Origin of the sequence: Streptomyces sp. NPDC018947, assembly GCF_044390505.1 — a bacterium.
GTDB lineage: Bacteria > Actinomycetota > Actinomycetes > Streptomycetales > Streptomycetaceae > Streptomyces.
Map to the genome: position 1 here is coordinate 1 of NZ_JBIRZD010000010.1, position 57671 is coordinate 57671.

At 70.9% G+C, this 57671-nt stretch carries 44 protein-coding genes (1 of these 44 running past the window's edge); 20 read left to right on the top strand and 24 right to left on the bottom strand.

Annotated features, from left to right (window positions below; genetic code table 11):
- Positions 1 to 254: 254 nt before the first annotated feature.
- From ACH499_RS19715 to thyX, 3 genes are all read right to left on the bottom strand, one after another.
- Positions 255 to 1940, bottom strand: a complete 1686-nt coding sequence (locus ACH499_RS19715; RefSeq protein ID WP_399017206.1) for a ribonuclease J — start codon at positions 1938 to 1940, stop codon at positions 255 to 257.
- A gap of 163 nt (positions 1941 to 2103) precedes the next feature.
- Complete coding sequence (gene dapA, locus ACH499_RS19720; protein WP_399017209.1) at positions 2104 to 3003, bottom strand: 4-hydroxy-tetrahydrodipicolinate synthase; 900 nt, start codon at positions 3001 to 3003, stop codon at positions 2104 to 2106.
- 212 nt (positions 3004 to 3215) lie between these two features.
- Positions 3216 to 3956 carry an FAD-dependent thymidylate synthase gene (thyX, locus tag ACH499_RS19725; protein WP_356200939.1) on the bottom strand — a complete coding sequence of 247 codons (741 nt, stop codon included), beginning with the start codon at positions 3954 to 3956 and terminating at the stop codon, positions 3216 to 3218.
- A gap of 178 nt (positions 3957 to 4134) precedes the next feature.
- On the opposite strand from thyX, the gene ACH499_RS19730 reads away from it, so the two are divergent.
- Both ACH499_RS19730 and ACH499_RS19735 read left to right on the top strand, forming a co-directional pair.
- Positions 4135 to 4374 carry a hypothetical protein gene (locus ACH499_RS19730; protein ID WP_356200937.1) on the top strand — a complete coding sequence of 80 codons (240 nt, stop codon included), beginning with the start codon at positions 4135 to 4137 and terminating at the stop codon, positions 4372 to 4374.
- Between the two features lie 113 nt (positions 4375 to 4487).
- Complete coding sequence (locus tag ACH499_RS19735; protein ID WP_399017211.1) at positions 4488 to 5042, top strand: hypothetical protein; 555 nt, start codon at positions 4488 to 4490, stop codon at positions 5040 to 5042.
- Between the two features lie 73 nt (positions 5043 to 5115).
- On the opposite strand, the gene ACH499_RS19740 is transcribed toward ACH499_RS19735, so the two are convergent.
- The 5 genes from ACH499_RS19740 to rpsO all read right to left on the bottom strand — a co-directional run bounded on the left by ACH499_RS19740 (position 5116) and on the right by rpsO (position 10566).
- Complete coding sequence (locus ACH499_RS19740; RefSeq protein ID WP_399017214.1) at positions 5116 to 5571, bottom strand: hypothetical protein; 456 nt, start codon at positions 5569 to 5571, stop codon at positions 5116 to 5118.
- A gap of 5 nt (positions 5572 to 5576) precedes the next feature.
- Complete coding sequence (gene dapB, locus ACH499_RS19745) at positions 5577 to 6329, bottom strand: 4-hydroxy-tetrahydrodipicolinate reductase (RefSeq protein ID WP_399017216.1); 753 nt, start codon at positions 6327 to 6329, stop codon at positions 5577 to 5579.
- Positions 6330 to 6355: 26 nt separating this feature from the next.
- Positions 6356 to 7735 (bottom strand): M16 family metallopeptidase, encoded by a 1380-nt coding sequence (locus tag ACH499_RS19750; RefSeq protein WP_399017218.1) that lies wholly within the window; start codon positions 7733 to 7735, stop codon positions 6356 to 6358.
- Positions 7732 to 9951 carry a polyribonucleotide nucleotidyltransferase gene (locus tag ACH499_RS19755; RefSeq protein ID WP_356200931.1) on the bottom strand — a complete coding sequence of 740 codons (2220 nt, stop codon included), beginning with the start codon at positions 9949 to 9951 and terminating at the stop codon, positions 7732 to 7734. The genes ACH499_RS19750 and ACH499_RS19755 overlap by 4 nt, the downstream gene beginning before the upstream one ends.
- Before the next feature lie 327 nt (positions 9952 to 10278).
- Positions 10279 to 10566 (bottom strand): 30S ribosomal protein S15, encoded by a 288-nt coding sequence (gene rpsO / locus ACH499_RS19760; protein ID WP_006130415.1) that lies wholly within the window; start codon positions 10564 to 10566, stop codon positions 10279 to 10281.
- Positions 10567 to 10890: 324 nt separating this feature from the next.
- Here rpsO and ACH499_RS19765 point away from each other — a divergent pair, with 324 nt between their 5' ends.
- Complete coding sequence (locus ACH499_RS19765) at positions 10891 to 11178, top strand: DUF397 domain-containing protein (RefSeq protein ID WP_356200929.1); 288 nt, start codon at positions 10891 to 10893, stop codon at positions 11176 to 11178.
- Positions 11179 to 11191: 13 nt separating this feature from the next.
- Here the strand turns inward: ACH499_RS19765 and ACH499_RS19770 are convergent, their stop codons facing one another.
- Both ACH499_RS19770 and eccD read right to left on the bottom strand, forming a co-directional pair.
- Positions 11192 to 12706, bottom strand: coding sequence for a PQQ-binding-like beta-propeller repeat protein (locus ACH499_RS19770; protein ID WP_399017222.1), 1515 nt, complete (start codon positions 12704 to 12706; stop codon positions 11192 to 11194).
- 210 nt (positions 12707 to 12916) lie between these two features.
- Entirely contained in the window at positions 12917 to 14425 is a 1509-nt protein-coding gene (eccD, locus tag ACH499_RS19775) for a type VII secretion integral membrane protein EccD (RefSeq protein ID WP_399017224.1), read from the bottom strand.
- Between the two features lie 319 nt (positions 14426 to 14744).
- Here eccD and eccCa point away from each other — a divergent pair, with 319 nt between their 5' ends.
- The 8 genes from eccCa (at position 14745) to ACH499_RS19815 (ending at position 27009) form a co-directional block, all read left to right on the top strand.
- Positions 14745 to 18722, top strand: coding sequence for a type VII secretion protein EccCa (gene eccCa / locus ACH499_RS19780; RefSeq protein ID WP_399017226.1), 3978 nt, complete (start codon positions 14745 to 14747; stop codon positions 18720 to 18722).
- A 106-nt stretch (positions 18723 to 18828) separates the two neighbouring features.
- Positions 18829 to 19269, top strand: a complete 441-nt coding sequence (locus ACH499_RS19785; RefSeq protein ID WP_399017228.1) for a hypothetical protein — start codon at positions 18829 to 18831, stop codon at positions 19267 to 19269.
- A gap of 55 nt (positions 19270 to 19324) precedes the next feature.
- A complete protein-coding gene (locus ACH499_RS19790) occupies positions 19325 to 21598 on the top strand; it encodes a hypothetical protein (protein WP_399017230.1) in 2274 nt (757 codons plus the stop codon).
- 1 nt (position 21599) lies between these two features.
- Positions 21600 to 22622, top strand: a complete 1023-nt coding sequence (locus ACH499_RS19795; RefSeq protein WP_399017232.1) for a hypothetical protein — start codon at positions 21600 to 21602, stop codon at positions 22620 to 22622.
- A gap of 39 nt (positions 22623 to 22661) precedes the next feature.
- Complete coding sequence (locus ACH499_RS19800) at positions 22662 to 23309, top strand: hypothetical protein (RefSeq protein WP_399017234.1); 648 nt, start codon at positions 22662 to 22664, stop codon at positions 23307 to 23309.
- Positions 23310 to 23648: 339 nt separating this feature from the next.
- A complete protein-coding gene (locus ACH499_RS19805) occupies positions 23649 to 24125 on the top strand; it encodes a hypothetical protein (protein ID WP_399017236.1) in 477 nt (158 codons plus the stop codon).
- 17 nt (positions 24126 to 24142) lie between these two features.
- Positions 24143 to 26470, top strand: coding sequence for a hypothetical protein (locus tag ACH499_RS19810; protein ID WP_399017238.1), 2328 nt, complete (start codon positions 24143 to 24145; stop codon positions 26468 to 26470).
- Positions 26467 to 27009 carry a hypothetical protein gene (locus ACH499_RS19815; protein ID WP_399017240.1) on the top strand — a complete coding sequence of 181 codons (543 nt, stop codon included), beginning with the start codon at positions 26467 to 26469 and terminating at the stop codon, positions 27007 to 27009. The genes ACH499_RS19810 and ACH499_RS19815 overlap by 4 nt, the downstream gene beginning before the upstream one ends.
- A 63-nt stretch (positions 27010 to 27072) precedes the next feature.
- Here ACH499_RS19815 and ACH499_RS19820 read toward each other — a convergent pair whose 3' ends face one another.
- The 7 genes from ACH499_RS19820 to eccB form a co-directional block, all read right to left on the bottom strand.
- Positions 27073 to 27375: a WXG100 family type VII secretion target gene (locus ACH499_RS19820; RefSeq protein ID WP_365598397.1), complete on the bottom strand. Its 303-nt coding sequence runs from the start codon at positions 27373 to 27375 to the stop codon at positions 27073 to 27075.
- A 49-nt stretch (positions 27376 to 27424) separates the two neighbouring features.
- The gene (locus ACH499_RS19825; RefSeq protein WP_365598395.1) at positions 27425 to 27766 is read right to left on the bottom strand and encodes a WXG100 family type VII secretion target; all 342 of its coding nucleotides are present in this window, start codon (positions 27764 to 27766) and stop codon (positions 27425 to 27427) included.
- Between the two features lie 51 nt (positions 27767 to 27817).
- Complete coding sequence (locus tag ACH499_RS19830; RefSeq protein WP_399017243.1) at positions 27818 to 29014, bottom strand: S8 family serine peptidase; 1197 nt, start codon at positions 29012 to 29014, stop codon at positions 27818 to 27820.
- A 103-nt stretch (positions 29015 to 29117) separates the two neighbouring features.
- Complete coding sequence (locus ACH499_RS19835; RefSeq protein ID WP_399017245.1) at positions 29118 to 30857, bottom strand: hypothetical protein; 1740 nt, start codon at positions 30855 to 30857, stop codon at positions 29118 to 29120.
- A complete protein-coding gene (locus ACH499_RS19840; protein ID WP_399017247.1) occupies positions 30857 to 31270 on the bottom strand; it encodes a hypothetical protein in 414 nt (137 codons plus the stop codon). The genes ACH499_RS19835 and ACH499_RS19840 overlap by 1 nt, the downstream gene beginning before the upstream one ends.
- Positions 31271 to 31498: 228 nt before the next feature.
- The gene (gene mycP, locus ACH499_RS19845; protein WP_399017249.1) at positions 31499 to 32764 is read right to left on the bottom strand and encodes a type VII secretion-associated serine protease mycosin; all 1266 of its coding nucleotides are present in this window, start codon (positions 32762 to 32764) and stop codon (positions 31499 to 31501) included.
- Between the two features lie 17 nt (positions 32765 to 32781).
- Complete coding sequence (gene eccB, locus ACH499_RS19850) at positions 32782 to 34317, bottom strand: type VII secretion protein EccB (RefSeq protein ID WP_399017251.1); 1536 nt, start codon at positions 34315 to 34317, stop codon at positions 32782 to 32784.
- Between the two features lie 218 nt (positions 34318 to 34535).
- Between eccB and eccE the strand changes: the two genes are divergently transcribed.
- From eccE to ACH499_RS19895, 9 genes are all read left to right on the top strand, one after another.
- Complete coding sequence (eccE, locus tag ACH499_RS19855; RefSeq protein ID WP_399017253.1) at positions 34536 to 35852, top strand: type VII secretion protein EccE; 1317 nt, start codon at positions 34536 to 34538, stop codon at positions 35850 to 35852.
- 5 nt (positions 35853 to 35857) lie between these two features.
- On the top strand, positions 35858 to 36643 hold the full coding sequence (locus ACH499_RS19860; RefSeq protein ID WP_365598381.1) for a hypothetical protein: 786 nt from the start codon (positions 35858 to 35860) through the stop codon (positions 36641 to 36643).
- 299 nt (positions 36644 to 36942) lie between these two features.
- Positions 36943 to 39834, top strand: a complete 2892-nt coding sequence (locus tag ACH499_RS19865) for an SCO5717 family growth-regulating ATPase (RefSeq protein WP_399017255.1) — start codon at positions 36943 to 36945, stop codon at positions 39832 to 39834.
- A 130-nt stretch (positions 39835 to 39964) separates the two neighbouring features.
- On the top strand, positions 39965 to 40411 hold the full coding sequence (locus ACH499_RS19870; protein ID WP_356200902.1) for a TIGR03618 family F420-dependent PPOX class oxidoreductase: 447 nt from the start codon (positions 39965 to 39967) through the stop codon (positions 40409 to 40411).
- A gap of 524 nt (positions 40412 to 40935) precedes the next feature.
- Positions 40936 to 42804 (top strand): ABC transporter substrate-binding protein, encoded by a 1869-nt coding sequence (locus tag ACH499_RS19875; RefSeq protein ID WP_399017257.1) that lies wholly within the window; start codon positions 40936 to 40938, stop codon positions 42802 to 42804.
- A 60-nt stretch (positions 42805 to 42864) separates the two neighbouring features.
- On the top strand, positions 42865 to 43944 hold the full coding sequence (locus tag ACH499_RS19880) for an ABC transporter permease (protein ID WP_399017259.1): 1080 nt from the start codon (positions 42865 to 42867) through the stop codon (positions 43942 to 43944).
- Positions 43941 to 44855: an ABC transporter permease gene (locus ACH499_RS19885; RefSeq protein ID WP_399017261.1), complete on the top strand. Its 915-nt coding sequence runs from the start codon at positions 43941 to 43943 to the stop codon at positions 44853 to 44855. The genes ACH499_RS19880 and ACH499_RS19885 overlap by 4 nt, the downstream gene beginning before the upstream one ends.
- Positions 44852 to 45850 (top strand): ABC transporter ATP-binding protein, encoded by a 999-nt coding sequence (locus ACH499_RS19890; RefSeq protein WP_399017263.1) that lies wholly within the window; start codon positions 44852 to 44854, stop codon positions 45848 to 45850. Before ACH499_RS19885 ends, ACH499_RS19890 begins: the two co-directional genes overlap by 4 nt.
- On the top strand, positions 45847 to 46863 hold the full coding sequence (locus ACH499_RS19895; RefSeq protein WP_399017265.1) for an oligopeptide/dipeptide ABC transporter ATP-binding protein: 1017 nt from the start codon (positions 45847 to 45849) through the stop codon (positions 46861 to 46863). Before ACH499_RS19890 ends, ACH499_RS19895 begins: the two co-directional genes overlap by 4 nt.
- Positions 46864 to 47010: 147 nt before the next feature.
- Here the strand turns inward: ACH499_RS19895 and ACH499_RS19900 are convergent, their stop codons facing one another.
- From ACH499_RS19900 to ACH499_RS19930, 7 genes are all read right to left on the bottom strand, one after another.
- Complete coding sequence (locus ACH499_RS19900; RefSeq protein ID WP_356200892.1) at positions 47011 to 47970, bottom strand: bifunctional riboflavin kinase/FAD synthetase; 960 nt, start codon at positions 47968 to 47970, stop codon at positions 47011 to 47013.
- A 125-nt stretch (positions 47971 to 48095) separates the two neighbouring features.
- Positions 48096 to 52085, bottom strand: a complete 3990-nt coding sequence (locus ACH499_RS19905; protein ID WP_399017268.1) for a trypsin-like peptidase domain-containing protein — start codon at positions 52083 to 52085, stop codon at positions 48096 to 48098.
- A gap of 259 nt (positions 52086 to 52344) precedes the next feature.
- Complete coding sequence (truB, locus tag ACH499_RS19910; RefSeq protein WP_399017270.1) at positions 52345 to 53250, bottom strand: tRNA pseudouridine(55) synthase TruB; 906 nt, start codon at positions 53248 to 53250, stop codon at positions 52345 to 52347.
- Positions 53247 to 53702, bottom strand: coding sequence for a 30S ribosome-binding factor RbfA (rbfA, locus tag ACH499_RS19915; protein WP_356200887.1), 456 nt, complete (start codon positions 53700 to 53702; stop codon positions 53247 to 53249). The genes truB and rbfA overlap by 4 nt, the downstream gene beginning before the upstream one ends.
- A gap of 48 nt (positions 53703 to 53750) precedes the next feature.
- Positions 53751 to 54044, bottom strand: a complete 294-nt coding sequence (locus tag ACH499_RS19920; RefSeq protein ID WP_356200885.1) for a DUF503 domain-containing protein — start codon at positions 54042 to 54044, stop codon at positions 53751 to 53753.
- 198 nt (positions 54045 to 54242) lie between these two features.
- A complete protein-coding gene (gene infB / locus ACH499_RS19925; RefSeq protein WP_356200884.1) occupies positions 54243 to 57278 on the bottom strand; it encodes a translation initiation factor IF-2 in 3036 nt (1011 codons plus the stop codon).
- 175 nt (positions 57279 to 57453) lie between these two features.
- Positions 57454 to 57671: the 3' portion of a YlxR family RNase P modulator gene (locus tag ACH499_RS19930; RefSeq protein WP_356200882.1), read on the bottom strand. The gene runs 64 nt beyond the window's last position; 218 of the gene's 282 nt are visible here — the last part of the coding sequence; the start codon falls outside the window, past its right edge; its stop codon occupies positions 57454 to 57456.

Genomic DNA, 57671 nt, shown 5'->3' on the forward strand with positions numbered 1-57671 from the left:
CCGACTCTATCAGATCTTTCCGGACCCGATTTCCTCGGTGCTTTCCAGGTTCCCGCTTTCGCGTTTCCCTTTCCGGCGGTTCCGACTTTATCAGAGATTCTGAGCCGGAATTTCCACCCTCCGGGGCGGCTCCGATCCACGAAGTGGTTCGGGTGCCCGTCCGAGCGGAGATGTAAACGTACTGGAGCGGGGCGCCCCGATGCAAATCGTGGCGCCCCGCTCCTGGTTCACACGGCCGTCGGGCCGACGGTCCGTCAGACCTCCACGACCACAGGGAGGATCATCGGCCGGCGCCGGTACTTGTCCGAGACCCACTTGCCGAGGGTCCTGCGCACGAGCTGCTGGAGCTGGTGGGGTTCGACGACCCCGTCCTGGGCCGAGCGTTCCAGGGCCTCCGTGATCCGGGGCAGGACGTCGGCGAACGCCGAGTCCTCGATGCCGGAACCGCGGGCCTGGACGTGCGGGCCGCCCGTGATCTTGCCGGTGGACGCGTCGATGACCACGAAGACCGAGATGATGCCTTCGTCGCCGAGGATTTTGCGGTCCTTCAGCGCCGGCTCGCCGACGTCGCCGACGGAGAGGCCGTCGACGTACACGTATCCCGCCTGGACCTTGCCTGAGATCTTCGCCTTGCCCTCGACGAGGTCGACGACGACGCCGTCCTCCGCGATGACGATGCGGTCGTGCGGGACGCCGGTCATGGCGCCGAGTTCCGCGTTGGCCCGCAGATGGCGCCATTCACCGTGGACCGGCATCAGGTTCTTCGGGCGGCAGATGTTGTAGAAGTACAGCAGCTCGCCGGCGGACGCGTGGCCCGAGACGTGCACCTTGGCGTTGCCCTTGTGGACGACGTTGGCGCCCCAGCGGGTCAGGCCGTTGATCACGCGGTACACCGCGTTCTCGTTGCCCGGGATGAGGGACGACGCCAGGATGACCGTGTCGCCCTCGACGATGCGGATCTGGTGGTCCCGGTTGGCCATGCGGGACAGGGCGGCCATCGGTTCGCCCTGCGAGCCCGTGCAGACCAGGACGACCTCGTTGTCCGGCAGGTCGTCGAGGGTCTTGACGTCCACGACCAGCCCCGGCGGGACCTTCAGGTAGCCGAGGTCACGGGCGATGCCCATGTTGCGGACCATGGAACGGCCGACGAAGGCGACCCGGCGCCCGTACTCGTACGCGGCGTCCAGGATCTGCTGGATGCGGTGGACGTGGCTGGCGAAGCTGGCCACGATGATCCGCTTCCGGGCGCCGGCGAAGACCTGGCGCAGGACGTTGGAGATGTCCCGCTCGTGCGGGGTGAAGCCGGGGACCTCGGCGTTCGTGGAGTCGGTGAGGAGAAGGTCGATGCCCTCCTCGCTCAGCCGCGCGAAGGCGTGCAGGTCCGTGAGGCGGTTGTCCAGCGGCAACTGGTCCATCTTGAAGTCGCCGGTGTGGACGACCATGCCCGCGGGGGTGCGGATCGCCACGGCCAGCGCGTCCGGGATGGAGTGGTTGACCGCGATGAACTCGCAGTCGAAGGGACCGACGCGCTCGCGGTTCCCCTCCGCCACCTCGAGGGTGTACGGGCGGATGCGGTGCTCCTGGAGCTTGGCCTCGATCAGGGCGAGGGTCAGCTTGGAGCCGATCAGCGGGATGTCCGGCTTCTCGCGCAGCAGGAAGGGGACGCCGCCGATGTGGTCCTCGTGGCCGTGGGTGAGGACGATGCCCTCGATGTCGTCGAGACGGTCCCGGATGGACGAGAAGTCCGGCAGGATCAGGTCGATTCCGGGCTGCTCCTCCTCGGGGAAGAGCACTCCGCAGTCGACGATCAGCAGGCGGCCGCCGTACTCGAAGACCGTCATGTTGCGACCGATCTCGCCCAGCCCTCCCAGCGGGGTGACCCGGAGGCCGCCTTGGGGGAGCGCCGGGGGACGGCCCAGTTCAGGATGCGGATGACTCAAAAGACTCTCCTCAACCACACGCGCCACGTACCGGTGGGGCACGTGGCGCGCGTGACGTTCGTGCAGAAGCAGTTGTCAGGGTGGGTGCAGGCACCGGTGGGCCTGCTTATTCAGTTGTGAAGCCGTCACGGCACCCGGTGGTGCGATCGTGCGAAGTCTGTTGTCAGAGCTGTACCCCGCCGGCAGCAAGATCGATCTTGAGCTGCTCGGTCTCCTCCGCCGTCAGCTCGACCATGGGCGCGCGCAGCGGTCCCGCGGGCAGTCCCTGGAGGGTGAGCGCGGCCTTGGTGGTCATGACGCCCTGGGTGCGGAACATGCCGGTGAAGACCGGGAGCAGCTTCTGGTGGATCTCCAGTGCCTTCTGCACGTCACCGGCGACGAAGGCGTCCACCATGGCGCGCAGCTCGGGCGTGACGACGTGGCCGACGACCGAGACGAAGCCGACCGCGCCGACGGAGAGCAGCGGCAGGTTCAGCATGTCGTCGCCGGAGTACCAGGCGAGACCCGAGCGCGCGATGGCCCAGCTCGCGCGGCCGAGGTCGCCCTTGGCGTCCTTGTTGGCGACGATCCGCGGGTGCTCCGCGAGGCGGACCAGCGTCTCGGTGTTGATCGGGACGCCGCTGCGGCCGGGGATGTCGTAGAGCATGACCGGCAGCTCACTGGCGTCGGCGACGGCCGTGAAGTGGCGGTACAGGCCCTCCTGCGGGGGCTTGTTGTAGTACGGGGTGACCAGCAGCAGGCCGTGTGCGCCGGTGCGCTCCGCGGCGCGGGCCAGCTCGATGCTGTGCTGGGTGTTGTTGGTGCCGACCCCGGCGACGACGTGGGCGCGGTCTCCGACGGCCTCCAGGACGGCTCGTACGAGGTCGGCTTTCTCCGCGTCGCTGGTGGTGGGGGACTCGCCGGTGGTGCCGTTGATGATCAGGCCGTCGTTGCCTGCGTCCACCAGGTGGGCGGCGAGCCGCTGCGCGCCGTCGAGGTCGAGTGCGCCGTCCGCCGTGAAGGGCGTGACCATGGCGGTGAGGACCCGCCCGAAGGGGGTCTGCGGAGTGGAGGTCGGAGCCATGGGTTACACGCTACTCGTTGCTCAGGGCCGGGTCTGCCCTCGGGGGAGGCGGCAGGTCGGAGGAGAAGGTGGAGCCCGGCACTGCCTGCTCGGGGGTTCAAGCAGTGCCGGGTCCCTTTGATCAGGCTAGATGAACTTCTGGAAACGTCGCAATCGGGACACTTCGGGCGGCTGATGCGTACATCTGTGCCCGGTCCTGCGAGCGCAGCGCGTTACGGCGCCACGCGCCCGTTCGCGTTGAAGGCGGCGTAGGTGAGCGGCATGAGCTCGGCCCACTCCTTCTCCATCTTCTCGCCGACCATCTCGATCTCCCGCTGCGGGAAGGACGGCACCTTCGCCAGCTCGTGCTGGGTACGCAGGCCGAGGAAGTGCATCAGCGAGCGCGCGTTGCAGGTGGCGTACATCGACGAGTAGAGGCCGACGGGGAGCACCGAGCGGGCCACCTCGCGGGCGACGCCGGCGGCGAGCATCTCCTGGTACGTCCGGTAGGCCTGGAGGTAGGAGTCCTCCATCGACCGGCTCACCAGCTCGTGCTGCTCGGGGGTGCCCTCGACGAAGACGTACTTGCCCGGACGGCCCTGCTGGACCAGCTTGCGCTCGGCGCCCGGCACGTAGAAGACCGGCTGGAGCTCCCGGTAGCGGCCCGACTCCTCGTTGTAGGACCAGCCGACGCGGTGCCGCATGAACTCGCGGAACACGAAGATCGGGGCGCTGATGAAGAAGGTCATCGAGTTGTGCTCGAAGGGGCTGCCGTGCCGGTCCCGCATCAGGTAGTTGATCAGGCCCTTCGAGCGCTCCGGGTCCTTCTTCAGCTCGTCCAGGGACTGCTCCCCGACGGTCGAGACGCGGGCGGCGAACAGCACGTCGGAGTCGGTCGCGCTGCTCTTGACCAGCTCGACGGTGATGTCGCTGCGGAGGTCGATCTTGAAATCGTCGGCGGGGGTGTCGGTCACGGGTGGAGGGCCTTCCCATCTCGTCGCTTGGCGAGGCCACTCTACGTGCCGCCAAACGGGGCGTTCGCGGCCGTGCCGCAATGAAGTCGGTGAAACTGGGCACCAGCGGGGGCGTTCGTTCGTCTGTATGAGCGAGAACGATTTTTTCGCTCGATCCCCGAAGGGAGACGCACCTCCGATGATCCGCCGGCGTGAACCCGTGCCGTTCGCCTTCGTCGCCGAAGCCGACAGGTTCCGCAGCAATGTCACTCCCCCGCCCCGTGAGCGGGCGTCCGTCGGCCAGTTGGCCGGGCGCTGGCTGCTGGGGCTCACCGTGGTCGCCGGGATCGTGGGGTCCCTGCTGATCGGGATGCCCGCCCTGTCGGCCCACCAGCCCTCGCCCCAGCAGCAGCAGTCGCAGGCATCCGACGGGCGCTGACGCGGCCCCGGCCGGTCCTGACTCCATCCGGGGGCCCGAGGGTGGTGACCGCGGACACGGATCGGTAGCCTCACCGGGCACAGCACACGCCATGGATCGAGTGAGGACCAGCCGTGCCCCTGCCCTTCCTGACGGCCGACCGCGCCTTCGACGCGGCCGAGGACGTCGCGCTGCCCTACGACGACCGCGACCAGTGGCGTCGGCCGTACCGGCCGGGGCCCTGGCGTGTGGGGACGGCGGCGCTGATGCTGCTGCTCGCCTCGTTCGTACTGTTCGCGGCGGTCATCATCGGGGCGACGGGCTCGCTCTCCTCGGCCGCGACGGTCTTCGGTGTCGCGCTCGTCGTGATCGTGTGCGCCCTGAGGCTGTTGCGCATGGGCGTGTGGGTGAGCGCCCACGGTGTGCGGCAGGTGGGGTTCTTCACCACCCGCACGGTGGCCTGGCAGCAGGTCGCCGACGTGCGGACGGTGCAGCAGCCGGTGCGCTGGCTGGGACTGCCGCGCACGGTGCAGGGGCAGGCGCTGCTCCTGCACCGTCAGGGCCGGTCCGCTGCGGCCGTGCCCGCGCTGATGACCACCCACAACGCCGACTTCCTGGCCCGTCCCGAGGCCTTCGACCGCGCCGCCGACACGGTGGAGGCGTGGGCCGACGAGTACCGGCGGGGCTGAGCGGGAGAGGCGAGACGCCGATGGCCCGGTCCGCTGTCCGCGGGACCGGGCCATCGGCGTTGTCCGGGGTCTCTCAGGCCGTCTCGACCCGCTGGTGGTCGTGCAGGGCGATCGCCCGCTGCATCGCCTTGCGGGCGCGCGGGGTGTCACGGGCGTCCTGGTAGGCGACGGCGAGCCGGAACCAGCTCCGCCAGTCGTCGGGAGCCGCCTCCGCCTCGGCCTTGCGGCGGGCGAAGACCTCGTCGGCCGAGCCACGGTCGATGCGGCCGCTGGGGGTGCGCCTCAGCTCGTCGACGGGCAGGCCGCCCTCGGCGTCGAGTTCGGCGGCGAGCTGGTTGGCGCGGCGGACGAACTGGGTGTTCTTCCACAGGAACCACACCCCGATCACCGGCAGGATCAGCACCGCGACGCCGAGGGCGACGGTGAGGGGTGTGCCGGCCTCGATGAGCATCACGCCGCGGCTGCCGACCAGGGCGAAGTAGAAGACCAGGACGGCGGCCGTGATGACGTAGGAGATCTTCGCGCGCATGTCCTTCAGCCCAGGTCCAGGAAGTGTTCCAGGCCGAAGGTGAGGCCCGGGGCGGACACCACCCGGCGGGCGCCCAGCAGGATGCCCGGCATGAAGCTGCTGTGGTGCAGCGAGTCGTGCCGGACGGTGAGGGTCTCGCCCTCGCCGCCGAGCAGGACCTCCTGGTGGGCGAGCAGGCCGCGCAGGCGGACCGCGTGCACCGGGACACCGTCGACGTTCGCGCCGCGGGCACCGTCCAGGGCGGTGGCAGTGGCGTCGGGCGCCGGGGCGACGCCTGCCTTCTGCCGTGCCTCGGCGATGAGCTGTGCGGTGCGGGTGGCGGTGCCGCTGGGGGCGTCGACCTTGTTCGGGTGGTGCAGCTCGACGACCTCGACGGACTCGAAGTACGGGGCGGCGATCTGCGCGAACTTCATGGTCAGTACGGCGCCGATGGAGAAGTTGGGCGCGATGAGCACGCCCGTCTGCGGGGAAGCGTCGAGCCAGCCCCTCAGCCGGGCCAGGCGCTCGTCGGTCCAGCCCGTCGTGCCGACGACGGCGTGGATGCCGTGGCGCACGCAGAACTCGAGGTTCTCCATGACCGACGCGGGCGTGGTCAGCTCGACCGCGACCTGGGCGCCGGTGGTGGTCAGGGTGTCCAGCGAGTCGCCGCGGCCGAGGGCGGCGACCAGTTCCATGTCCTCGGCGGCCTCGACCGCCCGCACCGCCTCGGAGCCGATACGGCCCTTGGCGCCGAGGACGGCCACGCGCAGCTTGCTCATGTCTGTTGCTTCCTTACCGACAGGGATTAGGCGACGGCGTCGTGCAGCCGGGCCGCCTGCTTGTCCTTCAGCGGGCCGATGACCGAGAGCGACGGCCGGCGTCCCAGGACGTCGCGGGCGACCGCGCGCACGTCGTCCGGCGTGACCGAGGCTATCCGGGCCAGCATGTCGTCGACGGACATCTGCTCGCCCCAGCACAGCTCGCTCTTGCCGATGCGGTTCATCAGCGCGCCGGTGTCCTCCAGGCCGAGGACCGTGGAGCCTCGGAGCTGGCCGACGGCGCGGGCGATCTCCTCGTCGGACAGCCCGTTCTCGGCGACGTGGTCGAGCTCGTCGCGGCAGATCTTCAGCACGTCGTGCACCTGGGAGGGCCTGCACCCCGCGTACACGCCGAAGAGGCCGCAGTCGGCGAACCCCGACGTGTACGAGTACACGCTGTAGGCCAGGCCGCGCTTCTCCCGGACCTCCTGGAAGAGGCGGGAGGACATGCCGCCGCCGAGGGCGGTGTTGAGGACGCCCAGGGCCCAGCGGCGTTCGTCGGTGCGGGCCAGACCCGGCATGCCGAGGATGACGTGCGCCTGCTCGGTCTTGCGGCCGACCAGCTCGACGCGGCCGGCGGCGCGGATGGTGCGCCGCCCGGCGCGCGGGTCGACGGGCGCGGCCACCGGGTCCTTGAAGGCGCCGGCCTTCTCGAAGGCGGCGCGGACCTGGCGTACGACCTTGTTGTGGTCGATGTTGCCCGCGGCCGCGACGACCAGGTGGGTCGGGTCGTAGTGCTTCCTGTAGAAGCGGCGGATGCGGTCGGCGGTGAGCGCGTTGACCGTGTCGACCGTGCCGAGGACCGGACGGCCGAGGGCGCTGTCGCCGAACATCGTGTGCGCGAACAGGTCGTGCACGCAGTCGCCGGGGTCGTCCTCGGTCATGGCGATCTCTTCGAGGATGGCCCCGCGCTCGACGTCGACGTCCTCCTCACGGATCAGGGACCCGGTCAGCATGTCGCAGACGACGTCGATGGCGAGCGGCAGGTCGGTGTCGAGCACGCGCGCGTAATAGCACGTGTACTCCTTGGCCGTGAACGCGTTCATCTCGCCGCCGACCGCGTCGAGGGCGGCGGAGATGTCCAGGGCGGACCTGCGGGAGGTGCCCTTGAAGAGCAGGTGCTCCAGGTAGTGGGTGGCGCCGTTCAGGGCCGGGGTCTCGTCGCGGGAGCCGACGTGCGCCCAGATGCCGAAGGTCGCCGAGCGGACCGAGGGCAGGGTCTCGGTGACGATGCGCAGCCCGCCCGGGAGGGTGGTCTTGCGGACCGTGCCGATGCCGTTCTCGCCCTTGATGAGGGTTTGGGTACGGGCGACGGCCCGCGCCTCCGAGGAGGTGCGGGCCGTCGCCTGGGAGCCACGGGACGTCACTGGTCGGCGTCGTCCTTCTTCTCTTCGCCGGCTTCCTCGCCCTCGATCACCGGGATCAGGGAGAGCTTGCCGCGGGAGTCGATCTCGGCGATCTCGACCTGGACCTTCTGGCCCACGCCGAGCACGTCCTCGACGTTCTCCACGCGCTTGCCGCCGGCCAGCTTGCGGATCTGCGAGATGTGCAGCAGACCGTCCTTGCCGGGCAGCAGGGAGACGAACGCGCCGAAGGTGGTCGTCTTGACGACCGTGCCCAGGTAGCGCTCGCCGACCTCGGGCATGGTCGGGTTGGCGATGCCGTTGATCGTGGTGCGGGCGGCCTCGGCGGCCGGGCCGTCGGCGGCACCGATGTAGATCGTGCCGTCGTCCTCGATCGTGATCTCGGCGCCCGTGTCCTCCTGGATCTGGTTGATCATCTTGCCCTTGGGGCCGATGACCTCACCGATCTTGTCGACCGGGATCTTCACGGTGATGATCCGCGGCGCGTTCGGGGACATCTCGTCCGGCGTGTCGATCGCTTCCATCATCACGTCGAGGATGTGGAGGCGGGCGTCACGGGCCTGCTTGAGGGCGGCGGCCAGGACGGAGGCCGGGATGCCGTCCAGCTTGGTGTCGAGCTGGAGGGCGGTGACGAAGTCCTTGGTGCCGGCGACCTTGAAGTCCATGTCGCCGAAGGCGTCCTCCGCACCGAGGATGTCGGTGAGGGCGACGTAGTGCGTCTCGCCGTTGATCTCCTGGGAGATCAGGCCCATGGCGATACCGGCGACGGGGGCCTTCAGCGGCACACCGGCGTTCAGCAGCGACATGGTGGAGGCGCAGACCGAGCCCATGGACGTCGAGCCGTTGGAGCCGAGGGCCTCGGACACCTGGCGGATCGCGTAGGGGAACTCCTCGCGCGTCGGCAGCACCGGCACGATGGCGCGCTCGGCGAGGGCGCCGTGGCCGATCTCGCGGCGCTTCGGGGAGCCGACGCGGCCGGTCTCGCCGACGGAGTACGGCGGGAAGTTGTAGTTGTGCATGTAGCGCTTGCGGGTCACCGGGGAGAGGGTGTCCAGCTGCTGCTCCATGCGCAGCATGTTGAGGGTGGTGACGCCCAGGATCTGGGTCTCGCCACGCTCGAACAGGGCGGAGCCGTGGACCCGCGGGATGGCCTCGACCTCGGCGGCCAGGGTGCGGATGTCGGTGACACCGCGGCCGTCGATGCGGGTCTTCTCCTTGATGACGCGCTCGCGGACCAGGGACTTGGTCAGCGCGCGGTACGCGGCGGAGATCTCCTTCTCGCGGCCCTCGAACTCCGGCAGGAGCTTCTCGGCGGCGAGCGCCTTGACGCGGTCCAGCTCGGCCTCGCGCTCCTGCTTGCCGGCGATGGTGAGCGCCTGGGCCAGCTCGGGCTTGACCGCGGCGGTCAGCGCCTCCAGGACGTCGTCCTGGTAGTCGAGGAAGATCGGGAACTCGCCGGTCGGCTTGGCGGCCTTGGCGGCGAGGTCGGACTGGGCGCGGCACAGCACCTTGATGAAGGGCTTCGCGGCCTCCAGACCGGCGGCGACAACCTCCTCAGTGGGCGCCTCGGCGCCGCCCTCGACCAGCTTGATGGTCTTCTCGGTGGCCTCGGCCTCCACCATCATGATCGCGACGTCGCCGTCCTCCAGGACGCGGCCCGCGACGACCATGTCGAAGACGGCGTCCTCGAGCTCGGTGTGCGTCGGGAAGGCCACCCACTGGCCGCGGATCAGCGCGACGCGGACGCCGCCGATCGGGCCGGAGAAGGGCAGGCCGGCGAGCTGCGTCGACGCGGAGGCGGCGTTGATCGCCACGACGTCGTACAGGTGGTCGGGGTTCAGCGCCATGACCGTGGCGACGACCTGGATCTCGTTGCGCAGGCCCTTCTTGAAGGACGGGCGCAGCGGGCGGTCGATGAGGCGGCAGGTGAGGACGGCGTCCTCGGACGGCCGGCCCTCGCGGCGGAAGAAGCTGCCGGGGATCTTGCCGGCCGCGTACATCCGCTCCTCGACGTCCACCGTGAGCGGGAAGAAGTCGAGCTGGTCCTTGGGGTTCTTGGAGGCGCTGGTGGCCGACAGCACCATGGTGTCGTCGTCCAGGTACGCCACGGCGGAGCCGGCGGCCTGCTTGGCCAGGCGGCCCGTCTCGAAGCGGATGGTGCGGGTGCCGAACGCGCCGTTGTCGATCACGGCTTCGGCGTAGTGGGTCTCGTTCTCCACTAGTGTTTTCTCCTCGTCCTCGTCCCTCCTCGCCCGTGTGGCGGGGGGACGGTGGCGGAGAAGCGCTCCGTCCTGTGCGGGCCGGTCTTCGATCGAAGCACCCGGGGCTCTTTCCCCGGGGGCCACTACCGAGGACCGGCGGCGGCGAGGCGCGCTCCTCCTCGTTTCGTTCGTTGCGCGTGCTGTGCTCCGCCCGTGCGGGAGGCACCTCACGCTGTGTCGTACGTCCTGTGTTGTGCTACCACACTACAAAGCGGCGGTGACACCTCGCACGTACAGCAAAGGGAGCGGCCCCCGAACGATGGGAACCGCTCCCTCCACGGCGTCTTACTTGGCGCCCGCCGCACCACGGCGGATGCCGAGGCGCTCGACCAGCGCACGGAAGCGCTGGATGTCCTTCTTGGCGAGGTACTGCAGCAGCCGACGGCGCTGACCGACCAGGATCAGCAGGCCACGGCGCGAGTGGTGGTCGTGCTTGTGGGTCTTGAGGTGCTCGGTCAGGTCGGAGATCCGACGGGACAGCAGAGCGACCTGGACCTCGGGGGAGCCGGTGTCGCCCTCCTTGGTACCGAACTCGGAGATGATCTGCTTCTTGACGGCGGCGTCGAGCGACACGCGTACTCCTCTTTGGTCTGTGACTGGCCTTCGAGTGCCCCCGGTCTGCGTCTCGGGGGATCTTCCGTGACTCGGAAGGCGGGGATCCGCTGGGCGCGGCCTCCAGGGCACCTGGCTCCGGGGGCGCGTACACAAACGGCCGTCACACAGCGTACCAGCCTGGAAGGACGCCGTGTTCCGCCGGGCCCGGCGACGACGCGCCGGCCGCCGTGACCACGCCGGTCACTCTCGCCGGTACGGACATCGGCGAACCGCTGACCTGGGGGAAACCCCGGACGTAGGGTGGCCGCGCATCCCGTTGGCACCCAGGAAGGACCGAGCCCGATGGCCGACGCCGAGGACAGGGAACTCAAGGCACGCAAGGAGCGGGAGAGGGACGAGCTGTACTCCCTCGACATCTCCGGCGTCGAATGGCACAGCGCGCCCGGCACCGAGGAGCACGAGGAGCGGGTCGAGATCGCCTACCTCCCCGCCGGCGCGGTCGCCATGCGGTCGTCCCTCGCCCCGGACACCGTACTGCGGTACACGGAGGCGGAGTGGCGCGCGTTCGTGCTGGGGGCGCGGGACGGCGAGTTCGATCTGGAGGCCGCGCCCGGGGAGGGGGTGGGGTGATGCGGGAAGCCGCTCAGGGCTTCTTCACGGCGTCGCTCCCGATGCCCAGGACGAGGTAGGTCCACTCCTTCTCGGTGCCGCCGGGGCCGTTCGCGGCCCTGGCACCGAAGAAGATCCGCCCGTCCTGGACGACGACGTCGTTGACCTCCGGCGCCGTGATCGTCTCGCCCTCCAGCGGTACGCCGAAGTAGAAGTACGGGGTCTCCTCGCCCGTGCCGGGGTCCAGGGCGACCAGCGCGTTCGGCGCGATGCGGTCGTCGCTGAGGCGCAGGGCGAGGAGCCGGTCGCCGCTCATCCGCACGGGATAGAGCAGTGAGCCGGCGCCCGAGTCGAACTTCGTCGTGGTGTCGCCGGTCGCCAGGTCGAAGCCGATGACCCAGTTGGAGGTCTGCTTCTCCGGCTGGTCCTTGCTGCGCAGGAAGGCCTGGCCGGCGCCGACCGTGATCGTCGGGCAGTAGTCGACGACGAGGTAGTCGCCGTAGAAGCACTCACCGACGTAGGTGCCGTCGCCCAGCCGGATGGTGGAGCGGAACTTGCCCTTGCCGTCCAGCGAGATCAGTTCCGTGATCTCGGTCTCCCCGCCGGCCACGGCGACCACGGCGGGTTCGGTGGACGGCACGCTGAGGTCCCGGATTCCCTCGGGGGCCTCGTACGACCAGAGGGTGCGGCCCGTGGCCGGGTCGGTCTTGCGCACGTTGTAGGTGACCCGCTGCCAGTACTCGGCGGTCGGGTTGTCGTCGGCGCTCCAGCACTGCTCACGGACGAGGAGTGCGCGTCCGCCGGCGGCGCCCATGTCCTGGCAGCGGCCGGCGACCGTGGTGCTCCAGCGCTTCGCCCCCCGGTCCATGTCGTACCCGATGGTGCCGCCGCCCCAGGTGACGGCCACGACGCCGTGGGTGAGAGTCACGCTCGGCCGGTCCTGGGCGTCGGCGCCGTCGGGGGGCGTCTGGGACGGTCCCGCTCCCGAGACGGGGAAGTCGTGTTCCCAGACCTTGCGGCCGTCGTCGAGGTCGATGAAGGCGACGCGGTTGCACAAGGCGTTCTCCCGGTTGCTCTCACCGAAGAGGACGGCCGTGCGGTTGTCTCCGCTCACATGGCGCGTGTAGCCACAGATCTGACCGCCTAGAGCGGTCTTCCATGCTTCGTCACCGACCTCGGCGTCCGTGCCGAGGCGGTAGCCGGCCATCGTTCCCTTGATGCCCTTGGCCAGGATCTTGCCGGTGGCCCACATGCCGGGCATCTCGACGTGCTCGCCGGGGTTCATGTCGTCCACGGAGAACCGGAAGGCCATCTGGCCGGTCGTGCTCGCGGGGCGCTTCTCGACCGTTTCGCGCACGTCGAGACGATCCTGGGCGGATGGCTGCCCGCCCGGACTCCGGTCCGTGTCGTCCCCGTCGCGCCACAGCAGCCAGCCCCCCGTGCCGACGGCAGCCGCGAGGACGACCGCGAGCAGTGCCGTCAGCGCCCGGCGGCGGACGTTTTTGCGGGGCGGCGCGGGCGGGGTCGAGGGGAGGGTCGGCGGCTGCATGGAGGGAGGTGGACCGAAGCTCACTCGAAAGTGCCTTTCCGCTTGGGGAGTTGACGCGTTCCGTGGGGCCGGCCGGGCTCGGACGCACGTCGTGACCGCCCGGCCCGTCCTCACCCGGTGGAGCGCAGCACCTGGTGCCGCGACGGCGACGGCGGACGCGCGGCGCTGTGCGACGCGCGCGCCCCGGGGCGTGGAACCGGGTGCGGCACGTCAGCCCGTCATCGACCGCACGGTCGTGTACACGTCGAAGACGGCGAGTGCCAGCGGCACCAGCGTCAGCAGGAAGAAGCCCTCGGCGATCTCCAGGAAGCGGCCCCAGAACGGCGTGAGCCCGCTGCGCGAGGCCACCAGACCGATGGTGGTGATCAGCGCGGCGGCCAGCGCGATGGCGGCGACCAGCCAGATCGTACGGACGTCGAGGTCGGTCCGGTCTCCCGCCAGCGCGGCCTTGAACAGAGCGTCCGGCGGGTTGAGCGCCAGACCGAGTCCGAGGGCGACCAGGGAGCCGAGTCCCGCGGCCAGGAGGGTGGCGACCTGCGCGGTGTAGCGGAAGAGCTGTGCACGCATCAGCAGGGCGATTCCGGTGGCCAGTGCCAGCAGTTGCGCCCAGATGTCGTCGGAGAAGCTGAGCACCAGGGCGGAGCCGACCGCTAGCAGCGCGCAGCCGCCCACAAGGCCGACGAGGAGTTCGTGGCCGCGCCGGGCCTGGGCCTCGATGCGTTCGGCGTCCACCGGCTCAGGGGGTTCGGGGTCGGCGCCGTATCCGCCGCGCGGTGCGGAGTTCGGTGCCTCGAACCCGATGGGCAGACGTGCGAAGCGCATGGACATGCCGGGCAGGAAGGCCAGGGCGCCGACGGCGACGGGCGCGCACAGGGCGGCGATCTCGGCCGGCTCCCAACTCCTCAGGAGCGCCGCGAACGTGGCGGCCAGAGTGACCCCGGAGGTCGTGGCGAAGGCGACGAACGGCCCGTCGCCGCGTGGGGAGCACAGCGCGAGGATGACCGAGGCCACGAGCAACGCCGCGGCGGCGAGCAGGAACTGGAGCTTGCCGATGCCCTGCCCCTCGGAGAGCGAGAGCAGACCGGAGCCCGCCACACCGACGTTCGGCAGCGCGCCGAGGCCCAGCGCGATGGCCGCGGCCCGGTCGTCGTAGACGCGGGCGCGGACGCAGGCGAGGACGACGAGGAGGAGTCCCGCGACGCCCGCCAGGATGCCGGGCAGGCTGTGCATGTCGTGTCGCGGGTCGGCACTCCAGGCGACGAACGCGAGCAGCGCCGGGAGCACTCCGCCGCCGACGAGACCAGCGGCGCGCGTGAGGTCGCCGTGCCACAGGGAGCGGTCGCGGGTCACCGCGGACGCGACCGCCTCGGAGACGTCGTCGAAGACGGCCGGCGGCAGCGACTCCGCGAAGGGCCGCAGGGTGAGGAGTTCCCCGTCGACGATCCGCTGCGCCGCGAAGGACCGGGCACTGTCGAGTACGGTGCCGTCGCGCCGGACGAGGTGGTAGCCGACGGGGGCGCCCTCGGCGGCGGTCTGCCGGGAGAGCCGGAGGATCTCGGGGTAGATGTCGGCGACCGGTACGTCGTCGGGCAGTGCCACGTCGATCCGGCTGTCGGGCGCGACGATGGTGACCCGGCAGAAACCGAGGCCCGTCACCGCCCCCGAAGGGGCTGCCCGGCCCGGTCCGCCCGTGCCGGTGGCCGCTGTGGAGGCCGTCATGCTCACCTGCTGCTCCCCCTCGGTACTGCTGTGTCTGCGGTGTGAAGGTCCTGCGCCTGTTTCCGGGCGTCCGCCGCAGGACTGGGCGGTGCGGGACGGACGGAAGGCCGTCCGACCGGGCCCGGCCTCGACGTACCGGACCACATCTCACGGAATGCCCCATACATCCGCCCGGGTTCGCGTGTGCTCACGCGAACATCCGGCACCCTACCGTCCGTCGGTGTGTGATGAGATCAGTAGGATCGCGCGGCGGCCCTCGTCCGCCTGACACGGGGTGGCGGACGGAAATCCGGCGGGCCGGCAAGGGGATTGGTGAGCAGTGAGCCAGATCGTCGTGAAGCGTCCGCCGCGGGCGCTGCCGCCGGAGGTCCCGACGGGCGAGGTCGTCGTGCAGCCGCCGCCCGAACTGCCTCGGGGGCATCAGGAGAGCGTCCTGATGCAGTTGCTGCCGACACTCGGCATGGGCGGTTCGGTCGTCTTCTTCTTCACGAGCGGGCAGCCGTTCATGCGCATCATGGGCATGGTGATGATCGCGTCGACGATCGCCATGTCGATCGCGATGGTGGTCCGCTTCCGCCGCGGTTCCCAGGGTCAGCTCGCCGATCTCCGCAGGGACTACCTGAGTTACCTCTCGCAGACCCGCCGGACCACCGTGGCGACGGCGAGGGCGCAGCGTGACGCCCAGTACTACCTCCACCCCTCTCCGGAGCAGTTGTGGGCGCTGGTCGCCGAGGGCAGCCGCGTGTGGGAACGGCGGCCGGGCGACGAGGACTTCGCCCAGGTCCGCATCGGCCTCGGCCCCCAGTCCCTGGCCACCCCGCTGGTCGCTCCCGAGACCGGCCCGGTCGACCAGCTCGAGCCGCTCACCGCGGGCGCGATGCAGCGGTTCGTGGCGGCCCACAGCACCCTGGAAGACCTGCCGATGGCGGTCTCCCTTCGCGCCTTCTACTACGTCACTCTCGGCGGTGAGCCGGAGTCCGTACGGTCCTCCGCACGGGCGCTGACCGGTGCGCTGGCTTCTCTGCACTCCCCCGAGGACCTGGTCGTCGCGGTCGCGGCGAGCCGGGACGCGGTGGGGCACTGGGAATGGGCCAAGTGGCTTCCGCATGTGCAGCTTCCCGGCGTCGCGGACGGCGCCGGGTCCCGTCGCCTGATCAGCGGCGACCCCCGTGAGCTCGAGGACCTCCTGTCCTCCCGGCTGACCGGACGCCCCCGCTTCCACCCGAACGCGGGGCCGCTGCCGGACGCCCCGCACATCGTCGTGGTCCTCGACGGTGTCTCCCTCCCGCCGGACTCCCTGCTGGCCGGCCCCGAGGGCCTGCAGGGGGTGACGGTCGTCGAGCTGACCGAGGGCGAGCCGTCCGGAGCCCACGGCGACCTGTCCGTCCTCGTACGGCCGCGTTCGCTGCGACTGGAGTCGGCGCACGGCGTCGTCTACGAGGGCACGCCCGACGTCCTGTCGTACGAGTCCGCGGAGGCGCTGGCCCGGCAGTTGGCGCCCCTGCGCATGGCCTCGGGCGGCGACGACGACGAACCGCTGCTGGCGAACCTGGAGTTCACCGACCTGCTCAACCTGGGCGACGCGGCCTCCATCGACACCCGGCGCACCTGGCGGCCGCGTTCCCAGGCGGAGCGGCTGCGGGTCCCGATCGGCGTCGGCGAGGACGGCCGTCCGGTGATGCTCGACATCAAGGAGGCGGCCCAGGAGGGCATGGGTCCGCACGGCCTGTGCGTGGGTGCCACGGGTTCCGGCAAGTCCGAGCTGCTGCGAACGCTGGTGCTGGGTCTCGCGGTCACCCATTCCTCCGAGACGCTGAACTTCGTCCTCGCGGACTTCAAGGGCGGTGCGACCTTCGCGGGCATGGCGCAGATGCCGCACGTGGCGGCCGTGATCACCAACCTGGCGGACGACCTCACCCTCGTGGACCGCATGGGCGACTCCATCCGCGGTGAGCTCAACCGCCGCCAGGAGATGCTGCGCGACGCGGGCAACTACGCCAACATCCACGACTACGAGAAGGCGCGGGCGGCCGGTGCGCCGCTGCAGCCCATCCCCTCGCTGCTGCTGGTCATCGACGAGTTCAGCGAGCTGCTGACCGCCAAGCCCGACTTCATCGACATGTTCGTGCAGATCGGCCGCATCGGCCGGTCGCTGGGCGTGCACCTGCTGCTGGCCTCGCAGCGGCTGGAGGAGGGCCGGCTGCGTGGTCTGGAGACCTATCTGTCCTACCGCATCGGTCTGCGCACCTTCTCGGCCGCCGAGTCGCGGGCGGCGCTCGGTGTGCCGGACGCGTACGAGCTGCCGAACGTTCCCGGCTCCGGCTTCCTGAAGTTCGGCACCGACGAGATGGTCCGGTTCAAGGCCGCGTACGTCTCCGGCGTCTACCGCTCCGGCCCGCAGCGCGCCGGGGCCGGGGACGGCCTGCTCCCCCAGGACCGGCGGCCGGTTCTGTTCACCGCGGCGGAGGTGCCGGTGCAGTACGTGCCGGCGCCGCGGCAGGGCGAGAGCTCGGCGGACGGCGCCGGCGAGGTGGACGACGCGCTCGCGGACACCGTGCTGGACGTGGTCGTGCGCCGGCTGGAGGCCCAGGGACCGGCGGCTCACCAGGTCTGGCTGCCGCCTCTCGACAGCCCGCCGTCGCTGGACTCTCTGCTGCCGGGGCTCACCGCCGTGGAGGGCCGGGGTCTGACCCAGCCCGGTTACGAGGGGGCCGGCCGGCTCGTGGTCCCCGTCGGCATCGTCGACAAGCCCTACGAGCAGCGCCGCGACCCGCTGTGGGTGGACTTCTCGGGTGCCGCCGGCCACATGCAGATCCTGGGCGGTCCGCAGTCCGGCAAGTCGACGCTGCTGCGTTCACTGATCTGCTCGTTCGCACTGACGCACACGCCGTACGAAGTGCAGTTCTACGGACTGGACTTCGGTGGTGGCGGCATGGCCGCGGTGGCCGGGCTGCCGCACGTCGGCGGCATCGCCTCGCGCCTGGACCCGGAGAAGGTCCGGCGTACGGTCGCGGAGGTCTACGGCGTCCTGACCCGTCGCGAGGAGTACTTCCGGTCCTCGGGCATCTCCTCGATCGCCGAGTTCCGGACCCGGCGTGCCCGCGGCGACATCTCGGTCACCGACCAGCCGTGGGGTGACGTCTTCCTGGTCATCGACGGCTGGGCCAACTTCCGTACCGAGTACGAGGCGCTCGATCAGGTGATCCTCGACATCGCCGCCCGTGGTCTCGGTTACGGCGTTCACCTGGTCCTCTCCGCCTCCCGCTCGATGGAGGTCCGTTCCGCGCTCAAGGACAGCCTGCTGAACCGGCTGGAGCTGCGTCTGGGCGACACGATGGACTCCGAGCTGGACCGGAAGGTCGCGGCGAACGTGCCCACCGGGGTGCCCGGCCGGGGCCAGGCACCGCAGAAGCTGCACTTCATGGCCGCGGTGCCCCGCATCGACGGCCTGACGTCCGACACGGACCTCGCGGACGCCACGGCCGCGCTGTCCGCCGAGGTGTCCCGGCACTGGCAGGGGGCGGGGGCGCCCGCGGTGCGTCTGCTGCCGCGCGAGTTCCCTGCGGAGCAGTTGCCCCCGGGCAACCGCTTCCCGAGGCGGGGCGTCGCGTTCGCCCTCGACGAGGACAACCTGGAGCCCGTGTTCGTCGACTTCGACCAGGATCCGTTCTTCCTCGTCTTCGGCGAGAGCGAGTCCGGCAAGTCGAACCTGCTCCGGCTGCTGATCAAGCAGCTCACCACCCGCTACTCCGGTGACGAGTGCAAGCTGTTCGTCGTCGACAACCGGCGTTCCCTGCTGGGAGTGACCCCGGACTCGCACCTCGCCGAGTACATCCCCATGTCCAACGCCATGGAGCACCACATGGTGGCCCTGGCCGACCTGATGAAGCGCCGCACTCCGACCGCCGACGTGACCGCTCAGCAGCTCAGGGAGCGCAGTTGGTGGCGGGGCCCGACGGTGTTCGTGGTCATCGACGACTTCGACCTCGTCTCCACGTCGAGCGGCAACCCGCTCAGCGGCCTGACGGAGCTGCTGCCGTTCGCCCGGGACGTCGGCGTGCGCTTCATCATCGCGCGATCCACCGCCGGCGCCAGCCGTGCCTCGTACGAGGCGTTCATGCAGCGCATCAAGGAGCTGGGGGCCCAGGGCGTCGTCCTGGCGGGCGACCCGACGGAGGGGGACGTCCTGGGCGGCGTGCGGCCGAGGCCGATGCCGGCGGGGCGGGGCGTGTTCGTCTCGCGCCGCCGGGGGCGGCCGCTGGTGCAGACGGGGCTCGTGGCGGAGGAGACGTACTGACGGAGGTCGCCCTCGGGCCCCTTGCGGGCCCATGATCCCTGTACAGCACACGAGTTGTTAGGGTGGCGCGTGCATTCCAAGCACGTCGGACGGGGGCAAGGAAGTCATGGCGGAGTCTGTCGGAGAGCGGTACGGCGGTGGGCCCGGGCCGGTCGGCATGCAACTGAATCAGTACCCGGCCGATCAGGGTGGACCCGGGCCCGTCTTCGGAGGCCAGAAGGACCTCGCGTCGAGTCCGGCGCAGAAGAAGGCCGCCGCCAAGGCCATCGAGGACCATCTCGAGCCGGACACCCGCAAGGCCGGCGACTGGGCCGACGATTCCACGGGCGCCGCCGTCAAGGCCTTCGCGGCCAAGGACGGTGACGGCTGGATCACCTCGGGAGCCCTGAAGAAGGCGCACAAGACCTGGGGTGAGCAGGTCCAGAACCTGATGACGCGCCTGTCCTCCGAGAAGGAGGCCCTGCGCAGCACCAGCATTCTCTTCCGGAACACCGACTTCGGCGTGGGGCAGGGCATGCGCCAGTCGTCGAGCCTCGACGGCTACTGAGCCCACCGGCCGACACGCCATCGATCAGTCACGGTAACGCGCACAACGGGGACCCATGCCGACGTACCACGAGATCATGACAACCGACCTGGCCACCCTGACCACGGCAGCCGATGGCTGGGACGACATGGCCAAGGAGTTCAACAAGCAGGAGAAGGTCTACAAACGGGACGTGCACGGCATATCCCTGGGTCAGACCTGGCTCGGGCTGAGCGCGGACGCGGCAAACCGCCGCTTCGACATCACGCTCAAGGAGTATCAGAACGCCCAGACCGAGGCGAAGGCCATCGCCTCCCTGCTGCGCGACGCGCACACCCAGTTCGTCGACCTGAAGGGAAAGCTCACGTCGGCGCGCCAGGAGGCCATCGAGGCGGGGATGAAGGTGTCGGACAAGGGTGTGGTCTCCTACGACACCGCCGGCATGGACGCGGGCACCCGCAACGCGTACCACCACGATCCCGACTTCCAGGACAGCGTGCGCAAGGCCGTGAGCTCCTGGCAGAGCCGAATAGACCAGCTCGTCAAGAATGTCACGGACGCCGACAAGGGCGTGCAGATAGCCTTCGACGCCGTCGTCGTCGACTCGGACGTCTCCGACGGCACCCTCAACGGCTTCAACGGCCAGGCGCAGGGTGACATCGAGAAGTACGAGGCCGAGAACGCCGAGGACATCGCTACCCGGCTCGCGGACGGCAAGAAGGTCTCGGACGCCGAACTCGCCGAGCTGCAGCGGGCGTTCCGGGACAACTCCGACGACAAGGCGTTCAGCCAGACCCTGCTGAAGGGTCTCGGCACGGACGGCACGATCAAGCTCACCAACGAGCTGAACCAGCTCGCCCACGACGACGACAAGAAGCACAAGGCCCAGTACCTGGAGCTGCAGGGCGGCCTCTCCGACACCGTCGCCGGAGCCACCCAGGTCCCCGGATCGGTCAAGGACGCGCCCCCGGGATCGCAGAAGTTCAAGGACTGGCTCGCCAGCGACGACGGCAGGTTCTACCGGCAGTGGATGGAGAGCCTCGACAAGTCGGGTACCAAGAACTTCGGTTCGAACACCCAGCCGCTCTACGGCTACCAGTCCTTCGTCGGCCTGATGCAGCACGGCGGCACCAAGTACGACGACCAGTTCCTGTACGAGCTGGGCGACGACCTGATAGCGGCCGAGAAGAAGTCCCCCAGCATCTTCATCGAGTGGGGGGCCGGCCACGACGGTGTCCGTGCGGACGCGCTCGACGGACTTCTGGGCGTCATGAGCAAGAACCCCGACGCCGCCACCGCCTTCTTCGACCCCGCGGGGAACGGTTCGGGGTCCGACCACGTGGGCAACGACCATCTGAAGTACCTGCTCCACGAGCGTGAATGGCCCGACCACAAGACGGTCGCCGGCTCGACGATCGTCTCCTTCGACGACCCGCTCAACCGCACGGGGCTGGGCGCGGCGCTGGAGGCGGCGACCACCGGGCGCGAGCCGAACTCCCCCGGTGCGGACTTCGACCGCCACTCCGAGGCGCAGGCCCGTGTGATGCAGGAGACCATCACCCAGCTCGACAAGGACAGCAAGGGGGACGCGATACCCCAGAACCTGAAAGTCCCCCTCGGGCGTGCCCTGGCCGACTACACCATGGACACCCACGCCATCCTCAGCGGCACCGAGTCGAGCAGCCCGCAGGGTCTCGACAGCATCAAGGCGAACGGCGACGAGTCGAGCATCACCAACAGCAAGCACAGTCTGCTGCGCGTGATGCGCGGGGTGTCCGACGCCGCGTACGGCGAAACTCACGACGGCGAACCGGTACTCGTCTACGACATGCTGTACGAGAACCAGAAGCTCTACTCCGCCGAGTACCTGGACACCGCCAGGACCGCGTCGGAAGAACAGCAGAAAAACGTCGTCGGCGACTGGGACAACAAGGCGCGCCACGTCGCCGAGGTCAACGGTGCCATGACCGCCATCGGATCCGACATGATCCTGGACGACCGGGACACCAAGATCGGCACCCTCAACGACCAGATGCGCTACACGTATCACGGTGTCGGCGGCCTGTTCACCCAGATCCCCGTGGTGGGTGACCCCGTCCAGCGCATGATCGACGCGGCCACCTACGAGTACTCCAAGGACGTGACGGCGGCGGCGGAGGATGTCGCCCGGGCCCAGGACAGCGAGACCACATCGGCGGGTATCGGCGGCACGAACTCGCTTCTCGACGCCTGGGGCAAGGTGCACGACATCAGCGGGACCGAGGCGCACGAACACGCCAAGGGCGAGGCCAAGCAGAGTTTCATCACCGGGCGGGAGGACGCGTACTCGGCTCTGCGTACGAGGAAGTGACATGACGAGTGGAAGTCGTCTCGCCCGTCCGGGGCAGAAGATCGCCGCGCCTCTCCTCGCGGCGGTCGTGCTGCTCGCGGCAGGTGCCCATCTGTGGCTGAACACCAACATCTTCGGCCGCGACGAGGTGTGCGGAGGGCTGGTCTCCATGGGGTCGGCGCAGACCGTCCTCGGATCCGGCCGCGTCTCCGACCGCAACGGGCTGGACGACCGGCCGGGCGAACGCCTCGACTTCACCTGCACGGTCGAGAGCACCTCCTTTCTCACCGGATCGGACACCGAGCGCCTGAACATCTCCGTGAGCCGGGAGCGCGGCGACTTCCCCTTCACCGACAACGGACGCTGGCCGAGTCCCGCCAGGATGTCGTTCGTCTCCGGCAAGACCACCGGCGCGGTCGGCGCGGACCACGGCTGGGTCCTGCTGCCCGGCTCCTGTTCGACGGCCGACGGACCGGCCGTCGTCGAGGGGTACGCCCCGCAGGGATCGGACCGGGTGGCACTGATCCGGATCCTCACCGAGGTCGCCGGCAAGGCGGCCGAGCGTGCGTCATGCGCGGCCGAGCGGCCCCTCGTCGCGCCCGACACCGTCCCGGCGCCACCGAAACCGCGCCAGGTCGGCGACGATGCGGTGTGCGGCCTCACGGGCCTGGTGTTCCCCGGGAGGCCCGAGGACCGCGACGCGGCGATGGAGAGGGTCCAGGACGGCACCGGCCCCACGTGGTCGTGCGAGGTCGAGGAGCGCGCCGTCTACAGCGTCACGCGGGAGCCCCGCCTCGTGGCGGGCATCACCGCTTCCCCAGGCTTCTCCGGGCAGCCGCGGGTGGCAGACCGCCAGGTGTCGGGCTTCGACGACCGGCACGTGGTCGCCGACTGCGGAGGCGTCCCGACCTACTTCTCCCTCGAGCTGGGCCAGGAGTACACCTCCGCCGCCGGCGCACCGGGCACTCCCCGCCTCCAGGCCCTGTTCACGAACTTCGTCGATGTCGCCGGCAAACGGTTCGGCTGCTCCGCACAGGCCCCCTGACCCACGACCGATCCGACCGAGACACCGAGGACGCCGCTCATGACACACGTACGAAACCGGCTGACGTTCGCTTCCGCCCTGGCCGCGGCGGCCCTGATCACCGGGTGCCAGAGCGGGAGCGGTGCGGATCCGCTGAGCCTGGGCAGCCTCACCAAGACGGCCGACGCGGTCCCGGACGACGGAACGGACACCTGCCCGCTTCCCTACGACCTGGGCGAGGCGGCGAAGGACGCGGGTGTGGAGGCGGAAGCCGGCCCCGGTTCCGCCGAGGAAGACGGCAAGCCCGCCGCCACCGCGGAGGGCGGCAAGCGTGCCGAGCCCGGGTCGCCCCTCGCCGTCAACCCTGGCGTGCTGATCAGCTGCACCTTCCACATCGGCCGCGACGACGTGCAGGTGCACACCATCGCCACCCGGGAGCAGCACGCGATCTACCCGTTGGCCCCGGTGATCTCGTCGCTGGCCTCCCTGTCCGCCGACGACGTGACCGGCTACGTCAAGAAGGCGGCAGCCGCCGAGGCGGGGAAGGTCGTCACCACCGACAACGGCAGCGTCGCCTCCCTGCGCCTGAAGCTCGACGGAGAGGGAGACGCCGCGCTCCTGGTCGGCTCCGCGGACGGCGAGTCCGCACCCCTGACTCCTGAGCAACTGAGCGAGGTGACCCGGACGCTGGCGGAGCAGGTTCAGTAGATCCAGAGGTCCGCCGTCAGCACGGCGGCGGGCGGATCACCCTTCGGTGGATCAACCGAGTCACCTGGGACGTCGCGACTCATGGCGGGACCCCGGCGCCGCGCCAAGCCAGTAATGCCGGGACACCCTGCCCAAACCGGCCCTGTGCCGAGAGCATCGTTGCCATCGTCGCGGTGCCGAGAGAGGCCAGGGCGCCGCGGGGGGCGCGCGTCTTCCGCTACGTTCGGTGCCAGCGTGGTCACTGCTGAGGCCGGTGTGTTCACGGTCCTTGCCGGGGGCCCGCGCGGGAGGCAACCGCTACGAGCACGGCGGAGCGACGGCGACGAGGGAGCGACGCCCATGGCATGGGACGAATGGGAACTGCTGAAGGCCCGGGCTGCCGCTCGGCACCCGGCACACACCCGGTTGAACCAGGCTCCGGCGCAAGGAGGCGGTTCCGGCCGCAAGCCGGACCTGGTGGCTCGGCAGGACGACCTCGGTGCCGTGGGACATGACGCCTTCGTCCTGCACGGCGACCTCGTGGAGAAGGTGGACATCGCGGGGGCCGGCATGGACTCCGGCCATGCCGGCTCCACGCACCGGGCGGCATCGGCGCTGTCCAAGTCCAATTTCACGATGGGCAGCGAGCTCATGACGACCCTCACGGTCTGGGAGAGCCAGGTGAAGGCGGTGCGTCAGGCCTGCGCCCACATCTCGAACCACCTGGACTTCAGCAAGAAACTGCATGCCGACGACGATGCGCGGATCGCCGCGGAGATCACCCGGCGTGACGGGTCCGAAATGCCCGTCTCCGAGCTCGGCAAGTACCTCAAGTAGCGCGGGGGAACCCAGGCATGTCCATCACCTACCGCGACCTGATGCAGGTCGGCCTCGACTCCTTGGGCACCGCGGTCTCGGACTGGAAGAAGGCCGTCGACAACCTGAAGCAGCTCGAGACCGATGCGCGGGACGGCCTCAAGAAGAAGTCCGACAAGGCGCGCTGGGAGGGGGTGAACGCAGGCGTCACCCGCCAGTTCGTGGACAGGACGGCCAAGGAGTTCGCCGACCTCCAGGCGGAGGCCGGCAGCATTCACCAGGTCCTCGACGATGCCCACCGCGAACTCGTGGCGTTGCAGAAGAGCGTCCGCTCACTCACGAAGGAGGCCTCGGACAAGGGGTACACCGTTCGGGACAACGGTGACGGCACCGTGAGCGTGGACGTCCACGTCAGCCCCGGGGAGACATCCGAATCCGACAAGGCGAAAGAGGACCGGCAGCACTACGCCGACACCATCTCGGGGAAGATCGCACACGCCGACGACATCGACGCGTCGGCCAGGCTGGCGCTCTCCCGCGCCCACGGCAACGACCTGTACAACGCCGGTCACGCGACATACGGCTCGCTCAACGACGCCCAGGTCGAACGGGCCCTGGAACTCGCCGAGAAGCGCGAGGACATGACCGACCGCGAGCTCGCCGAACTCAACAGGCTGCTCCGCCACAACGGTCGGGAGAAGGACGGGGAGTTCGCGACCGAGTTCTTCGAGGGGCTGGGCGGACCGCGGCAGACACTGGAGTTCTACGGTGCCATGTCGATCGACGGCACCGGCACTGACGCCTCCAAGACCCGGCTGGCCGGAGTACAGGACCTGCAGAGATTCATGGGCCACGCCTTGGCCAACGCCACCGACCCCTACACCCCGCAGAGTGTCAGGGGCGATCGCCAGCATCTGCCGTCGTGGTGGGGCGCGGAGTTCCGCAAACTCGGTACCCAGGAGATCGAGTGGGACCGCGGGATGATGAACAAACCCCTCGGGTACCAAGTACTGGGCGGTCTGCTCCGCTACGGGAACTACGACCCCGCCTTCCTGACACCCATCGCGGAGCACGTCACTCAGCTGCACCAGGACGATCCGCACCGCTTCATGGCGAACAAACCGTCCGGCAGCGACGACCGTTTCGGATTCAACCCGTCCGGGAGACTGGGCAGCGGGAACGACCCGCTGAACAGTGTGCTCGAGGCCCTCGGACACAGTCCTGAAGCGGCGGAGCAGTTCTTCACTCAGGCGCCCACGGCGTACAACGAGGACGGCACGATCACATCGGGGGTGAAGACGGACTTCACGTCCTACCTCGATCTCTTCACCGACAAGGACTTCGAGTGGGCGATCGACACGAACAGCGGCAATGTCCTCGCGGACGAGGACAAGCTGACGAATGCCCGCACCTTCGGTCCGGACGCGCTCGGCCACGCCCTGGAGGCCGCTACGACGGGCCGACCGTATGACAGCGACACGGTCGATCCGTCGATCCGGCACAGTGACGCCCAGGCGAAGCTGGTCAACGACATCGTGGCCAGGTTCGCCGAGCATCCCGAGCTATTGACGCACAACATGAACGGGGACCTGGAGGACGAGAAGACCGGTCCCCTCTACGCCCTGCGGGACAGCCTGGGCAACATCTCCGCGGATTACATCGGGGACTTCCAGCGGTCGATGTACGGCGAGAGTTCCGACAGCAAGCTCTTCCCGACCAACGGCACGCCAGCGGAACTCGGTTACGGGGACGCGCAGAAGTTCCTGGGCCTGGTCGGGCAGGACCCGGACGCGTACAGCGCCATCACCGCCGCTCAGCAGGCCTACACCGCGAACGTCGTCCAGGACTTCCTGGCGGCTGAGGGGAAGGATCTCACCCCCGAGGACGCCGCGCGCGTCGGTGACCTGGTCGCGCCGGGTGCCGCCATCGCGGGAGTCATGAGCAACTCGCGGGCCGACGCGATCTACGACTATCACACGGCTTCGAACACGGAGTACAACGAGGCGGTGGCGGACAACGCCAAGTGGGTCAACCGCATCGTGGGCCTCGGGACAGGATCCATCCCGGCCCCGTTCTCCGCCGCGGGGGAACCGGTCAACTGGCTGGCGGAGGATGTCACGGAGAGCGTGGTCAAGAGTGTGGAGAAGGACACGACGGATGAGGCTGAACTCAACGCGGGTAAAGAATACTCAGACGGCAGGGCAGCGGCTGTGGACGCGTCGGAAGCCGCCGTCACCACCTACTTTGCCCATCACAGAGGAATCGACGCGGAGACGAGGGATGCCATCACTCGAGCAGTTCGCACTCAAGCAGGCGTAAGCCATTCCGACGGCGCACAATGGAACTCGTCGGGAGACGGCACATGAGACGCAGTTCGCATGAGCACCAGAAGCGTGCCGCCCTTCCGGCGATACTCATAGCCGTCGTGGTCACACTGGCTGCCACTGCGTGTGACTCTCCGGACCGCTCGTTCAGCACTCCAGACAACATTTGCGGAATCCCTGCCGCCGAGGACGTGCTGAGCTCACTTCTGGACGACGGTAATGAACTTGAGCAGAGTACGGGATATTTCAGTCTGCCGGATGGACAGCTCTGCCACATGTATGTGGACGGGAACGACTCCGTCGTCAGCGAGGCACAATGGCATGAGCGTGGTTACGAACTCCGGGACCTCTTCCAGGGCAAGAGGATTGAGGGCCTCCGGTACATCAAGGAAGGGCAGTACGCCTCTTGGGTTCGCGGGGTGGCAACCATCATCTCGTGCCCCGGAGTGAGCAAGAAGGGGGACGTTGTGTCCGTTGAAGTCAGAGATATCAATTGGAGCAAGGAGTCGCGAGCACTCTTGGAACGACTCATCCCTTCCTACTTCGATGCTTACAAGGACAAGCTCGGCTGCAGAGGCTGACAGGCATGAAACAGGGTGGACACCTCCCGCGCGTGTCCACCCTGTCCGTCTTCGCTGAGCGCCCTACATGAAGTAGCTGGCACCCTTCAGGTCGCCACCGCGGTAGTCACCGCCCGCGAGACCGACCCGCTGACCGATGCTGACCAGGGCCTGGTGGATGCCGGACGCGTGGCGGTCCCACTCCTTGGTCTTCTTGGTGAACTCCTCGTACGCCTCACCGCCCCAGCCCGCGGCCGCGTCGAGCACGGCCTTCTTGAGGGCCTCGAGGTCCTCCTCGAGCTTCTTGGCCTGGTCACCGAGTTCGGTGGCGAGCGCGTCCATCGTGCCGTAGGTGACGGCGAGCTCGTCGTAGTGGACTCCGGACATGTCTTCCTCGTTTCGTTGAAAGCCGGCAGGTCGTCTTCGGACGCTCGCGTCAGTAGCTGCTGAGGGCCGAGGTCTTTCCACCGAGGTCGTCCACCGAGATCTTGGTGACGTCGGCCTCGATCTGGTCCTCGAGCTTCTGCTTGTCGGTCTTGTTGAGCTGGATGCCCTCGAGGAACTCGTCGAGCATCCGGCCGATCGAGGCCATGTGCCCGTTGATCTCCGTCTGCTTCTTGTCGAAGGCGATGGCGCCCTGACCCGTCCAGTGCTTCTCGATCATGTCGATCGTCCCCTGGAGGCGGGCGAGAGACTGCCTGATCGAGTCGTACCGGTCGATGACGTTCGTCTGGAGCTTCTGTACCTGGGCCTCGTAAAGCTTGCGGCCGTCAGCCATTTCGGCGGTCCCTTCGTGAGTGCTGGTGGGTCGTTGGTGGTGGGGCTGTCTTCAGGCGCCTCGTCGTGAGCGGACCACCGCGAAGGCGCCGCCCCCGATCACGAGCACCGCCGCCGCGGCTCCGAGTGCCACCCAGAGGGTGGTGTTGCCGGAGTCGTCCGCTTCGGAGGCAACGGGTTGGGCCTCGCTGCCCGACGTGTCCTTCGAGGGCTGCGGCGACGCTGTCGGGGAAGGCGCCACAGGCTTTCCTGATTCGTCCAGGACGCCGGTGACGTTTTCCTTGGCGAGGGGATCGGTGTCCGGTGCCCCGGGCTTGAAGTTCTCGTTCTCCAGTACCTTGCGAGGGCGGACCAGACCGTAACCGAGATAAATACTCGGGTCGTCCCTGGCCCAGTCACGGCCGGCGGTGTCGATGAGGCTGCCGAGTACTTGATTGGCCGTCCAGTCGGGGTGAGCGGACCAGACCAAGGCCGCGGACGCGGAGGTGATAGCAGTGGCGGCGCTTGTTCCCCTCTGATTACAGTAGGCGCTGAAGCTGGCGTCACACCAGCCAGGAATGTTCAATCCCGGAGCTGCCAGATCGACGTAATTTCCGTGCTCCGAGAACTTCCCAACTTTCCTGTCAGCGTCTACGGCGGCAACGCCGACTACGTAAGGATATGCGGCGGGGTAACCGATAAGGTTCTTCTTTTCGGCCTCGTTGCCCGTCGCGGCAAACATCAACTTGCCTTTGGACTGGGCGTACTTGACAGCTTCAAGTGCTTCAGAGCTTTCGGCATCCACACCGAAGGACATACTCAAGATCTGCACATCGCTGTCAGCGACAGCCCTGATCACGTCTGCTACCTCGGGAGCCTTCTCCGCCTCAGCGTCCTTCAGGCCTTGCGTCGCGATCCGATAGGGAACGATCTTTGCATTCGGAGCCAGGCCTTTGAGGCCACCACCAGCACCAGTGCCGGCAATCAGTTCTGCCATCGTCGTTCCGTGGCCCGCATAGTCCTCGGTCGCCTTGTAACCGAGAGCGCCGGGCACTTCGTCAGTGACGACCTGCCCCTTGAGCGAAGGGGTATTGGGGTTGACTCCTGTGTCGATCACAGCAATCTTCACCCCTTCTCCGGTGCTCACCTTCCACATTTCGTCAGTCTTCATCGACGACAGGTACCACTGCTGCGCTTGGGCATCGGCGGCCGAAGCGCTCGGAGCCAGACCCACCGATGTGACAGCTAGGGCACCAAGCGCTGAAACCACGGCCGGAAACCGTCTCCTGTTTCGGCCCATAGGAGGTGTCGTGCGCCGAGTGGCTCGTCTGAAACCTGACAACATGCTTGTGCCTGTCCTCGCTTCGGTCCGGTCAGTCGGTTGTGGCCGGGTTACCACGTCGCTCGTCGCGGCGTGGTTGACGCTTGTCCGACCCCTGGCTACTTGCCCCACCACGTGGGACCGCAGCAGGCCCGGGGGTGGCTCCGCTGGTGCCCGTATTCGGCGCTCCGATGACCCCATTCGGGCCGGCAGTGAGGCGGCGGGCGGCTCCCCGACCTGCTTCTGACGCCGGAGGAGCGCCGATCACGCCGCGCTGGACAGGCTTTTGCCCAGCCGGACGGGGCGCAGAGGCGCCCTCCCCGCCGATGACCGTGCCACGAGGCAACTTGGAGCCCTTGCCGACGGGCACCGCGCCGGTGGCCGGACGGCCTCCGACGACTCCATTGGCGGCGCGACCTGTGCCGCTACCACTGCGACTGGCAGGGGCAGGTTGCATAGGGCCGACGGGACCGCGGGTACCGCCCGCCTGCCCCGGCACCGATCCCGTGGGCTTCGGCATGCCACCGACGACACCACGCCCCATGGGACCCGTTCCACGGGCAGCCGCCTGCCCCGGAGGGGCCGTCCGTGGGACCTGTCCCAGAGGACCTGTCCCGCGGCTTGCCGCCGGACCGGGCGTGGTGGACCGTGGAACCTGTCCCAGAGGACCCGTACCAGTACGTGGTGCCGGATTGGTGCCTGGAAGACCTCCTACTCGTCCCTGCGTCGACGGGGGGATCTTGTTCGCAAGCCCACCGCCCGGTCCCGTGGTGCGCCCGGCCCTCCCACGCAAGGAAGGGGGAGCCGTGCCGGGCACCATGGGCGGGACGGGACCAGTAGTCGGAACAGTGGGGCCAGTCGTCGTCGGTGGCGTGGCGTTGATCGGCTTTGCGACATCCTGCTGCGGCAAGGTACCGACGCTGTCGATCTGCGTACCGACTCGCGGGTCCGGAGGCGTGAGGAGATCAGCCGGCTGCTTGGCAGACGGCAGGTCACCGACGCTCTGCGACCGTGTGACAGACTCATGCGTCGACTGCCGGGGCGCCACGGTCGGTTCCTGAACACTCCGGAGGGGAGAGGCCTCCATTCCCGGGCCCGCCTCCGATGTGACGCCTTGCTTTGGTGCCGGCACTCCCACGTCCGGCATCTTCGGGAACACCGGTTCCTCGGCATTGCCCATCATCCCCGCCGACACCGTGTAGAACGACGCCAAGCGGTACATCTGGTTGATGGCCTCCTGGCGGTCCTTCTCCGCCTTGACCGCCGCCATGTACTCGTCGTTGGACTCGACCTTGTCCGCCTTGTCGAAATCCTTCGGCGGCTTGGGGTCGGCGCGGTTGTCGCGATGGGGCATGGACTTCTTGACCATGGCGAGGCCCGAGCCGGCGGCCAGGACCTGGGTGCCGATGGTGTCGGCGTAGCCGGCGACGCCCTCAGCCGTCTTGATCAGGCTGTCACCCCAGTCGGTGAAGGCCTTCCGGGCCTCGCCCTTCCAGTCGATGTCCCCGAGGTTGCCCTTGAGCTCGTCCGCCGCCTTCTTGATGGCGTCCCGGGCGTCGACGAGGGCGGTGCCGGCGGTTTCCAGGAGCTCCGGGTTGGCGGACTCGACGATGTCGATGATCTGGTTGAGGCCGTAGTTCTCGAAGTTCGTGGAGCCGAAGTGGATGCCCCTGGACGGGCCGAAGGGCACGAGCTTGGTCATCGTCATGACCGCGTCGAGCGCACCGATCTGCGCCTGAGCGTCCTGCTGCTCCTCCGGGTGCGTCCCCGGCTTGTTCTTGTCCCCGCTCATCAGAACTCCGCGTTGGTCTTGTCAGCGCGGTTGCCTCGCGCGTCGCGCAGCATTTCTTCCCGGGTCTCGTTGACCTCGGTCCGGATCTGGTGGAACCGAAGGCGCTGCTCCTCCTCGAGGTTGTCGAAGGTGACGTCCACCCCGTGCACGGCGATCTGCATGGCCTCCAGTTGGAGACCCAGTGACTTGGAGAGTGCGGTGATCCGCTCGTGGACGCGCTCGTACTCGAGGTGGAGCTGCTTGCCCTCGGGGAAGGCGCCGCTGCCGAAGGCGGACTCCGGCAGGCTGTGGGACCCGACCTTGGCCGCCCCGCCCGCCGACTCCTCGAAGGTCTTGAGCAGGTCGTCCACCCGCTTCTTGAACGTCGACAGCGCCATCACGCCGCGACGTACGTCCGCGGCTCCACCACCCATTTCCGCAGCAACCACTGTGCCAACCCTCCCCGTTCTCCCCGTGTCACGGTGGGCTCACCTCTGGAGCGATCACCACCGCCACAGTCCCACTCTAGTAACTGACACCGACAGCCCCAACTGCCTTGTGCAACAGGCGTGCTGCAACTGGGGCGCAGTCTTGCCATCTTCACTCGAAGGACACAATTCTCACCAGTCGCTGACGCCCCGCCGGAAGCCGGCCTGCGCTCCTCACGTCGTGGGGCCGTCGTGGCGGCTGCCCCTGGTCCGGGCCCGTCGGCCGGCGTCGCGGATCGCCACCGCCGCTCCGCCGAAACCCATCACGAGGACCACAGCGCCGACCGCGACGTAGGTCGCCAGGCGGGCGTTCCGCTCGTCGGCCGTTTCGCCGAGAGGTAGTTCGGCCGCGACCGGCGCCTCGGCCCTGGACAGACCCTCCTGGGGGCGAGGCGACTCGACGGGCTGGTCGTCCTCCGTCAGGGCGCGGACCGGGTCCACCACTCCCCAGCCGACGAGGCGGTCGTGACCGGCGATGGTGCGTTCCGCGGTCTGCTCGATCTGGGCGACGATCTGGCGACCGCTCCAGTCGCCGTGCTTGGCCTTGAGGAGTGCGGCTATGCCCGCGACGTAGGGGGCGGAGAAGCTCGTGCCGTTGTCCAGGCAGTGGCCGCCGCGGGGCACGGTGGAGATCATGTCGACGCCGGGGGCCGCCACGTCGACGAAGTCGCCGGACTGGGAGAAGGACGCACGTTCGTTGTTGCGGTCGGACGCCGCGACGGCGAGGACGCCCTCGTAGGAGGCGGGGTAGGTCTTCTTGATGTTGCCGCCGAGCCCGTCGTTGCCCGCGGAGGCGACGACGACGATCTCCTTGGCCAGGGCTTCCTTGACGGCCGCTTCCAGTTCCGGGTCCGGTTCGGCCGCGCCCGCGGTGTCCTGGGAGATGTTGATGACGTCCGCCCCGGCCTTGACGGCGTAGCGGATCGACTCGGCGAGGGTGTCGGTGTCGCCGTGCCCCTCCGCGTCGTTCTGCTGGATCGGGATGATCGTCGCCTCGGGGGCGAGGCCCACGAAGCCCGTCTTGCCGTCGGGCCGGGCGGCGATGATGCCGGCGACCTTGGTGCCGTGGCCGACGGTGTCGGTGGTGCCGCTCTCGTTGCCCCGCTCGACGGGGTCGCCGTTCTCGTCCTTGAGGTTCTTGGGCAGGAAGTTGCGGCCGCTCTTGACGTCCACCGCCTTCTTCAGCTGCGAGTTCTGCACGTCGACGCCGGTGTCGATGACGGCGACACGTACGCCCTTGCCCTTGGACTGGCTCCAGAGGGCGTCGAGCTGGACGCGCTGGAGGGACCAGGGGCGGCCCGGGTAGACGGCGTTGGGGTACTCGCACTGGTCGGTGAAGGGCTCCTCCGCGGCCGCGGTGGGTGCGAAGGCCAGGTGTCCGGCCATCAGCATGGTCGTGGCGGCGGCCGCCGGAAGGAGGCGCAGGCGCATGGGTCGCATGGTGGTGGCCTCCTCCGTCACGAGCCCTGCGGCTGGCGTGCCGCGGCCGTGGACAGGCGGGGGCCCGTGGGGAGGAATGCGGACCAGGCGGCGGGAATCGGCGCGGGGTCCACGTCGGCGTAGCCCAGGCGTGTCTGTGCCTGCTGGGCCTCCTGCTCCAACTGCTTCTTCTCCTCGGCCGACATGCCGATGCCCGCGTCGTCGGTGGCGCTGTCCGCGTTGGACTGCAGGACGTAGCGGAGGCCGGTGTCGGTGACCAGGAAGACGGGGCCCGCCTTGGTCTCGGTGCCCTTGAACTGGCGGTAGAGCTGGCCGGAGCCCGGCGTAACGTAGGCGCTGGAGGAACCGGTGGGGAGGTCTGCCGGGAAGTCGTTGCCCGCCCAGGTGCTGAGGGTGGTGGCGCCCTCGCCGCCGACGCCGCGCAGGACGTTGCAGACCGTGTTGCGGCTGCCCTTGGCGTCCGACGCCTCGTTGACCGCCTGGGGGGTGCCACTGGGCCACGTGTACTCGGTGCCGAAGGGCTTGCCCGGGACGATCGCTCCGGGGCTCATCTCCAGGGCTTGGCCGGCCTGCCCGACCTGGGCCAGATCCTTGCTGAACAGCAGGAGTTGGGCGACGAAGGCGGAGACCGGTGCGACGCGTCCGGGCAGTACGACGTAGTACTGCTCCTTGTTGTTGTCGAACGCCTTGAGCACGGTGCCGACCTTGTCGGCCGACGCGCCGAGCTGTCCGGGGGCGTTCGCGGGGGCGCCCGGAGTGCCCTCGATCTTCGGGAAGGTGATCGGATCGCCCTGGTGGAGAGTGGCCAGCCACTCCTGGGAGACACGCTGAGGCTTGCGCCCCGAGCCGACGACGGTGCGCAGCAGCAGCTCGAGGTCGGACCCGGCGTCCTTCTCGTCGACCTGGTAGGCCGTGCCGCCCGCGTCCACGATGAAGCGCCGGCCGTCGGGGTCCACGATGTAGAGGAGTTCGCCGCCGGACAGCTTCTGCTTGCCCTCGGTCAGTTTCTTCTCCCGGTCGGCGAGGACCAGTGCGGCCTTCTGGATGGCCCGGCCGCCCGCGCTCGGGCGTTCGCACACGACCCACCGCTTCGCGGCACCCGCCTCCTTGGTGGAGGGCAGACGGTCCGGGGCGTAGGGGATGCCGATGGTGACGCCGTGCCTGATCTTGCCGCTGTCGAGGAGCGACTCGCTGACCGTGACGACGTCGCCCTTGTTGGGGGCGAGGAGCAGCTTCGCCGACGCCATGTTGAGCACCGGGTGGAGCTGTACCTCGTCACCGGTCTTCAGAACGACGTACCGGGTGGTCGACTTGCTGGCGATGATCACCTTCTCGTTCGGGGTGTCCCAGCCCTTGGGTGCGGTGGGCTTGAACATGCCCCAGGCGCCGAAGACGGCCATGACGATCACGCCGATGACGAGTCCGGGCACGACACCCCGCAGAGGACGCGGGGCCCCCTCCTCCGAGCCCTGCGGGAACGACTGGACGAAAGCCGCGAGCAAGCGGCGCTTCGCGAAGGTGTAGGCGTTGAGCTGATCCCGCCGAGATGCCATTGGTGCGTTTCTCTCCCCGTGTCCCGCCCGTACTCGCCCGAGTTCCGCCCGGCCTGCGCCCAGGGATCCTCGTCCCCGCCCGCCGGTGTCAGACGCCGCCCCTACTATGCCTGGTGTGAGGAGCAACGTGTGGAGCGGGTAGGGTGCGTGGGCCCTGCGGGGCTGCGCACGATGGTGCGTTTTTCAGGGAGTTGTGAGCGAATTGGGGGGATGGAGTGATGGCTTCCGGGACGCGCACCTCGGGTCGTGACCGGACCCGGACACGCGGCTCCGTCCAGCCAGGGCCCCGAGGCGCACGACAGCCGTCCGCGCGAGGCGGCCTCCATCTCAAGGTGCGTTCGGGCCGGCCGGGGTCGTTCCGGCTGCAACGTATCGTGCTGCTGGAGCTCGCGGCCGCTCTCCTCGTCACGGGATGGGCGATCGGCACCCTGGCACTGGTGCCCGCGGCCGTCGTGGCGGCCGTCCTCGTCCTGCTGGCCTTCGTACGCCGCAGGGGCCGCTCCCTGCCGGAGTGGCTGGCCACGGCCCGGTCCCTGCGTGCCCGGCAGAAGCGCGCCGCGGATCTGGTGATACCGGCGGGCACCGAGCCGGCTCTGGCCCCGGCCGTGGAGTGCGATCCGAGCCTGCGCACACAGGCCTACGGCGGCCGGGAGCGGCGGCCCGTGGGCATCGTCGGGGACGGCACGTTCGTCACCGCCGTGGTGCAGGTGGAGGCCGACGCCACCGCACTGCGCGCCGAGCGGAGTCGGCGGCCCCTCCCGCTGGCGCTGGTGCGGGACGCTCTCGAAGTGGACGGGATCCGCCTGGAGTCGGCGCAGATCGTGCTGCACACGCAGCCCGCGCCCGCGCTGCACCTGCCGCGTCAGTCGGTGGCCGTCAGCAATTACGTGCCGCTGCAGGAGCAGACCGGGGCTCCGGCGGTACGGATCACCTGGATCGCGCTGAAGTTCGCCCCGGAACTGTGTCCCGAGGCCGTCGCGGCCCGGGGCGGGGGCCTGCTCGGTGCGCAGAAGTGCGTCGTGCGTGTCGCCGACCATCTCGCCAGCCGGCTGACCGGTGCCGGGTTCCGTGCCACGGTCCTCGACGAGGAGGAGCTGACGTCGGCGATCGCCACATCGGCCTGCGCCAACCCGCTGGTGACGGCCGAAGCGGGAAGGGCGACCCGGCACGAACGGCGCACGGAGGAGTCCAACCGGAGCTGGCGCTGCGACAACCGGCGGCACACCACGTACTGGATCCGCAAGTGGCCCGAGCTCGGCGGCGACCGCGGAACGTCGCTGCCCCAGTTCGTCGCGCGGGTCACCGCGGTTCCCGCGCTCGCCACGACGGTCAGTCTCACCCTGTCGCGCGCGGACCGGCAGGAGATGTCCCTGCGGGGCCATCTGCGGGTCACCGGGCGCAGCGCCGAGGAACTGACGGAGGCGCGGCGCGCGCTGGAGACCTCCGCGCGGGAGGCGGGCGCCGCGCTCACGCGGCTCGACCGCGAGCAACTGCCCGGCGTACTCGCCACTCTGCCCCTCGGAGGTGTCCGGTGACCGCCATGACGACAGGGACCGCCGACGGGCCGGACGTGCACGGCGCGCCGGGAGGTGCCCAGCCGCCGGCCGCGCGGCGGGGACGCGATCTGCTGCATGCCGGCTTCGGCCTGCTCGGTCCGCGCCACGGGCGCCACACCCTGTCCGCGGAGGAGATGGACACACTGTCGCTGCCCATCGGGGACGACGGTGTGGTCATCGGGGTGGACGCCGAGGGGCAGTCCGCGGTGCTCGGGCTGAACCGGCCGACGCCGTACGAGGTGGTGCTCATCGGAGGCCTGTGGACGGCCCAGGTGTTCGCGCTGCGGGCCGCCGCGACCGGTGCGAGGGTGGCCGTGGAGACCGGGCGGGCGCAGGCATGGGCGCAGATGGTCCATGCCATGGGCGGTGGTCAGAACGGACTCGCGGTCTACGACGTGGGCCGGGTGCCGCCGTTGGGGGCTTCGGCCGGCACGCCGGTGCTGGTGGTGCGGGACTGCGGCATGCGGCCACCGCGCGGCCGTGTGGTCTCCGGTCCCTGGAAGTCGGTGCTGACGCTCCTGCCCTATCTCAGCCCCGTCGCGCCGCGACTCGTCCGGCAGGCGCGCCTCGTGGGGGTGCAGCGGATCTCACCGGCCGAGGCAGGGGAGCTGGGCCGCGCGATGGCCTTGCCGAGGGGTGACGTGGACGCGCTGCCGACCCTCGCCGACGGTGTCACCCTGTGGTGTTCCGACCGGGACCGGCAGTACGTGATGACGCAGCCGACCGATGCCGAGATCGGCCTTCTGGGTACGCCGCGACGGATGGACTGAGCGGGACGCGTTGACCGGATCACCCGATTGTGGCGGGTACGGGCGTGAAAGTGCTTCACTTTTGGGCGTTTTGCGGCTTCGGGCGCCGAGGTGGGCAGGGGCATGGGACCTGACGGCGTCGGGTCACTCGTGATTAGGCTGGTCTCGGGCGCGACGTGAGGACCTGTGGTGCGGGCGTCGGTGTTCCGGGGGGAGAGCCGGTGGATCGGACGACCTCGAACGGCGTCGGACAACTGCGGATGACAAGCAAGGGTCGCCCCAGCACGGCATGAGGGTGCTCGACCACACCAGGAGGAATTGTGAGCAGCGATCGGGACGGGAACCGCGGGGGCTGGGCGACACCCGGCGATGACCAGCCCGACGCGGAGTCCGCAATCGAGACGACGGGCGAGTTCACCATCGACTACGCGCCGCCCGCCTGGTACACGCAGAACGCCTCCGGTGACACCGGGCAGGGCGCCGGTTCGACGGGGGCCGTTCCTCCCGCTCCCTCTCCTCAGCCTCAGGCTCCCGCGGCGCCCTTCACGCCGCCGCCTCCGCCGATGACGTCTTCGCCGTACGCTCCGCCCGCTCCCTCCACCCCTCCGGCCGCCGGCGTGCCCGATCTGCCGGTGGGGAGCGGCTTCGAGCCCCAGCAGCCTCCGGCGTTGGCGGAGCCCCGTCCCGAGGCGGAGCCGGAGCCGGAGCAGCCGTCGGTGCCCTCGGAGCCGCGCGTCGAGCCCGAGAGCGACAACGGCGACCTCGACAGCGGGGCCACCATGCGGTTCTCCGCCGTCGCCCTGAAGCGGGAGATCGCGGAGCTCGCCGCTGCCGCCGACCAGGCGCGGCAGGCCCAAGTACCGCAGGGGCAGCCGGAGTCCGCTGCCGACGAGTCCGCGGGCTCTGCCGGGGAGGAGCGCGACGCCGACGCGCCCTCCTCCAACCAGGCCGAATCCGACGGCGCTGTTGGTGCCGACCTCGCTGCCGACACCGGCGCCGCTGATGACGCCGACGCCACTGCCGACGCCTCGGCCGAGAGCGGCGGCGCGGACGGCGGCGCCGTCGAGCCCGAGGGCGGCGGAGGCGACGAGGAGCCGGCATCCGACGAAGCCCCCTCCGCCGATGCCCCCCAGGCCACCGCCGGCGTCGAGCCGGCACCCGGCCCCGAGCCCGGCCCGGTGGCCGACGCGCCTCAGGACATCCCCTCCGCCGACGCGCCCCCCGCCGTCCACGGCGCCGTGCCGCCGTTGCCTCCGTCGTACCCTCCTGCCGCCCCCGCGCCCGCGAGTCAGTGGCCCGCGGAGCCGCAGCCGGCGCCCGGTGTGCCGGGACAGCCGGGCGTTCCGGCGCAGCAGCCGCCGTTCCAGCCGCAGGCTCCGCAGCCGGCGCCCGCCGCGTGGGCCGCGCAGGCCGGTTCACCGGTGGCACCGGATCAGGCCGCCGCCCAGGCCGGTTACGGCTTCCCGCCGCAGGGGGCCACTCCCCCGGTCGCGCCCCAGGCGGCGGGACCGCAGCCGGGTGGCGCTCCCGCCGCCGGATACGGCTTCCCCCAGCCCCACGCCGCGCAGCCCCAGCCCCAGCCCCAGCCCCAGCCCCAGCCCCAGCCCAACCCCACTGCCCCACAGGGGGGTTACGGGTTCCCCCAGTCGCCCGGCCCGCAGCCGCAGCAGGGCGGCTACGGCTTCACCCAGCCTCCCGCCCCCCAGGGACAGCCGGCCCCCGGTGTGCCGCACCAGGCGCAGCCGCAGGCGTACCCCGGCCAGATGCCGCAGCCTCAGCCGCCGCACGCCGCGCAGCCCGATGCGCAGCACCAGCAGCAGCAGCCGTCCCACCAGGCGCAGGGACAGCCCCAGCAGCCGGCCGATCCCCGTCTCGGGGCCGCCTGGCCCCAGCCCATCCAGCACGACCAGCGCCAGCCCACCAACCCGGGTGCCGCACCGCTGGGTTACACCGCTGCCGTGGAGCTGTCGTCGGACCGGCTGCTCAACAACAGGAAGCAGAAGGCGAAGAGCAGCCGCCCCGCGGCCGGCGGTTCGCGGTTCAAGCTGGGCGGCAAGAAGGAAGAGGCCGAGCGGCAGCGGAAGTTGGAGCTGATCCGCACCCCGGTGCTCTCCTGCTACCGCATCGCCGTCATCAGCCTGAAGGGCGGTGTCGGCAAGACCACCACGACCACCGCGCTGGGCTCCACGCTCGCCACCGAGCGGCAGGACAAGATCCTCGCCATCGACGCCAACCCGGACGCCGGTACGCTCGGCCGCCGGGTGCGCCGCGAGACCGGGGCCACCATCCGCGACCTGGTCCAGGCGATCCCGTACCTCAACTCGTACATGGACATCCGGCGGTTCACGTCCCAGGCCCCGTCCGGTCTGGAGATCATCGCCAACGACGTCGACCCGGCCGTGTCCACGACGTTCAACGACGAGGACTACCGGCGCGCCATCGACGTCCTGGGCCGGCAGTACCCGATCATCCTGACCGACTCGGGCACCGGTCTGCTCTACAGCGCCATGCGCGGTGTGCTCGACCTCGCCGACCAGCTCATCATCATCTCGACGCCGTCCGTGGACGGTGCGAGCAGTGCGAGCACGACGCTGGACTGGCTGTCCGCGCACGGGTACGCCGACCTCGTCTCCCGGTCCATCACCGTGATCTCGGGTGTCCGCGAGACCGGAAAGATGATCAAGGTCGAGGACATCGTCAGCCACTTCCAGACGCGGTGCCGGGGCGTCGTCGTCGTGCCCTTCGACGAGCACCTGGCGGCCGGTGCCGAGGTCGACCTCGACATGATGCGGCCCAAGGTGCGCGAGGCGTACTTCAACCTCGCGGCGATGGTCGCCGAGGACTTCGTCCGCCACCAGCAGTCGCACGGCCTGTGGACGTCCGACGGCAACCCGCCGCCGGTGGCCGCCCCGCCCATGCCGGGCCACCCGTACCAGGGCCAGCCGATGCCGGGCCAGCCCGTTCCGGGGCAGGGCGCGCCCGGCGGGCAGCCCTATCCGGGGCAGCCCGGTCAGCCCTATCCCGGCCAGTCGGGCCAGTCTCACCCCGCGCAGCCGGGCCAGCCGTACCCGGGCCCGCCGGACGGCGCCGGACAGTACGCCCCCCAGCCGGGACAGCCCCCGCAGCCGTACGGACAGCCCCCGCAGCAGCCGGGACACCCGTACCCGCAGCAGCCGCAGCCCGCGCAGGGCCAGACCCCTCCCCAGCAGTAGGCAGGCATCCCCGGGCCCGCGCCGTCCCCGGACGGCGCGGGCCTTCGCGCGGTCGCGTACGGAATGGTGCGGCTGAGCCGTCCTCATGATGCGGGGAAGGTCCGCCGGACAGGGTGGGTAGCCTCCCCGGATGACCGCGACCTTCGATCCAGCCGTCCGCGCCCGGCTCCAGGCTCCCCACATCTGGTACGTCGGCACCGTGTTCGCCGACGGAGCCCCGCAGGTCAGCCCGATGTGGGTGGATCTGGAGGGAGAGGGAGAACTGTCCTTCAACACCTCGGTGGGGCGGGTGAAGGAGGAGAACCTGCGCCGTGACCCCCGCGTCTACCTGTCGCACGCGGACGCCGCCGACCCCTTCGACCGGGTGCAGATCAGCGGTGTGGTGGCCCGGTTCGTCGAGGGCGAGGAGGCGCACGAGCGGATGGACCGGCTGGCCCGGAAGTATCTGGGCAGCGAGCGGTTCGAGTGGCTCATGCCCGGGGAGCGGCGGGTCGCGGTGATCGTGCGTCCGGTCAAGGTCCGGCACATCGTCGGGGTGGAGCGGTTCCGGCCCGGAGGCCCCGTTCCCGCCGCCTGAACGCAGTACGTCCGGCCCATTGCCGGTGTTCGGCGGTTTCACCCCTACGGCGCGATGAGGATCCCGCCGCCGGGGAGGACACGTCCCGCCACGGCCCGTGCCGCCCGACGGCACGGGCCGTGGCGCGTTTCGGCGATCACCCGTCCTCGCGGAGCCGACGACGGCGGTGACGGCGCCCCGGTCGCAGTTCACGACCGCGTTTTCCCTCCACGTGAGGGCGCACCGGCAACACCGTCGGTGTCCCGCCGCCGCCCTCTCACCAGCGAGGCGTCACAGGTCTCCACCAATGTGGACGACAGCCCGGTGTGCTCCCCGTTTTCGCAGGCCACATGGGGTTTGACGCACCGTTGACGCGCGCAGACTGCCGCTGATAGACACTCACTTCATTCCGTCGGCGCCAAACGATCAAGTCCCGTACAAGGCACCTCCCAGCTCGTTCACGTCTGTTCGCATCTGTTCAAGCCCGCCCCCGCGTGGAACGCCCAGCGTGCGTCCCGCGCGAGCGATGACGCGAGGTCAGAACCATGAACACACAGGATCAGCACGGCAGAGGACGTTTCGGATCCCGCCTGAAGAGGATGCGGCTGCCGGCCGTCGCGGGCGCCACCGCCCTCCTCCTCGCGTCCGCTCTCGCCGCCCCCTCGGCCTCGGCCGGGCCGCGCAGCGACGGGGGCGAGCAGGACGGCAAGGTGCTCACCGTCGCCGTCGCGCAGAGCGTCGACTCGCTCAGCCCGTTCCTCGCGGTCCGCCTGGTCAGCACGAGCATCCTCAGGCTGACCTACGAGTACCTGACCACGTACGACCCCAAGGACAACCACGTCTCCCCGGGGCTCGCCACCGAGTGGAAGTCCTCCCCGGACAAGCTGACCTGGACGTACACGATCCGCTCCGACTCCACGTGGTCGGACGGCCGGAAGGTCACCGCCGGGGACGCGGCGTGGACGTTCAACAAGATGATGACCGACGACGGCGCCGCCACCGCCAACGGAAGCTTCGTCACCAACTTCGAGAAGGTCACCGCGCCCAGCCCCACCCAGCTCGTGATCAAGCTGAAGAAGCCGCAGTCCACGATGACGGCCCTCGACGTGCCGATCGTGCCGCAGCACGTCTGGGAGAAGGTGGGGGACTTCTCCGAGTTCAACAACGACAAGGCGTTCCCCCTCGTCGGCAACGGGCCGTTCGTCCTCACCGACTACAAGCCGGACAGCTATGTGCGGCTGAAGGCGAACGAGGACTTCTGGCGGGGCGCGCCGAAGTTCGACGAGCTCGTCTTCCGGTACTACAAGGACCAGGACGCCGCCGTCGCCGCTCTGCGCAAGGGCGAGGTGTCCTTCGTCGCCGGGTCCCCGTCGCTGACGCCGGCCCAGGCCGACTCGCTCAAGGGCGAGAAGAACATCCGGGTCAACGACGCGCCGGGCCGCCGCTTCTACGCCCTCGCCACCAACCCGGGGGCGCAGGCCAAGGACGGCACGAAGTTCGGTGACGGCCATCCGTCGCTGCTGGACCAGCGGGTGCGCCACGCGCTGTTCATGGCCGTGGACCGCAAGGCGATCGTCGACAGGGTCTTCCAGGGCCACGCCGTCCAGGGCCAGGGCTACATACCGCCGCGCTTCTCCTCGTACTTCTGGAAGCCCTCGGCGGGCCAGGAGCTGGCGTACGACCCCCAGGCGGCGGGCCGGCTGCTGGACGAGGCGGGCTACCGGAAGAACGCCGACGGCAAGCGCGTCGGCAAGGACGGCAAGCCGCTCGACTACCGCATCCTGTGCCACGCCACCGACCCCAACGACAAGGCGGTCGGCAAGTACCTCCAGGAGTGGTGGGGCGAACTCGGCATCGGCGCCACCCTCAACTGCCTCGACAACGTGACCGACCCCTGGCTCGCCGGCGAGTACGACCTCGCCTTCGACGGCTGGTCGGTCAATCCCGACCCCGACTTCGTGCTGTCCATCCACACCTGCGACGCCCGACCGCAGACGCCCAAGGACACCGGGGCCACGGACAACTTCATCTGCGACAGGACGTACGACGAGCTGTACGCCCAGCAGCTCGCCGAGTACGACCCGGACAAGCGGGCGGAGCTCGTCAAGCAGATGCAGTCGCGGCTGTACGACCTCGGGTACATGAACGTGATGGCCTACCCGAACGCCGTCGAGGCCTACCGCACGGACCAGATCGCGTCGATCACCACCATGCCGTCCGACGCGGGCAACATCTACGGCCAGGACGGCTACTGGAGCTGGTGGTCCGCGGTCCCGGCCGACTCCGGTGACTCCTCGGGCGGTTCCTCGTCGACCGGCGTCGTGATCGGGGTGGTCGCGGGCGTCGTCGTCCTCGCCGGCCTCGGGGCGCTGTTCGCGGTGCGCCGCCGGGCCACGGCGGAAGAACGTGAGTAGGCGGGCCGCGGGCCGCGCGTGCGGGGTCGTCCCCACCCTCACGGCCGCGTGCGGGTGCCCATGACCACGGAAGCGACCTCCTCCCTCCTCAAGGGCGAGGACCCGGCCGGCCCCGGCACCTCCGGGCCGGCCGGGGCGCGGCGCGGGTCACGGCCGGGTGCGGTGACGGCGTATCTGCGCTACGGGGCGGGCAAGCTGGCCGGTGCGGCCGTCTCGCTGTTCGCCGTCCTCGTCACCAGTTTCTTCCTCTTCCGGCTGATCCCCGGCGACCCGGTGAAGTTCATGACCGGCGGCCGTCCGGTGTCCGCGGAGCAGATCGCCGCGTACCGGCGGGAGTTCGGGCTCGATCTGCCGGTGTGGCAGCAGTTCACGCAGTACTGCGGCAAGGCGCTGACCGGTGACCTGGGGACGTCGTACCAGTTCCACGGGCCCGTCGTGGACAAGATCACCGAGGCGCTGCCGAACACGCTGCTGCTCACCGGCACGGCCTTCGTGCTCTACACGGCCCTGGGGATCTTCCTCGGCACCCGCTCCGCGTGGCGGCACGGCCGGCTCGGCGACCGCCTCGGCACCGGGCTGGCGCTGACGCTGTACTCCGTCCCGTCCTTCTGGCTGGGCCTGCTGCTCATCATCGTGCTGTCGGTCGGCGCCGGTCCGGTACCGGGGCTGTTCCCGACCGGGGGCATGGAGTCAGGCGGCGAGCAGGGCTTGGCGTACGCCGTCGACGTCGCCCACCATCTCGTCCTGCCGGTGCTGACGCTGGTCGCCGTGGAGTACGGGCAGACGCTGCTGGTCACCCGGTCGGCGCTGCTGGACGAGATGGGCGGCGACTATCTGACCACGGCCCGCGCCAAGGGGCTCAGGGACGACCTCGTACGGCGCCGGCACGCCGTACCGAACGCGCTGCTGCCCACCGTGACGCTGATCTTCGTCAACCTCGGCCGGACCGTCGCCGGCGTCATCCTGGTCGAGACGGTCTTCTCCTGGCCGGGACTCGGCGGGCTGTTCTACCAGGCGCTGAGCGTGCCCGATCTGCCGCTGGTGCAGGGGCTGTTCTTCGTCTTCGCCTCGGCGGTGATCGTGATGAACACACTGGCCGACCTCCTGTATCCGCTGCTCGACCCGAGGGTGGGCCGATGACCGCCGAAACCGCACCGCCGCTCGGGACGCGCACGCTCGCGTGGCGGCGCCGCCGGGCCTCCGCCGCGCGCTTCTGGAAGGAGTACCAAAGGCACCGCGCGGGCCTGTTCGGGCTCGCCGCGCTGGTGCTGTTCGGGCTGGTCGCGCTGACCGCTCCGCTCACCGTCGGCTCGGACGTGCAGAGCGTGACCGGTGCGCCCGGGCAGCCGATGGAGAGCCCGAGCGGGCGCTTCCCCCTGGGCACCGACCAGTTCGGGCGGAACCTGCTCGGGCTGGTGGTCTGGGGCTCGCGCGTCTCGCTGCTGGTCGGGCTGCTCGCGGCCGTGCTGTCGGTGGCGATCGGAGCCCTCATCGGCATCACCGCCGGGCACTTCCGCGGCTGGTACGCCACCGTCCTGATGCGGGTCACGGACTGGTTCCTGGTGATGCCGACGCTGGTGCTCGCCATCGTGCTGGCGACCGTCATGTCCCGTTCGCTGGGCACGATCGTGCTGGCGATCGGCGTGACCACCTGGCCGACCACGGCGCGGCTGGTGCGGGCGCAGACGCTGGCGGTGGAGTCACGGCCGTACATCGAGCGTGCGAAGGCGCTCGGTGGGGGTCACTGGCACATCATGTCCCGGCACGTGCTGCCCAACGTCATGCCGCTGATCCTCGCCCAGACCACGCTGATCATCTCCTCCGCGATCCTCGCCGAGGCCACACTGGCCTTCCTGGGGCTCGGGGACCCCTCGGTCGTGTCGTGGGGCGGGCTGCTCCAGGACGCGCGGGAGGCGGGGGCGGTCAGCTCCGGCGACTGGTGGTACCTCGTGCCGCCGGGCATCGCCATCGCGGCCGTGGCGCTGGCGTTCACGCTGTGCGGGCGCGCGGTCGAGTCCGTTCTCAACCCCAGGCTGGGGGTGTCCCGTTGAGCCTGCTCGACGTCCGGAACCTGGAAGTGACGTACCCGGGCGGCGCGGCCGCCGTGCGGGGCGTCGACCTGAGCCTCGCCGCGGGCGAGAAGCTGGGCCTCGCGGGCGAGTCCGGCTGCGGCAAGTCCACGCTGGCGCTGGCCCTGCTGCGGCTGCTGCCGGCCGGCGCCCGGGTCGGCGGCGAGATCCTCCTCGACGGGGAGGACGTGCTGACGATGAAGTGGGGCCGGGTGCGGGCGGTGCGCTGGGCCGGGGCGTCGATCGTCTTCCAGGGCGCGATGCACTCGCTCAACGCCGTGCACCGCGTCGGCGACCAGATCGCCGAACCGATCCTGCTGCACCGCAGGGCGACTGCGGCGGCGGCGCGGAGGAGGGCCGGTGAGCTGCTGGAACAGGTGGGCCTTCCGGCGGCGCGGGCGTCCGCCTACCCGCACGAGCTGTCGGGGGGCCAGCGGCAGCGCGTGATGATCGCCATGGCGCTGGCCTGCGATCCGCGTCTGATCGTCGCCGACGAGCCCACCACCGCGCTGGACGTGATGATCCAGGCCCAGATCCTGCGGCTGATCGAGGAGCTGGTCAGCGAGCAGGACGTGGGCCTGATCATGATCAGCCACGATCTCGCCGTCCTCGCCGACACCTGCGACCGGCTCGCGGTGATGTACGCGGGCCGGGTGGTCGAGCAGGGCCCGGCCCGGCAGGTCCACGAGGACGCCCTGCACCCGTACGGCAGGGCGCTGTCGGAGGCGTTCCCGCGGATCGGCGACCCGCGCTCGCGGTTCGCGCCGCGCGGTCTGCCGGGCGATCCGCCCGACCCCGCGGCGGTGCCGTCCGGCTGCGCGTTCCACCCGCGCTGCCCCGTCGCGCTGGACGTCTGCGCCACCGCCGACCAGGCGCTGCGCGAGGCGGGGGCGGGCCGGCGCGCGGCGTGCGTGCACGTGGCCGGGGGGACATCCGCGGCCGCGGAGGAGGCAGACGTGAGGAGCCGCACCGTATGACGACCACGCCACCGCTGCTGAGCGTCGAGGACCTGTGCATCACCTTCCCCGGCCGGCGCGGCGCACCGCCGGCCCGCGCCGTGGACGGGGTGGACCTGGACATCCGGCCGGGCGAGATCGTGGCACTGGTCGGCGAGTCGGGTTGCGGCAAGACGACGCTGGCCCGGTCCCTGCTGGGCCTGGTCCGGCCGACCTCGGGCCGCGTCACCTTCGACGGGGCCCCGCTCGACTACTCCTCGCGGGCGCTGAGGACGTACCGCAAGCGGGCCCAGCTCGTCCTCCAGGACCCGAGCGGCTCGCTCAACCCGCGGCACACGGTCTACGACGCCGTCGCCGAGGGGCTGCGGATCCACGGGTACGGAGGTGACGAGCGGTCGGCGGTGGCCGGGGCCCTGGCCCGGGCCGGGCTGCGGCCGCCCGAGCGCTTCTTCCTGCGCTACCCGCACGAGCTGTCCGGCGGTCAGCGCCAGCGGGTCGTCATCGCGGGCGCGCTGGTCCTGGAGCCCGAACTGCTCGTCGCCGACGAGCCGGTCGCCTCGCTCGACGCGTCGGTGCGCGGCGAGATCCTCGCGCTGCTGCTGCGGCTGCGCACCGAGCTGGGCCTGTCCGCGCTGGTCGTCACGCACGACCTGGGGCTGGCGTGGAACATCGCCGACCGGGTCGCGGTGATGTACCTCGGGCGGATCGTGGAGACGGGCGAGGTCGAGCGGGTGCTGACGGCTCCGCGCCACCCGTACACCCAGGCGCTGCTGTCCGTGCTGCCCGAGGCCCCCGGCACCCCGGTGGTCCTCACCGGCGAGCCTCCGGACCCCTCCCGCGTCCCCGCCGGGTGCCGCTTCCACGCGCGCTGCCAGGTGCTGGCGAGCGGGGAGGCGTCCCGCGCCGGCGTCGCGGACGCGTGCCGGACCCGGGACCCGGGGATTCTCACCGGGAGCGGCGAGGCGCAGGTCGCCTGCCACTGGGCCCTGGCACGAGTACGGGACGAGGCGGGGGCAGCCGTTCCGGACGCGTGAGGTCGGCCGGGGTCCGCCCGGGCCAGGGCGTCCGGCCTGCCGGAGCCACGACACCCGGAGCGTCCGGCAGGCCAAAGGGCTGACGGCTCGGGCCGTCCGGCGGGCAGGGGAACCGGCGGGTCGCAGGACCCGGTGGCTCCCAGTCCGTCAGGACGTCCGCCCGTCGTCCGCCGCGATGATCTCGCGGCACTGCTGCACGTCCTCCGCCATCTGCTCGAGCAGCGCGTCCAGCGTGTCGAACTTCGCCTGGCCCCGGACGAAGGCCAGGAAGTCCACGGCGACGTGCAGCCCGTACAGGTCGAGGCCGACGCGGTCGATGGCGTACGCCTCCACCGTCCGCTCGGTGCCCTCGAACTGCGGGTTCGTGCCGACGGAGATCGCGGCCGGCATCGCCTCGCCCTGGGCGTGCAGCCACCCGGCGTAGACGCCGTCGGCGGGGATGGCGGTGTGCGGCAGCGTCTCGACGTTGGCGGTGGGGAAGCCCAGCTCGCGGCCGCGCTGGGCGCCGCGTACGACCACGCCCTCGACGCGGTGCGGGCGGCCCAGGATCTCGGCGGCGCCCCGGACGTCGCCCTCGGCGACCAGACGGCGGGTCAGGGTGGAGGAGAACGGCTCGCCGCCGCCCGCCTCGCCGGACACGTACAGGTCGACGACCTCGACCTCGAAGTCGTAGACGCGGCCCTGCTCGGTGAGGAAGTCGACGTTCCCCGCGGCCTTGTGGCCGAAGCGGAAGTTGGGACCCTCGACGACCGCCTTGGCGTGCAGCTTGTCGACCAGGACCTTGACCACGAAGTCGGCCGGGGACAGCTTCGAGAACTCCTTGGTGAACGGGAGGATCAGCACCGCGTCCACACCGAGGTCGGCGCAGAGTTCGGCGCGGCGGTGGTGCGGGGCGAGCAGTGGCGGGTGGCTGCCGGGGCGGACGACCTCGCTGGGGTGCGGGTCGAAGGTGACGACGACGGCGGGCACGCCCAGCGCGCGGGCGCGGTCCACGGCGTGCTCGATGATGAGCTGGTGTCCGCGGTGGACTCCGTCGTAGGAGCCGATGGTGACGACGCTGCGCCCCCAGTCCTCGGGGATGTCCTCCAAGCCACGCCAGCGCTGCACTGTGTCTGCTCCTTGTCGCACACTCGTCGGAGTCGAGCCTCTGATGCAGGTCTAAGGGTGCCATGCCGTGGGCACCTTGCCCGCATCGGCATGGGAGCTGTGACCGGGTGCACCCCGCGCCCCGGTCAGACGGGGACGCGGGTGTGTGCGAGGGCCTCGATCGTGCGGCGCGCGCTCGGGCCGACCAGCGCGGCCCATTCCCCGGGGGCGTCCGCGAGCCAGCCGGTGACCGAGTCGGCGAAGCCGGGGAGACACCGGGCCAGGTCGACCAGGCAGCGGTCGAGGAGGCGGGCGCCGTCCGGGCTGCGGGCGAGGAGGTGGGCGACGCGGTGGACGAGGGCCCGCCGGCCGTCGGCGTCGCCCCGGGACGCGGCGGCGCGCAGCAGCGCGTCCAGGACGGCGGGGTCCTCCTCGTGGGCGAGGAGGTGTTCGCGCAGCTCGCGGCGGAGGCTGCCCGAGGCGGGGGCGCCGTCGGAGGCGAGGACCACGGCCAGCGCGGCGCGCACCGGCTCGGGCCCGCCGTCCAGCAGGCCGGTGACCAGCGGGAGGAGGACGCCACGGGCGGCGGGGCCGTGGTCGAGGCGCCGGTCGGTGTACGCGGCCGTGTGCCCGGCGGTCTCCGGCCGCTCCACCACGGTCTCCCCGATCAGCGCGGCGACCCGGCGGGCCAGGTGGGGGGTGGTGGCGTCGACGAGTGCGCGCAGGGCCTCCCCGGCGTCCGGGCCGCGCAGCCGGGCGCGGAAGGCGGCGAGGACGGGTTCCGGGTGGGTCGGCAGGGCGGCGGCCACCGCCGAGGGCGGCAGGTACGGGTCGCCCGCGGCGAAGCGGTCGAGCGCCCGCGCGAGGTGCCGGTCGCGGCTGCCCGGGTCGTGGACGAGCAGCGCGAGGGCGCCCGAGTGCAGGGGGCCGGCGGCGGGGCGGGTGAGCAGGACGAGGGCGGCATGGCGCAGCAGGGTGCGGTCGGCGGCGGTGCGCGCGTGCGGGGCGGTGCGCAGTCCGTGGGTCACCGCAGCGGTGTGCCGGGCCGGGCGTTCGTCGCGGGCCCAGCGGTCGACGGCGCGGCAGAGGGCGGACGGCTCCTCCTCGGCCAGGACGGCGAGCAGTTCGTCGGCGCGCCGGTGCGTGCTGTCGGCGAGCACGTCGGTGAGGAGGTCCAGGCCGCCGTGGCGGTGGGTGTGCAGCAGCGCCTGCGCGGCGGTGGCCACGGTGGCGTGCGGGGTGGCGGGCAGCGGGCGTTCGTCGGCGAACCAGCGGACGAGGAGCGGCTGCACGGTCGCGGGGTCGGCGGCGAGCAGCCGGGCGGCGGTGTCGAGGTGGCGGGGGCCCGGCTCGTGCGGGGGGCCGTCGGCGAGGACGAGGCGGCGCAGCAGGTCGAGGCGGGTGCTCTCCGGCAGCCGCAGGGCCGTCCAGAAGGCGGGCCCGAACTCCCCCGGCGCGGGACGGCCTTCGCCGCGCCGCTCCGCGATGCCGTCGGCGAGCAGGCGCAGCACCTCCGTGTACGGCGTCGCGTCGGGCACGCGGGTCAGGGTCTCGGCGAGCAGCCGGGCGGCCCACCAGGAGTGCGGCTCGGCGTCCAGCGCCTGCACCAGTTCCTCGAGGGTGAGGGCGAGTTGGGGGACGCCGTGCTGGCGGCCGAGGAGCAGCAGGGCCTCGGTGACGGGGCCGATGCGGTGGTGCGGGACGGGGATGGTGTGGGTGTCGCGGGGGGCGTGGCGCCGGTGGACGAGGACGCGCAGGGCCTCGTCCAGGTCGAGGTGGCTGCCCTGGATCCAGTCGGCGAGTTCCTCGTGCGCGAAGCGGTAGCCGCTGCCCGCGGGGACGAGGAGGCCCTCCGCGAGGACCGCCGAGGCCCAGCCGGTGCCGCCGCCGAGCCGCTCGGGTGCCGGGCCCCACGGGAACACCGCGTCGAACGACTCGCGGTCCAGCGCTCCCTGCCCGGGCCCCAGACTGCGCCGGGCGGCCTCGTGGACCTGCCCGGAGACCTTCGCCGCGAGCCGGCGTACGGCGGTGCCGCGCAGGCCGTTCTCCGCGGCCAGCCGGGCCGCGACGCGCAGGCACATCAGGTCGAGGTGGGCGCCGAGGACCGCGTCCCGGTCGACGCGGACGGACGGCGGCGGGCCGGGCAGAGCAGCCTGGACCTCGGAGAGCAGGCGGAGGGTGAGCGGGTGGCGCCCGTCCCCGTCGGACAGGACCCCGTCCGCCACCCCGTACCTCGCCCGGGCCTCCTCGGCCTCGTCGTCGCCCAGGTCCCCGAGGCGTACACAGGGCGGGAGCGGGTCGTGCCCCGTGCCGACGTCCGCGTGGAGCACCACGCCGGCGCCCGCGGCGGTCACCGCCGGGACGGCCCGGGTTCCCGGCCGGTGTCCACCGGGGGACCGCGTGCCGTCCCCGGCCCGCACGGACCGTTCGGCGTCCCCCTGCCCGGCGCCCGCCCGGGCGCGTCCGGCCGGGGCCGGACCCCCTCCTCCGCCCGGCACCCGCTCGAGCGCCGGCCGGCCCTCGCCCACCGCCGGTCCCGGCCACCGCCCCGTCCCCCCGGACGGCGTCCCCACCGCCCAGGACGGCGCCGGCGGCGCCTCCGCCTCCCGGAGAGCCGCCCCCGCCGCCCCGTACAGCAGCTCCCGCGGGAACTCCGCCCCGGCCCGCTCCCAGTACTCCTCCCGGCACGCCACCACCAGCCGCGCCCCGGTCTCCCGCAGCCACGTCGACGTCCCGTCGGTCCACTCGGCGAGGCGGTGGGCCAGGACCGGTGGCATCTCCTCGGGGCCGTCGAGAAGGATGAGCAGGGGGCGCCCGGCGGAGCCGGCGACACGGGCGACGCGTTCCGGCGCGGCATCGCCGGGGCCGGCGGACGCGGGCGCGGAGGCGGCCACGAGGCGAGCCGCCCGTAGCAGCGACCGCCGGGCCGCGTCGGCCACCGACGTGTCGTCGTCGCGCAGGTCGGCGCCGCGCAGCCACAGCGTGGGCGCGGGCGACGTGCCCCGGGAGCGGCGGGCGGCGAGGGCCGCGAGCTCGGTGGTGCGGCCGGTGCCCGGCGCTCCGACGAGCGCCAGGACGTGGGCGGGCCCGTCGGCACGTGCGGTGAACGCGGCGAACTCGCGGGCGGGCCCGGACCGCGCGACCGGTTCCACCGTCCCGGAGCGCCCGTCGTGCCGCCCCTCCGGCCCGTCCTGCGCCACGCAGCTCGCCGTGAGGGCGAGCACCCCGGCCAGATTGAGGTCGGCGCCGTACGCCGGGACCGTCGCCGCGTTCTCGGCGAGCAGGTCGGCGAGGGGGCCGGGGACGGGACGCAGCGGCACGGCGAAGCCCACGTCGCGGTCGCCGGAGGCCAGTGCGGTGCCGAGGACGCCGAGCACGGCACCGGTCGCCGCGTCGAGCACCGGCCCGCCGGCCGCGCCGCCGCCCAGCCGCAGAGCGTCCCGCCCGGACATGCCGACCGCGAGCTCCAGCGCGTCGCCGAGGCGGTGGAAACGGTCGGTGGCCGTGTAGGTGACGTCCGCGGTGCCGAGGACCCGGGCCTCCCGCCAGCAGCCGGCGGCGATGACGACGTACGTACCCGCCTCGACCCGGTCGCGCGTGGCCACGGGCAGCGGTTCGAGGCCGAGCCCCTCCGCGCGTACGAGGGCCAGCCCGAGGCCGGGCAGGGGCGTCACGTCGGCCGCGGCCACGACCCGGCGGCGGTCCTCGGCGGTGCGCAGCACGAGCCGGGACAGACCGTCGACGGCTTCGTGGCTGGTGACGACCGTGCCGTGGCGGTCGGCGGCGAATCCCGTGCCCCGCGGACGCCCCGCCAGATCGTGAATGCGGACCAGGGCACCGTCCGGTGCGTGTACGGCGCGGGAGGCCCCCCGTGAGCCGTCGGCCTCGTCGGGCGACGCCGGGCCGCCCGCCCCTCCGAGGAACGCCCCTCCGAGGAACGCCCCTCCGAGGAACGCCCCTCCGAGGAACGCCCCTCCGAGGAACTCCCCCGCGGAGAGCGTGCCCTCGGGGAACTCCCCCTCACAGAACGCCTCCTCGGGGCCCGCCCCCGTACCCTCGTACGGCCCCTCGTGGTCCTTCCGGGACAGTCGTCGTGCGCTGCCGCCCGCCCCCCGGGACCGGTTCCGCGACGCCATCGCCGCACCTCCCCGCCGTACCGCCGTGCATCCGTGCCGCGTCCGACGGTAGGCGCGCGATGATCGGCGGGACAGATCCCCTGACGAACGCGCCCCCTTCCGCTCCCCCGGTTCACTCCGAGCGCCTGCCCGGACGGGTGAACAGAAGGGGGAGGTTGGACAGACCTAGGGGTGGGGGAACCGAGGGGGACCGTGGAGCGGCGGCAGCGGCAGTCCCCGTGACCGCCGCTCCACGGACGGGAGTTGACGAGGCGTCGGGTCAGCCGAAGACGGCCAGGCTCTTCGCCTTGCCCCGGTGCTGCTCCACGAGCGCGAGGAAGCGGCCCTCGGGGTCGAAGACGGCGACGGCACCGGTGCCCGCGTAGGTGTCGGGCATCTCCAGCCGCACCCCGTTGAGGAGCAGCCGGGCCCGCTTGGCATCCACGTCCCAGCGCGGGAAGGCGGCGGCCGCGGCGTCGGCGACCGGCATCACCGTCAGTTCCTGCTGGAGCTGGTCCAGCGTCCTCGCGGTGTCCAGCTTGTACGGGCCGACCCTGGTGCGGCGCAGCGCGGTCAGGTGGCCGCCCACACCGAGGTCGGCGCCGAGGTCGCGGGCCAGGGCGCGGATGTAGGTGCCGGAGGAGCAGACGACCGAGACCACCAGGTCCAGCACGGGGGTGCCGTCCTCGGCGACGGCGTCCCGGACGTCGTACACCGTGAAGGAGGAGACGGTGACGGGACGGGCGGGGATGTCGAACTCCTCGCCCTCGCGCGCCCGCTTGTAGGAGCGCACGCCGTTGATCTTGATGGCGCTGACCTTGGACGGCACCTGCATGATGTCGCCGGTCAGCTTGGCGACGGCGGCGTCGATGGCCTCCCGGGTGACCTTCGAGGCGTCCTGCGACCCCGTGATCTCGCCCTCGGCATCGTCCGTCGGCGTCGTCTGCCCGAGCCTGATGGTGCCCAGGTACTCCTTCTCCGTGAGGGCGAGGTGCCCCAGGAGCTTGGTCGCCCGCTCGACGCCGAGGACCAGGACGCCCGTCGCCATCGGGTCGAGCGTGCCGGCGTGCCCGACGCGCCGCGTCCGGGCGATGCCCCGCATCTTGGCGACGACGTCGTGCGAAGTGAAGCCCGACGGCTTGTCGACGATGACAAGGCCGTCGGGCGTGGTGTGCTTGTCGGTCATTCCGCGGTGTCGTCCGTCTCGTCGTCCTCGGAACCGGGCTTGCGGTACGGGTCCGCCTCACCGGCGTACGCGGCGCCCGCGGACACCTCGCGCACCTTCGCGTCGGACTGGCGCGCCCGGTCGAGGAGGTCCTCGATGTTCCGGGCGGTGTCCGGAAGGGCGTCCATGACGAAGGTCAGGGTCGGCGTGAACTTCACACCGGCCGCCCTGCCGACCTCGGAGCGCAGGATGCCCTTGGCGCTCTCCAGGCCGGCAGACGCGGCCTTGCGCTCCTCGTCGTCCCCGTACACCGTGTAGAAGACGGTCGCCTCCCGCAGGTCACCCGTGACGCGGGTGTCCGTGATGGTGACGTGCGAGCCGAGCCGCGGGTCCTTGATCCCGCGCTGCAGCTTCTGGGCCACCACCTCTCGGATGAGGTCCGCCAGCCTTTTCGCCCGCGCGTTGTCGGCCACTGGTCCGTCTCCCGTTCTTTCCTGTCTGTGTTTCCTGGGCTGTGGTCGTCAGTCGTCCTCGCCGTGGAAACGCCGTCTGACCGACAGCAGTTCCACCTCGGGACGCGCGGCGACCAGCCGTTCGCACTGGTCGAGTACGTCGGTCAGGTGCGCCGCGTCCGCGGAGACCGCGGCGAGACCGATACCGGCTCGCCGGTACAGGTCCATGTTCTCCACCTCGGCCGCGCTCACGGAGTACTTCCGCTGGAGCTCGGCGACGATCGGGCGGACGACGGAGCGCTTCTCCTTCAGCGACCGTACGTCGCCGAGGAGGAGGTCGAAGGACAGCGTCCCCACGTACATGTGTGTGTCCGGATGACCCGCCGGTACGGGATCGATGGCCCTGCCGTCGGTGCGGGCAGGGACATCAAGAACGGTACCCCGATCCGGCCGGTGGCTCGACGGGGTTTTCCCCCGCCGGCCGCCGCGGCGGGATGCCGCAGAACAGCGGCCGGCCGGCCGACGGGACGGATCCCGTCGGCCGGCCGGAGCAGCCGGGTGTCACACCCGCGGCTTCTCGCGCATCTCGTACGTCGCGATGACGTCGTCGACCTTGATGTCGTTGAAGTTTCCGAGGTTGATACCGCCCTCGAAGCCTTCGCGGATCTCGGTGACGTCGTCCTTGAAGCGACGCAGACCCTCGATGTTGAGGTTCTCCGCGATGACCTTGCCGTCGCGGATGAGGCGCGCCTTGGTGTTGCGCTTGACCTCGCCGGAGCGGATGAGGACACCCGCGATGTTGCCCAGCTTGGACGAACGGAAGACCTCGCGGATCTCCGCCGTACCGAGCTCGACCTCTTCGTACTCCGGCTTGAGCATGCCCTTGAGGGCCGCCTCGATCTCCTCGATCGCCTGGTAGATGACCGAGTAGTACCGGACGTCCACACCCTCGCGCTCGGCCATCTGCGCGGCACGCCCGGCGGCGCGCACGTTGAAGCCGATCACGATGGCGTCGGAGCCCATCGCCAGGTCGATGTCGGACTCCGTGACCGCACCGACACCACGGTGCAGGACGCGGATGTCGACCTCTTCGCCGACGTCGAGCTGGAGCAGCGAGGACTCGAGGGCCTCGACGGAACCGGAAGCGTCACCCTTGATGATCAGGTTGAGCTGCTGGACCTCGCCGGCCTTGAGCACCTTGTCCAGGTCCTCCAGCGACACGCGGCGCGTGCGCTTGGCGAACGCGGCGTTCCGCTCGCGGGCGGCGCGCTTCTCCGCGATCTGGCGGGCCGTACGGTCCTCCTCGACCACGATGAAGTTGTCACCGGCGCCCGGGACGTTGGTCAGGCCCAGGACCTGGACCGGCGTCGACGGACCGGCCTCGGCGACGTTGTTGCCGTTGTCGTCGAGCATGGCGCGCACGCGGCCGTAGGCGTCGCCCACCACCATCGTGTCGCCGACCCGCAGCGTGCCTCGCTGGACGAGGACCGTCGCCACGGCACCGCGGCCGCGGTCGAGACGGGACTCGATCGAGATGCCCTGCGCGTCCTGGTTCGGGTTGGCCCGCAGGTCGAGCGAGGCGTCCGCGGTGAGGACCACGGCCTCCAGCAGGGAGTCGATGTGCAGACCCTGCTTGGCGGAGATGTCGACGAACATCGTGTCGCCGCCGTACTCCTCGGCCACCAGGCCGTACTCGGTGAGCTGACCGCGCACCTTGGTCGGGTCGGCGCCCTCGACGTCGATCTTGTTGACCGCGACGACGATCGGGACGTCGGCCGCCTTGGCGTGGTTGAGCGCCTCGACCGTCTGCGGCATGACGCCGTCGTTGGCCGCGACGACCAGGATCGCGATGTCCGTCGACCGGGCACCACGGGCACGCATGGCGGTGAACGCCTCGTGACCCGGGGTGTCGATGAAGGTGATCTTGCGCTCTTCGTCGTTGACCTCGGTCGCGACCTGGTAGGCACCGATGTGCTGGGTGATGCCGCCGGCCTCGCCCGCGATGACGTTCGTCTTGCGGATGGCGTCGAGCAGTCGGGTCTTGCCGTGGTCGACGTGACCCATGACGGTGACCACCGGCGGACGGACGACCAGGTCCTCCTCGGAGCCCTCGTCCTCGCCGAACTCCAGGTCGAAGGACTCGAGAAGCTCGCGGTCCTCCTCCTCCGGGCTGACGATCTGAACCTCGTAGTTCATCTCGCCCGCGAGGAGCTGGAGCGTCTCGTCGGAGACGGACTGGGTCGCGGTGACCATCTCGCCGAGGTTCATCATGACCGCGACGAGCGACGCCGGGTTGGCGTTGATCTTCTCCGCGAAGTCGGTGAGCGACGCACCGCGCGACAGGCGAATGGTCTCGCCGTTGCCGCGAGGCAGCATCACGCCGCCGACCGACGGGGCCTGCATGGCCTCGTACTCCTGGCGCCTCTGCCGCTTCGACTTGCGACCACGACGCGCGGGACCGCCGGGACGGCCGAAGGCGCCCTGCGTGCCACCACGGCCACCGGGACCGCCGGGACGGCCGCCGAAGCCGGGACGGCCACCGCCGCCGGCGAAGCCGCCGCCACCACCGGGACGACCGGCGAAACCGCCGCCGCCACCGGGACGACCGGCACCGCCGCCGCCACCGGGACGGCCGGCGAAGCCGCCGCCGCCCGGACGGCCGCCGCCGGGACGACCGGCACCGGCCGGACCGCGGCCGCCGGGGCCGGGACGCGGGCCGGCAGCGGGACGCTGCGGCATCATGCCGGGGTTGGGACGCGGGCCGCCGGGACGGGGACCGCCGGGACCGCCCTGCGGACGCGGCATCGAGCCCGGGGTCGGGCGGTTGCCGCCCGGAGCCTGGGGACGCGGACCGCCGCCCTGCCCGGGAGCCTGCGGACGGGGACCGGCGCCGGGGGCACCGGGACCACCGGGGCGCGGGCCGCCCTGCGGGCGGGGCGCCTGCGGGCGCGCCATGCCGGCGTTGCCGCCGGAGGTGAAGGGGTTGTTGCCCGGACGCGGACCGCCGGGACGGCCGCCGGGACGCTGTGCCGGGGCACCGGGACGCTGGCCGCCGGGACGGCCCTGGCCGCCCTGGGGACCGCGGTCCTGACCGGGACCGGCGGGACGGCCGCCGGGCTTCGGGGCACCGGGACGCGCGCCGGGCTTGGGGCCGGACGGCGCCGGAGCGGCGGGAGAGGCCGGCGGCGCGGTGAACTCCGGCGCGGCCGGAGCCGGGCGCGGGGCCGGCTTGGGGCCCGGCGTGGGACGCGGGCCCGGAGCCGCCGGCGCGGGCGCCGACGGAGCCTCGGGCTGCTGCGCGGCCGGGGGCTTGGGTGCGGCCGGGCGCGGCGCGGCCGGCACGGCACGGGAGGTGCCCGCAGCCTGCGCCGGAGAGGGCGCGGCGGGCCTGGGGGCAGACTTGCGCGGGGCGGGCTTGGCGGACCTGCCGTTGCCACCGCCCTGCTGGAAGGCGTCTGTCAGCTTGCGTACTACGGGCGCTTCGATGGTCGAAGACGCCGAACGGACGAATTCACCGAGTTCCTGGAGCTTGGCCATGACGACCTTGCTCTCGACACCGAACTCCTTGGCGAGTTCGTAGACCCGGACCTTAGCCACTTCGCTCCTCTGAGGTCCGGGTTGCGTCCGGACCGTCGCTAGTTCATGGGCGTACTCATCGCGTACTCATCGAGTGCTCATCGCAATCTCGACCTGCTTTCGACTCGCGAGGTACCAGACCGCACGGGGTTCCGTGCGGCACGTCTTGCCTTGCCACGTTGCTCACAGGGTGCTTTCAGCAACCTTGTGCCTGCTCGACGTAGCGGCGCAACGCCTTTACGTCGAGCGGACCCGGGACGCGGAGCGCCCGCGGGAACGCCTTGCGACGCACTGCCTGGTCGACACAGACCGTGGCGGGGTGCACGTACGCACCCCGGCCGGGCAGCGTACCGCGTATGTCGGGGACGCACTCGTCCTCGATCGCCACGGTCCGCAGCAGCTCGCTCTTGACCG

Coding starts and splice junctions, on each gene's coding strand:
- dapA (WP_399017209.1), bottom strand. CDS start 3,003: ATGGCTCCGACCTCCACTCCGCAGACCCCCTTCGGGCGGGTCCTCACC.
- ACH499_RS19730 (WP_356200937.1), top strand. CDS start 4,135: ATGATCCGCCGGCGTGAACCCGTGCCGTTCGCCTTCGTCGCCGAAGCC.
- ACH499_RS19740 (WP_399017214.1), bottom strand. CDS start 5,571: ATGCGCGCGAAGATCTCCTACGTCATCACGGCCGCCGTCCTGGTCTTC.
- dapB (WP_399017216.1), bottom strand. CDS start 6,329: ATGAGCAAGCTGCGCGTGGCCGTCCTCGGCGCCAAGGGCCGTATCGGC.
- ACH499_RS19765 (WP_356200929.1), top strand. CDS start 10,891: ATGGCCGACGCCGAGGACAGGGAACTCAAGGCACGCAAGGAGCGGGAG.
- ACH499_RS19770 (WP_399017222.1), bottom strand. CDS start 12,706: ATGCAGCCGCCGACCCTCCCCTCGACCCCGCCCGCGCCGCCCCGCAAA.
- eccD (WP_399017224.1), bottom strand. CDS start 14,425: ATGACGGCCTCCACAGCGGCCACCGGCACGGGCGGACCGGGCCGGGCA.
- ACH499_RS19785 (WP_399017228.1), top strand. CDS start 18,829: ATGGCGGAGTCTGTCGGAGAGCGGTACGGCGGTGGGCCCGGGCCGGTC.
- ACH499_RS19790 (WP_399017230.1), top strand. CDS start 19,325: ATGCCGACGTACCACGAGATCATGACAACCGACCTGGCCACCCTGACC.
- ACH499_RS19795 (WP_399017232.1), top strand. CDS start 21,600: ATGACGAGTGGAAGTCGTCTCGCCCGTCCGGGGCAGAAGATCGCCGCG.
- ACH499_RS19800 (WP_399017234.1), top strand. CDS start 22,662: ATGACACACGTACGAAACCGGCTGACGTTCGCTTCCGCCCTGGCCGCG.
- ACH499_RS19805 (WP_399017236.1), top strand. CDS start 23,649: ATGGCATGGGACGAATGGGAACTGCTGAAGGCCCGGGCTGCCGCTCGG.
- ACH499_RS19810 (WP_399017238.1), top strand. CDS start 24,143: ATGTCCATCACCTACCGCGACCTGATGCAGGTCGGCCTCGACTCCTTG.
- ACH499_RS19815 (WP_399017240.1), top strand. CDS start 26,467: ATGAGACGCAGTTCGCATGAGCACCAGAAGCGTGCCGCCCTTCCGGCG.
- ACH499_RS19820 (WP_365598397.1), bottom strand. CDS start 27,375: ATGTCCGGAGTCCACTACGACGAGCTCGCCGTCACCTACGGCACGATG.
- ACH499_RS19825 (WP_365598395.1), bottom strand. CDS start 27,766: ATGGCTGACGGCCGCAAGCTTTACGAGGCCCAGGTACAGAAGCTCCAG.
- ACH499_RS19835 (WP_399017245.1), bottom strand. CDS start 30,857: ATGAGCGGGGACAAGAACAAGCCGGGGACGCACCCGGAGGAGCAGCAG.
- ACH499_RS19840 (WP_399017247.1), bottom strand. CDS start 31,270: ATGGGTGGTGGAGCCGCGGACGTACGTCGCGGCGTGATGGCGCTGTCG.
- mycP (WP_399017249.1), bottom strand. CDS start 32,764: ATGCGACCCATGCGCCTGCGCCTCCTTCCGGCGGCCGCCGCCACGACC.
- eccB (WP_399017251.1), bottom strand. CDS start 34,317: ATGGCATCTCGGCGGGATCAGCTCAACGCCTACACCTTCGCGAAGCGC.
- eccE (WP_399017253.1), top strand. CDS start 34,536: ATGGCTTCCGGGACGCGCACCTCGGGTCGTGACCGGACCCGGACACGC.
- ACH499_RS19860 (WP_365598381.1), top strand. CDS start 35,858: ATGACGACAGGGACCGCCGACGGGCCGGACGTGCACGGCGCGCCGGGA.
- ACH499_RS19870 (WP_356200902.1), top strand. CDS start 39,965: ATGACCGCGACCTTCGATCCAGCCGTCCGCGCCCGGCTCCAGGCTCCC.
- ACH499_RS19875 (WP_399017257.1), top strand. CDS start 40,936: ATGAACACACAGGATCAGCACGGCAGAGGACGTTTCGGATCCCGCCTG.
- ACH499_RS19880 (WP_399017259.1), top strand. CDS start 42,865: ATGACCACGGAAGCGACCTCCTCCCTCCTCAAGGGCGAGGACCCGGCC.
- ACH499_RS19885 (WP_399017261.1), top strand. CDS start 43,941: ATGACCGCCGAAACCGCACCGCCGCTCGGGACGCGCACGCTCGCGTGG.
- ACH499_RS19895 (WP_399017265.1), top strand. CDS start 45,847: ATGACGACCACGCCACCGCTGCTGAGCGTCGAGGACCTGTGCATCACC.
- ACH499_RS19905 (WP_399017268.1), bottom strand. CDS start 52,085: ATGGCGTCGCGGAACCGGTCCCGGGGGGCGGGCGGCAGCGCACGACGA.
- truB (WP_399017270.1), bottom strand. CDS start 53,250: ATGACCGACAAGCACACCACGCCCGACGGCCTTGTCATCGTCGACAAG.
- ACH499_RS19920 (WP_356200885.1), bottom strand. CDS start 54,044: ATGTACGTGGGGACGCTGTCCTTCGACCTCCTCCTCGGCGACGTACGG.